Origin of the sequence: Parapedobacter tibetensis (assembly GCF_024704835.1) — a bacterium.
GTDB lineage: Bacteria > Bacteroidota > Bacteroidia > Sphingobacteriales > Sphingobacteriaceae > Parapedobacter > Parapedobacter tibetensis.
Genome location: NZ_JAMXBE010000010.1, coordinates 57,672 through 115,342, shown reverse-complemented (window position 1 = coordinate 115,342; position 57,671 = coordinate 57,672). Strand labels below are relative to the sequence as shown.

General features: G+C 50.7%; 41 protein-coding genes (2 of these 41 cut by a window edge). 3 read left to right on the top strand and 38 right to left on the bottom strand.

Annotation, left to right across the window (positions count from 1 at the left end; all coding sequences use genetic code 11):
- The 34 genes from NF543_RS16355 to NF543_RS16190 form a co-directional block, all read right to left on the bottom strand.
- On the bottom strand, positions 1-750 hold the start of the coding sequence (locus NF543_RS16355) for a fasciclin domain-containing protein (protein WP_257669250.1). 1,197 nt of this gene lie to the left of the window's left edge; only the first 750 of its 1,947 coding nucleotides appear in the window; the start codon lies at positions 748-750; its stop codon lies beyond the left edge, outside the window.
- Between the two features lie 42 nt (positions 751-792).
- The gene (locus NF543_RS16350) at positions 793-2,472 is read right to left on the bottom strand and encodes a sialidase family protein (protein WP_257669249.1); all 1,680 of its coding nucleotides are present in this window, start codon (positions 2,470-2,472) and stop codon (positions 793-795) included.
- 20 nt (positions 2,473-2,492) lie between these two features.
- Positions 2,493-4,001, bottom strand: a complete 1,509-nt coding sequence (locus NF543_RS16345; protein ID WP_257669248.1) for a LamG-like jellyroll fold domain-containing protein — start codon at positions 3,999-4,001, stop codon at positions 2,493-2,495.
- A 196-nt stretch (positions 4,002-4,197) separates the two neighbouring features.
- Positions 4,198-5,652 (bottom strand): sulfatase, encoded by a 1,455-nt coding sequence (locus NF543_RS16340; protein WP_257669247.1) that lies wholly within the window; start codon positions 5,650-5,652, stop codon positions 4,198-4,200.
- Positions 5,649-7,109: a sulfatase gene (locus tag NF543_RS16335; protein WP_257669246.1), complete on the bottom strand. Its 1,461-nt coding sequence runs from the start codon at positions 7,107-7,109 to the stop codon at positions 5,649-5,651. The genes NF543_RS16340 and NF543_RS16335 overlap by 4 nt, the downstream gene beginning before the upstream one ends.
- 145 nt (positions 7,110-7,254) lie before the next feature.
- Complete coding sequence (locus tag NF543_RS16330) at positions 7,255-9,018, bottom strand: sialidase family protein (RefSeq protein ID WP_257669245.1); 1,764 nt, start codon at positions 9,016-9,018, stop codon at positions 7,255-7,257.
- Positions 9,019-9,284: 266 nt separating this feature from the next.
- A complete protein-coding gene (locus NF543_RS16325) occupies positions 9,285-11,915 on the bottom strand; it encodes an alpha/beta hydrolase family protein (protein WP_257669244.1) in 2,631 nt (876 codons plus the stop codon).
- 333 nt (positions 11,916-12,248) lie between these two features.
- The gene (locus NF543_RS16320) at positions 12,249-12,503 is read right to left on the bottom strand and encodes a hypothetical protein (protein ID WP_257669243.1); all 255 of its coding nucleotides are present in this window, start codon (positions 12,501-12,503) and stop codon (positions 12,249-12,251) included.
- Between the two features lie 67 nt (positions 12,504-12,570).
- A complete protein-coding gene (locus NF543_RS16315; protein ID WP_257669242.1) occupies positions 12,571-12,774 on the bottom strand; it encodes a hypothetical protein in 204 nt (67 codons plus the stop codon).
- Between the two features lie 263 nt (positions 12,775-13,037).
- Positions 13,038-13,946: a DUF1573 domain-containing protein gene (locus tag NF543_RS16310; RefSeq protein WP_257669241.1), complete on the bottom strand. Its 909-nt coding sequence runs from the start codon at positions 13,944-13,946 to the stop codon at positions 13,038-13,040.
- 11 nt (positions 13,947-13,957) lie between these two features.
- Positions 13,958-15,220, bottom strand: coding sequence for a DUF4934 domain-containing protein (locus NF543_RS16305; protein WP_257669240.1), 1,263 nt, complete (start codon positions 15,218-15,220; stop codon positions 13,958-13,960).
- Positions 15,205-15,570 (bottom strand): hypothetical protein, encoded by a 366-nt coding sequence (locus tag NF543_RS16300; RefSeq protein ID WP_257669239.1) that lies wholly within the window; start codon positions 15,568-15,570, stop codon positions 15,205-15,207. The genes NF543_RS16305 and NF543_RS16300 overlap by 16 nt, the downstream gene beginning before the upstream one ends.
- Positions 15,571-15,687: 117 nt before the next feature.
- Positions 15,688-16,074 carry a LytTR family DNA-binding domain-containing protein gene (locus NF543_RS16295; protein ID WP_257669238.1) on the bottom strand — a complete coding sequence of 129 codons (387 nt, stop codon included), beginning with the start codon at positions 16,072-16,074 and terminating at the stop codon, positions 15,688-15,690.
- A gap of 16 nt (positions 16,075-16,090) precedes the next feature.
- Positions 16,091-17,584, bottom strand: a complete 1,494-nt coding sequence (locus NF543_RS16290) for a TolC family protein (RefSeq protein WP_257669237.1) — start codon at positions 17,582-17,584, stop codon at positions 16,091-16,093.
- 33 nt (positions 17,585-17,617) lie between these two features.
- Positions 17,618-20,677 (bottom strand): efflux RND transporter permease subunit, encoded by a 3,060-nt coding sequence (locus NF543_RS16285; protein ID WP_257669236.1) that lies wholly within the window; start codon positions 20,675-20,677, stop codon positions 17,618-17,620.
- A 24-nt stretch (positions 20,678-20,701) separates the two neighbouring features.
- Entirely contained in the window at positions 20,702-23,929 is a 3,228-nt protein-coding gene (locus NF543_RS16280; protein WP_257669235.1) for an efflux RND transporter permease subunit, read from the bottom strand.
- Positions 23,930-23,937: 8 nt separating this feature from the next.
- Positions 23,938-25,032, bottom strand: a complete 1,095-nt coding sequence (locus tag NF543_RS16275; protein WP_257669234.1) for an efflux RND transporter periplasmic adaptor subunit — start codon at positions 25,030-25,032, stop codon at positions 23,938-23,940.
- 321 nt (positions 25,033-25,353) lie between these two features.
- Positions 25,354-27,219 (bottom strand): O-antigen ligase family protein, encoded by a 1,866-nt coding sequence (locus NF543_RS16270; protein WP_257669233.1) that lies wholly within the window; start codon positions 27,217-27,219, stop codon positions 25,354-25,356.
- A gap of 51 nt (positions 27,220-27,270) precedes the next feature.
- On the bottom strand, positions 27,271-28,548 hold the full coding sequence (locus NF543_RS16265; RefSeq protein WP_257669232.1) for a DUF4998 domain-containing protein: 1,278 nt from the start codon (positions 28,546-28,548) through the stop codon (positions 27,271-27,273).
- Between the two features lie 24 nt (positions 28,549-28,572).
- Positions 28,573-29,787 (bottom strand): DUF5000 domain-containing lipoprotein, encoded by a 1,215-nt coding sequence (locus tag NF543_RS16260; protein ID WP_257669231.1) that lies wholly within the window; start codon positions 29,785-29,787, stop codon positions 28,573-28,575.
- A 44-nt stretch (positions 29,788-29,831) separates the two neighbouring features.
- Positions 29,832-31,712 carry a RagB/SusD family nutrient uptake outer membrane protein gene (locus NF543_RS16255; RefSeq protein WP_257669230.1) on the bottom strand — a complete coding sequence of 627 codons (1,881 nt, stop codon included), beginning with the start codon at positions 31,710-31,712 and terminating at the stop codon, positions 29,832-29,834.
- Between the two features lie 13 nt (positions 31,713-31,725).
- Positions 31,726-34,893, bottom strand: a complete 3,168-nt coding sequence (locus tag NF543_RS16250; RefSeq protein ID WP_257669229.1) for a SusC/RagA family TonB-linked outer membrane protein — start codon at positions 34,891-34,893, stop codon at positions 31,726-31,728.
- Positions 34,894-35,066: 173 nt separating this feature from the next.
- On the bottom strand, positions 35,067-36,497 hold the full coding sequence (locus NF543_RS16245; RefSeq protein ID WP_257669228.1) for a sulfatase family protein: 1,431 nt from the start codon (positions 36,495-36,497) through the stop codon (positions 35,067-35,069).
- A 61-nt stretch (positions 36,498-36,558) separates the two neighbouring features.
- Complete coding sequence (locus NF543_RS16240) at positions 36,559-37,884, bottom strand: sialidase family protein (RefSeq protein WP_257669227.1); 1,326 nt, start codon at positions 37,882-37,884, stop codon at positions 36,559-36,561.
- A gap of 32 nt (positions 37,885-37,916) precedes the next feature.
- Positions 37,917-39,242, bottom strand: a complete 1,326-nt coding sequence (locus NF543_RS16235) for an FAD-dependent oxidoreductase (RefSeq protein WP_257669226.1) — start codon at positions 39,240-39,242, stop codon at positions 37,917-37,919.
- Between the two features lie 13 nt (positions 39,243-39,255).
- The gene (locus NF543_RS16230) at positions 39,256-41,961 is read right to left on the bottom strand and encodes a sodium:solute symporter family transporter (protein ID WP_257669225.1); all 2,706 of its coding nucleotides are present in this window, start codon (positions 41,959-41,961) and stop codon (positions 39,256-39,258) included.
- The gene (locus NF543_RS16225; protein ID WP_257669224.1) at positions 41,915-43,375 is read right to left on the bottom strand and encodes a sodium:solute symporter family transporter; all 1,461 of its coding nucleotides are present in this window, start codon (positions 43,373-43,375) and stop codon (positions 41,915-41,917) included. The genes NF543_RS16230 and NF543_RS16225 overlap by 47 nt, the downstream gene beginning before the upstream one ends.
- 1 nt (position 43,376) lies before the next feature.
- On the bottom strand, positions 43,377-43,712 hold the full coding sequence (locus tag NF543_RS16220; RefSeq protein WP_257669223.1) for a hypothetical protein: 336 nt from the start codon (positions 43,710-43,712) through the stop codon (positions 43,377-43,379).
- Between the two features lie 6 nt (positions 43,713-43,718).
- Positions 43,719-44,648, bottom strand: coding sequence for a DUF6772 family protein (locus NF543_RS16215; RefSeq protein WP_257669222.1), 930 nt, complete (start codon positions 44,646-44,648; stop codon positions 43,719-43,721).
- 9 nt (positions 44,649-44,657) lie between these two features.
- Positions 44,658-46,178, bottom strand: coding sequence for a RagB/SusD family nutrient uptake outer membrane protein (locus NF543_RS16210; protein WP_257669221.1), 1,521 nt, complete (start codon positions 46,176-46,178; stop codon positions 44,658-44,660).
- Positions 46,179-46,198: 20 nt separating this feature from the next.
- Positions 46,199-49,201: a SusC/RagA family TonB-linked outer membrane protein gene (locus NF543_RS16205; protein WP_257669220.1), complete on the bottom strand. Its 3,003-nt coding sequence runs from the start codon at positions 49,199-49,201 to the stop codon at positions 46,199-46,201.
- A gap of 85 nt (positions 49,202-49,286) precedes the next feature.
- Entirely contained in the window at positions 49,287-50,429 is a 1,143-nt protein-coding gene (locus NF543_RS16200; RefSeq protein WP_257669219.1) for a sialidase family protein, read from the bottom strand.
- A gap of 214 nt (positions 50,430-50,643) precedes the next feature.
- On the bottom strand, positions 50,644-51,342 hold the full coding sequence (locus NF543_RS16195) for a FadR/GntR family transcriptional regulator (protein ID WP_257669218.1): 699 nt from the start codon (positions 51,340-51,342) through the stop codon (positions 50,644-50,646).
- Positions 51,343-51,493: 151 nt separating this feature from the next.
- Positions 51,494-52,198 carry a FadR/GntR family transcriptional regulator gene (locus tag NF543_RS16190; protein WP_257669217.1) on the bottom strand — a complete coding sequence of 235 codons (705 nt, stop codon included), beginning with the start codon at positions 52,196-52,198 and terminating at the stop codon, positions 51,494-51,496.
- A 378-nt stretch (positions 52,199-52,576) separates the two neighbouring features.
- On the opposite strand from NF543_RS16190, the gene NF543_RS16185 reads away from it, so the two are divergent.
- Together NF543_RS16185 and NF543_RS16180 are read left to right on the top strand one after the other, a co-directional pair.
- On the top strand, positions 52,577-52,930 hold the full coding sequence (locus tag NF543_RS16185; protein ID WP_257669216.1) for a winged helix-turn-helix transcriptional regulator: 354 nt from the start codon (positions 52,577-52,579) through the stop codon (positions 52,928-52,930).
- A gap of 93 nt (positions 52,931-53,023) precedes the next feature.
- Complete coding sequence (locus NF543_RS16180; protein ID WP_257669215.1) at positions 53,024-53,749, top strand: DUF8817 family protein; 726 nt, start codon at positions 53,024-53,026, stop codon at positions 53,747-53,749.
- Positions 53,750-54,663: 914 nt separating this feature from the next.
- On the opposite strand, the gene NF543_RS16175 is transcribed toward NF543_RS16180, so the two are convergent.
- The 4 genes from NF543_RS16175 to NF543_RS16160 all read right to left on the bottom strand — a co-directional run bounded on the left by NF543_RS16175 (position 54,664) and on the right by NF543_RS16160 (position 57,194).
- Positions 54,664-55,137 (bottom strand): hypothetical protein, encoded by a 474-nt coding sequence (locus NF543_RS16175; protein WP_257669214.1) that lies wholly within the window; start codon positions 55,135-55,137, stop codon positions 54,664-54,666.
- 85 nt (positions 55,138-55,222) lie between these two features.
- Positions 55,223-55,855, bottom strand: a complete 633-nt coding sequence (locus tag NF543_RS16170; RefSeq protein ID WP_257957519.1) for a hypothetical protein — start codon at positions 55,853-55,855, stop codon at positions 55,223-55,225.
- Positions 55,856-55,983: 128 nt separating this feature from the next.
- On the bottom strand, positions 55,984-56,448 hold the full coding sequence (locus NF543_RS25565) for a hypothetical protein (RefSeq protein WP_373275012.1): 465 nt from the start codon (positions 56,446-56,448) through the stop codon (positions 55,984-55,986).
- Between the two features lie 296 nt (positions 56,449-56,744).
- Positions 56,745-57,194, bottom strand: coding sequence for a hypothetical protein (locus NF543_RS16160; protein WP_257669212.1), 450 nt, complete (start codon positions 57,192-57,194; stop codon positions 56,745-56,747).
- A 140-nt stretch (positions 57,195-57,334) separates the two neighbouring features.
- Between NF543_RS16160 and NF543_RS16155 the strand changes: the two genes are divergently transcribed.
- Positions 57,335-57,671: the 5' portion of a hypothetical protein gene (locus tag NF543_RS16155; protein WP_257669211.1), read on the top strand. 212 nt of this gene lie beyond the right edge of the window; the window shows 337 of its 549 coding nt (coding positions 1-337); it begins with the start codon at positions 57,335-57,337; the stop codon falls past the right edge of the window.

Genomic DNA, 57,671 nt, shown 5'->3' with positions numbered 1-57,671 from the left:
ATCTACCCAACCGAACTCATCTTTTTCCCCCAGCACATACGCCGCGTGCTTCTCCTGCCAAGTACTAAACAGTGTTGTCTCCGGGTCTTTTATCAGCGCCTCGTCCGTCCTCGGCAATATATTGAGCGGGGTTTCCAGTACATGGATTACTCCGTTACTCGCTCCAATGTCCCGGTCCGTGTCCGAAATGCGGGCACTCTCCACGGTAAATCCGCCGATGTCCTCACGTTCGCCGAACAGCCCCATATAGTCAGCTGCCCGTGTTTGAAAAAAAGAAGGTGCAAAGAACCTCACCGGTTTTCCGGGCAGCTTGCCTGTTGCTCTGGAGCGGTATTGCGTGGCCCGGCTTTTGTCAATCTCGGTGTTGGCATTCACGTACCGCTGCTCCACGTCGTACTGGTAGTACATACCATTGATGAAATGGTAGTTGACAAACTTCCGCAGCTCCTCATCCGGCACGGCATCCAGCGAAGCATATCCCTGTTGAGAAAAATAAGCTATTACGTGTTCATCCAAAGGTGCCAGGCAAGTATAGATAGCGGCTTCTCCTAAGGTACTTCTTAGATCTAGTCGATCGATGAGTCCTACAAATGCCGAAAACCGTCCATCCTCTTCCAGTACCTCGATGATGTTTTTATTCAAGGTGCTTTCAGGATTGTAGTATTCGGTTAAATTTTTTGTGCATCCACCCAGCATTAAGCAAGTAAGTGTGCCATAAAAAAGACCGAACAAGCGTTGATACGTGATCATAATTTGAATGATAATTGGGTAATATTAAAACAGGTCATCTAATCAGCGTTGATAGGCACGAACGTCAATTCGCTGGAAAACCAAGTCCGCCTGGCTGCTCTCATACAGTATACCCATATGACGCTCGTCTACCGTTGTTAAACAGGAATATCCCCGGCTACGGCCCTCATCCAGTAATATCCAATGATCCTCCGGCCAGGTGTTCCCATCGTCGTGACTAATCTTAATGGTCATATTTTCTCTGAATTGTTTTGAATTTGGGTTTGAAAACAACAGCATCGACTGCCTTACGCCGTCGGCTTGATATTCGTGCTTATACAGACTCGCCATACAAACCGGTTCTGGAAGTGCCCCAAACGACGATGGATGCGCTTGCCAGGAAGTACCTAAGTCGTTGGTCACGGCAATGGCCCGACCATTGTCGTCGCCCAGCTTACCCTTGTTCCTGCCGGACCGCATATTCAGCATCAAGCTGTTGTCACTCAGTTGAACAACTGCACATTCCGTTGTACCCGAATAGGCCGGATTACTGGTCTTCCAAGTATTTCCACCATCGGTGCTATAGGTGATGTTTGAAAAGGATCTCCCCTTTTCGTCCCTTCCTTGCGTGGGCAACACCAGTGTACCGTCGGCCAGTGTGATGCCATTGCCGGGAGCAGGCGCCCATAGCCACCATTCTTCTTTCTTGCACATGCGGGTTAGGTTGACCGGTTCATTCCATGTTTTTCCCCCATCGGTACTTTTCACGATCAGGAATTGGGATGTCTGACGCTCGCCGAATCCCGATTGGGAGGCTTTGTTCCGCCATTGGTGATTCCAATCGTCACTGTTTTCATGGAGCCCTGCTATCCATTTGCCCTGTTCATTGATAATGCCATGCATCCACAGACCGGCGATATACATGGTGTTTGAGTTTTTGTCTACCAAAATAGAGGCATCAGATACACCGTTGAATTTCTGCGGTAGCCCACCCCATTCTCCCATGTCCATGGCAATCTGCAAGGGTTCCCAGGTCTGGCCATTGTCCGTACTCCGGTGCAATCCGATATCGATGTGCCCCTGTAAATCGCGTGCGCTTTCATACCGTGCGTCAAATATCGCCAAAAAGGTTCCGTCGTTGGCCCTCGCCAAGCCCGGAATCCGTGCCGTATGTACGCCATCCTGCTGATGCCGCCTTACGGCCACCCCCAGCCGTTGGCCGATGGGCCTCTCCATAGCGCCGACAGCCGTTGTTTTCCCATCGACCGTCAGCGAGAGGCAACTGGCCGAGATCACATGATCCAAGTTCGTGTCATCGAACAGCTCATAAGACACCCATAGGAAATGATCGCCCGGATCCAATGGTTGATTGCCAGTGATGCGGACTTCCCCACCCCTAGCGGTTGATTGGCCAAAAAGTTGCTTTTTAACCTCATTCATCGCTCCGGCTATTGAATCACTCCCGTAATAATAGACCCGGATTGCCTTGATATCCTTCACGGCAGTGGTTCTTACGGTAGACAGCTGTATCGCTTCGAGTTGCGCACGTTTTGCTGACTCCGGTATTGTCACCTTAATTTTTAGCACCGGATTGTCCGTTTTATTGATCAATGCGGGTACCTGAAACTGGCTTTGAACCACTTTCGGCGGAGTGCTCCCATCGGCAACCGCTTGGCCTACTATGAATGAAAGTAACATAAGAAGGCTGCACATCCGGTACATATGTTGTTTTCGTTTAGCCATTATCCGTTTATATTCGAGCATCATTGCAAATCAAACAAATTGCTAATTTCCTGCTCACTCAGTGCTCGGTCGTACACCAAAAAGTCGTCGATCATTCCATTGAAATAATTGCTATAAGTCCCACCGCCATCGGTTTCCTGCGCACCGATCTTAAAATCCTGGCTGTTAGATACGTCCTTCACAACCGGCGCAGTCCCTTCCTTGATCAATGTACCGTCTACGTAGACGCGAGAAACCCTTCCTTCCCGCACGCACACCACGTGGTGCCACTGGCCATCCGAGACTGTGTGATCGCTGTTCTGAATGGTACCGCCGCTGCCATCCTCCACCGCGAACCGGATTTGCCGTTGTGCATTGTCGTTTAAGCGCAGCCACGTTTGATTGTCGCGGGCGCCATTTGCACCGCTTTCAGCCCAGATCATCATCCGGTTGGTATTTGAGGTATTCAACCAACAGGAGATGGTGAAGTCATTGGTGCCAAAGTTGAAGGCCGGGTCATCCGCAACCAACAGCAAGCCGGAACCTTCGAACTGTGCTGCGGCTCCTACATCGGAGCGGCTTGCATCAGCAAAAGCCACGTCGCCAATGATCGACGCATGCTGCGCCATCGGCCCGATATCATTTCCGTCCCCGTCTAGCGGATAATAAGCCGCCAGGCCATCAGCAGGTACGACCAATACAAAACCTTCCCTTGTTTTCGTAGATGTGCTGATTTCGTCATACGCTTCCAATACCACACGGTATCTTCCCGGCGTATGATACGCAACCGTAGGGTTCAGCTCCGTAGATGTGGCGGGGCTCCCCCCTTCAAATGTCCATGTCCATCCGGTAACGTCACCCGTAGTCTTATTCTCAAACGTAATGGAGCCACCTGCGGCTACTCCGGTGCTGTTGGCCATAAACTCGGCCTCCGGTGGATTAGCACTCAAAACCGTCAGGTATTCCTCCTTGACCACCATGCCCTCTCCGCCCGGGTGTGATACGGTCAATTTCACTGAATAAATGCCGGGCTTGGAAAACGTCATTTCCGGATGCTGCTCCTCAGATGTGACAACCGTTCCGTTTGCTGCATAAAACTCCCATTGCCAAGACGCGGGGAAGCCCACCGAAAGATCGGTAAACTGCACTTGTTCCCCCAGGTTAACGGTGGTGGTATCGGTGGTGAAATCCGCGGCCAAGGCCCGGTAACCGACGTCGATAAAGTCTGGGATTGTAATGGATGAAACCTTATCCCCTCTCCGTACTTCCAACGTCACGGGGTAGGTTCCCGCCGTATCATAGACCACAATAGGACTGTGCACCACGCTTTCCCCGGGGCTCCCGCCCTCAAAAATCCATTTCCACTGCGAAGGAAGACCAGCTGAGATATCGCTGAACCTCACGGTGTCGCCCACCTGAATTTCGCGGAGATCCGCTTCAATCGCTGCTTCCAATGGCGGATCCAAAAACATCGTGTCCTCTCTTGAACATGAAATGACCAAGTGGATCAAGAGCAAGCAATACGTGAAAGCGGTGTATTTGTTGATCATATTTTAGGCATTTTTAAATTGGGTTAATTTCAATGGCTTTGCAGGTATGTTATTCCCTGCATTGACTAACGGTTCTGGCTTTTCCTGACATTACATAACGGCACTAATTTATAATTGGTTTTAGTTCTTATGTAGAACATATTCACAAATATATGGAGTTCTACTATCCGATGCAAATTAAAGTTGATTTTTTTAATTACCGGCTTGATTTCACGTACGTATTATGGCTGTACTGATCGATCAGTACAGCCAGCTGCGCTTCCACCTCGGATACCGCATGCTGGCCTGTAACGTTTTCACGTTCAGGGCCGTGACCATCCAGCCGATACAACTCCCGTTCAACCACGGCATTTTTTTCCAAATCATACCAATACGTACACCGCCACCCTGCTAGGCGAACCGAGTACCCCATATGTGTTGGCCTGTTTTTTTTGAGAATGGCCTGATAAGGCCGCACAAACTGACTAAAAGCAGGGTATCCCCATACTGCCGAGGGATTGTCCAACAGTGGCCGTAAACTGATTCCGGACAAGCCATCCATCGGCATAATGCCACACAAGTCATTCAACGTGGGATAAATATCCACGGATTCCACCATGGCATCGGTCTTGCTGCCATTTCCTCGCATACCGGGTGATGCAACGATCAACGGCACCCGGGTATCCAACTCAAAATTGGTGGATTTACACCATAAATCCTGCTCCCCCAGGTGGTAACCATGGTCACCCCAAAGCACAATAACCGTATTGTCACTCAAACCAAGTGTTTCCAATCGATCCATTACTTTTCCGATTTGTGTGTCTACATAGCTGATGCAGGCGTAATATCCATGGATGATTTCTTGCTCCTGTTCGGGCGAAATGCCGCCTTCATCCGGAATATCATTATACCCCCTGAGTTCCTGCCATTGATGAAATGCCAGATCCGGGCTGCCTATGGGTCGGGCCTTATCCGTCGCACGAAATGCCGAACGGTCGTACAGGTCCCAATACCTCCTTGGTGCGCAAAAGGGCGCATGCGGTTTCTTAAAGCCTACCGCAATAAAAAAAGGGTCATCTAGCTGGTTAGCCTCCTCCAGCAAGCAGATGGCACCCTCGGCTATCATTCCGTCGGCATATGCGGTGTCAGGCACATCGGCCATTTCCGTAATGCGCTGCTTGCCGCCTCCATGTCGGTTTTCAGGGAGCACATAGGTGGTGCCGCTCACCGGCGATACTTCCTTCGTCCACGAGATGGGATCGAGGGTGTTTTTTGAGTTATGGAAGATTTTTCCGACGCCTGTCGTGAAATAACCCTGATTTTTAAACCGCTGGGGAAGTGTTATGGCATGGGGCACATGATCCCTGAAATGGCTTTGCAGGTCGTAAACGCCCGTCTCATCCGGCCGCAATCCGGTCAGCATGGAGGTCCGCGAGGGACTGCACACGGCTTGTTGGCAATGGGCGTTGTTGAATAGGATGCCTTGCTTTGCTAATCTGTCAATATTCGGTGTCAACGCGCGTTGATCACCATAGCACCTCAGGTTCGGCCGAAGGTCGTCTACCAGGAAGAAAAGGACATTCTTACGTTTTTCGTCCCCTTGGGCAAGCACCTGCAGACTACTCAACACCAGGCAGAGCACAACGAAAAGTTTGGATTGAATGGATCTCATTTTTCTGTTTTTTGGTATGCAGGATTGATCTCGGGCATCTGTACATCGATTTGGTTTCTCCATATCTCCAGCATCTGCTGGAGGGATTTGGCCATTTTCCTATTTGACGAGGCTAAATTATACAATTCTTCCTGATCAGTCTTCAAATCATACAGCTCCAGCGTGCCATCTTCGAGGGATTCGATCAGCTTCCAGTCGTGATACCGGATTGCGCTTAGCGGAGTAGCTGGATTGGGATGGCCGGTACCTACATAATTCGGAAAATGCCAATAAAGCGCCTCCCGTGCCAGCGTCCCCTCCTGCTTGAGCACAGGAACCAAGCTGACACCGTCCCGATGCTGATCGGGCATCAGGGGCAGGCCCACCATGTCCAGTATACTCGGATAGAGGTCAGTCGTGATCACCGGCGTTTCCGAAACCGACGTCCGGTTGGTGACCCCCGGCCAGCGGACGATCAGTGGCACCCGGATTCCGCCTTCATAGAAGTTGCCCTTGTTGCCCCGGAAGGGATAATTCGACGTCTGTCTACCATGCCCCCCGTTGTCGGAGGCAAAGATCACAATGGTATTTTCCGCAAGCCCGGAGGCCGCTAGTTTTTCCATGATGGCTCCCATGCTGGCATCAACGCTTTCAATCATGGCGGCGTAGGCCGGTTTCACATGCCCTTTCAGCGAATCCGGGGCCTTCTGTTCATAACGCTCCTGAATGTCCTTTTTCGCGTGGATCGGTGTATGCACGGCATAGTGAGATAAATATAGAAAGAAAGGCCTATCGCTGTTGTCTGCTATAAAATCGACCGCTTCAGCGGTCAACCGGTCGGTTAGATACTCCCCCTGTTCCCCATCAGGGAGTGTGTTCCATTCTACCCAGGGATGACCCTCCGCCATCCGCCACCGGCCGTGGTATGGATAGAAATGTTCGCCCGTATGTCCATGGTGGTTGCCGCCGATGTTGACATCAAAACCCTGGTATTCGGGGTAATAGGCTAAGTCATCGCAGACATGCCATTTGCCGATACTGGCAGTGGCATAGCCACCAACCTTCAACGCCTCGGCGATCGTCACTTCCTCCAGTGGCAGGTTCATCACATAGTCCGCATCTTTCAACGGGGTACCCTTTCCCCCATCGATACGTCTGTATCCCTGAATGGGAATGGCATGGGTAATGTGTAAACGAGCGGGATTTTTGCCGGTGAGTAGGCTTGCCCGTGTCGGCGAGCAGAGCGTGCTGCTGGCATATGCATCGGTAAACCGCATCCCCGATTCGGCCAGCTGATCGATATGAGGGGTTTCATAGTAATCACTACCGTAGCAACTCACATCGCTATATCCCAGATCATCGACAAGAAATACAATGATATTCGGTTTTTGCGGAGGCTGGGCAGCCGCCATGCTGATGTTGCATAGGGTCACCAGTAATAACAATACAATCGCGGTGAATGGTCTTGGGCGTTTCATATGGGTCAATAATTGGCTCCACTTTATTATGTAGAACATATCAACAAATATAGAAACAATATATTTACAATTCCAAATTATTCTGGAAATCGCCAGAGCAATACCAACTGCTTGTCACGAGGAGTGTCTTATGATTATCGCTAGGTTAAAATTCGTTAGGCCATGTGGCGTAGGGATGCAATTTCGCTTTCTCAATCCGGTATACCCGCAGCCGCTGATGATTGTGGCCATTGTCGGCTGCCCGGTCGGACCGGCCGATGGTCACATACAGATATTTGTCTGTGGCGGTCAGGCTCGGATCAAGAATCTGGGTGATTATCCGTCTATCTTTCTTGGCTGGGCTTATCCACCGCTCCACATCCATCATGTACTCCCAATTGATACCATCATAGCTTCTGGCTAAGCCCAACCGCGAACGAGGTAAAAACACAATGTCCGTATCATACATGTTATTATATACCCATACCATGTAAAACGTAGGTCGTGATGCATACATGTCCTGTATCAAGGCAAAGGATGACCTTGCGTTCCTGAATTGATCCAACGCAAAGTCCCCCTTCCAGGTCTCCCCGTTGTCGTGGGATTCCGAATACCGCACGCTGTGGGCGTGGGTCCAGGGGGTATACAATCTTAATGTCCCGTCCGAGGTTTGGATGACTTTCCCTTCCGCATACCGGCTGAGCTTCGTGAAGTCGTCCGAGTCGTTCTTCGATTGGTTCCACGTTTTACCTTCGTCATCCGAATAATAGATTTCTGTTTTATGACCGACTATTTTCTCTCCATCGTCTTTTCTGGCTGGCACCACGAAGAAGACCCGTCCGCCGGGCACCTGGGTCAATTTATCATTCATTACAATCACTTCGGATTTGCCGGGGAGCCCTTCGCGATAGGCTTCCCATGTCACCCCTCCATCCGCCCAGGTAGCACCATCATCGCTTGAAAGTTTGGCTCTAAATCGTGCCCCTTGGCCGAAACGCTCTGCTACCATATTCAACAGCTTCCCCGATTGTAACCGGAGGACGCTATGATGCCCATGCTCGTTCTTTGGCCAACTAAACGGGTATGGACCTGTGAACGTTTGGCCTTGATCCGAGGAGTGGAATTCTTCTGCACGATGCAATAGCAAGAGATCACCGTTGCTTTTTTCCACAATCGACGCGCCTTCCCTAAAGCGATCGTCATCCCCTATCGTGTATTCCAATACACCCTCGTTTACCCGACCTTGCCCACTCCGGAGGTTCAGCACCACATCATCAAAGTCAACGGTAGCGTTGTATGCGCTCAAAGCCACGCGCCCCGGAGACTGGTGCCTGATATCCGTAGCCCATAATTTGGGTCGCGTCATGTCGTCAATATAAACCGTCACTGTCTCATTATTAGAAAGCACCCGAATATTGTGCCAATCGCCCCGTTTCAACGGCTCCAAATTGCGGCTGACATCTATGACCTGCTCAAAATTGACCTGCTCAAAATCCTTACCCCGTTGTTCGGCGATATACCATTTTTCGGTTTTGAAATCATATCCCACGTATACCAGCGCTTCATAATCATTGAACCGCACCGCAAACTTTAGTTCAGCATCCTCTTCAGCAATTTCAACGACCTTGAAGCGGACATCGAATGTGACGTTCTTTTCGAATACATGCAGCCACGAATAGGTCGAAACTTCGTTGCTCTTCACACGATACGCTTTATTGGCATCACCCCTGACGACAGACCAGTAATCGTGCCTATTGTTTTCTATCCAATGGCTTGGGCTCCTCGCTTCCGTTTCGTCGTCAAAATCGTCACTATACACCTGATCCGACAGCGGATTGAATATTTCCAACGTTTGTGAATGAACATCCGGCACGACAACGAGTATGCCATACAAAGCGAGGAAAGACCAGGATATTTTTAAAAAAGCCATATTTTGATATCAGTGTGGACGCAGCATTAATAAATCCAGTGCAAAACAGGTAAATAATCTACTACACCATCCTTAACTAGTTTCATTGGTTATATTATCTTGTCCGCTGCACTAGGCCATTAAAGTATTATGACCTACATATTGATAAATATAAACACTTTACTGTTATATACCAAAATATTTTTTCTTTACAGAATTCCGGCGCATCGGATGTTCACTTCTCCAGTTTCTGATCACTCAGCTACGGATGACATAGAAATCAAGTACTAATACCTATAGTTGACGTCTATCAATGAATGTCCACTACGGTTGTTCCAAACCATAAATGGTAACCAACCTCGTTGGATGATTTCCTGCAGAAACTCTCTCGAAATCATATTACTGGTCGTGCCAATTGTTAAGCTACGTGGCCCCTCTGTCTTATTATCCGAAACAAAAGCATAGGAAATGTTATTGGCATTATAGCTTTTCCCTTTAAAACCAATAGCATCGCCATCATAACTTAAGCCCATCGCTGATGCGATGGAATCCGGTATACAGTCTAACCCAGCATTATCAATATATATTAAGTTTGTATTAGCGTCAAGTGCTCGCTGTATTTCTGCCTCGTCAATTATTCTGATATCTTTGAAATACTCATCCCGCCAAACTGACCTTATCGCATGCAATATGCTGTCAACAACCGTATCAGCCGATTCAGGCCGAACCACAGCAAAATGCTGCTTAAAAATCGCATTCAATGGAATATAGTTTTCATAACCGGTGCCTTTGGATTGTCTACGTGGTACGGGCATGGTAGCCTCCCAAAGGTCATTACGGATTACCATATCGATGGGCTTTAAAGCCCGTCCGTTTAACACAACCCGAAGCTCCCTGATGTCGGGAATGTCTAAACCTTTAGTATCCATACAAAAACTTCGGATATTATGTGTTTCCATTTTCAACACATTATCAGAAATAGAATACTCGAACGATGCTTTTCCTGATGAAATTTTCTCTTTGATCAGCACACCGTATACGGTATCCCTATAAACGGCATAACTTACAAACCTCTTTAATTTGAGTGGCCTTTCCTTTGCCTTAAGCTGTAAGTGAAAGAAGTCGAAAACTTTCCGCATCGCCTGTGATTCCGCCATCATTTTCTTAGTAGCACTTTTTTTTGATGCATCGCGCAGATCATCGTATTTTACTCGTTGCCCCTTCTTCTTGAGTGAGTCAATCAACATTGCCGATAATTGTACCGGGGCCTTCGCATCATATTTTGAATGGAGGATCATCATTGGCTTATCGGCAAGGTTGTCTGTCAGACCGAAAATATCGTTCGCAATAATTGACGGATCGTAACCCCCGTTCGCAAAATATGCCGGAACAAAATCCGGGCCTTCCAGTGCAATCGCAGAACACAACTCTGGCTTTTGTATAACCGCCGACAACGCAAATAGTCCTCCCGAACAGTTTCCATAGAAAAAGATGTTTTGTCGGTCTATATTATAAAACTTAAAAACATCAGCCAGTGTCTCTTCAATGGCCTTAGTAACAATCGGAGTCATATTATAACGGGTATAAATCCTAGAGCTTGGCCAAACGACTGCCATTCCGTGTTGCTCGGCAAAACTAGCTATATATTCATTTCGGGGGGTATTAGCTACAATACTGCCATAATAAAATTCATGACGATTGGTCACATATGGCACCATTACTACCAATGGCATGCCTACATCTGGTTCATGTTTTGATTTTTCCGGTATGTATAATTGGTAATAATCATCAGCACTGTCAATTGCCGACCGGAAGGTCCGTAGTTGCAGACCCGTCGTCTTCCGGATATCGTCTTCACCGATATCAGCCTCATGATCAATTTTACGGATCCTGTATAGACAGAAGGCTATTTTTTTCGACAAATCATGGTTAATCCTATTTCTCGCTTGCGTAACTTTTAGTAAATGATCCAGTCTCTTCATATATGGCACCATCACCCTAAGTCTGATAGAGTCGCCTTGGCACTTTTTAATTAATTCATTTCGATTATACAGTTGATCAATCGAACCGTAACTAAATACGCCGTGGAGCGTATCCAAATCTGTGTACAAGTTGTATTTATACACCCCTTGGGTGAGTTTTTCCAAACAGACGTTGGCTTCTTTATCCAATTGAATACGATTCCTTAAGACTAATTTTTCATCCAGGTCGTAAATCTCCAGTAAACAAGGCTTCGTAACAGGAATAAACTCGGGATTTGAGACATGAATGTGTAAGCTATCGTTCAATGCGATCGTCGGATTTAAGCAACTGTTGTAATAGTTTGGTTCTAACGCGTTATAGCGAACGTGATCAATAGTTGCAACATCCATATTGAACCCCCATTTTCCCCGATCTGTATTTGCAATCTCGACGACAACGAAGTTATCCCCTTTTTCTAAATATATCTTTTTAATAAACCGCGTTTTTTTAGGCTCGGGTAAAGCTGAAGTCGCCAAACATAGCTTATCGTTCACCCAAAGACGAACATCATCAGTGGTTCCAATCAGGAATGCAACCTCGCCTTGTTCTCTGGCTTTAATGACGGAAAGGGCGTAGGCAACCTGCTTTTCCGTTGAACCATATAGTTCATCAAAATCAACTATATGTCCCTTACGATGTGTATACAGGGTGTCCTCTATTCCTGCTCCGATCCTTTTGGAAGATAGCGGTTCCAACGGTGTTGAAAAGGATAAAAACGTAGATGCATGGGCAGTATCTACAAATGGCCCTACTATTCTCCATTTAAGGATTGCGATTTCCGGTTCGGAAATTGACAAATGCTTTATGCTATTTTCAATACGATGGTACTTGCTCTCACATGAAAGTAAGCTGATACCAAGAAATAATAAGTAGAAACGAAATACTTGACCTTCCATATAAACAAAAATCTAATTCTTTTCGGGGTCGTTTATCTTTTGCCTTTTTCACCTGATCTCGCCCGAGGATCTCTCCGACTTCTCCTTCAACCAACTCAAATATGCCAATACGCTAGTGCCAAAGCAAGAATAACCCAACCCACAAAAAATCAGCAAAATGGCCAGCACATACCCCATGGTCATCAATTTAGAATACACATCGTTTCTATTTGAGTTTGTAGCGTACTAATTGTGGGTAATCACCCACCGCTTCTACTGCGGTCCCATACAAATATTGTTCATCGGGACTAATGGAAATATCGTAAATGAATTGATCAAGTTTGTAATTCGCAATTAACGAGCCATCCCATAAGCCGTCTGTACCGGCACGGCCGGAAGGGATACCGATTCAAATACCAATAAGTGGACACCGGGCAGGAAAAGCGATACGGCGGCGCATAGCGAAGCGATGGAAACCGAGAAATACAGCCCCAGCTCCTTGGCTGTGAACAAACCGTCCGGAAGTTTCGTGCTCACCAGAAAGGCGTTGGACAGGAGGCATATCAGCGTCACCCGAAGCAGCCATACTTTCAAAATCGATCCATTCATGGCATCCACAGCGCCATTGCTTATTCTTCCGCGTCCGGCTTTCCCTGCTCCCGTTTTTCCAGCCGGGCTAAATCTGGTTTAATAACCGATTCGTTTTTTCCTGCTCGGCAACCAGCTGCCCGATCTGCGATGACCGGGAAGCATTGCTGCGGAAAATGGCGAAGACGATGAGCGCAATAATCAGTATCGGCAGCGCAAGCAGGATCAATTCCTGCACGCCGATAAATCCGTGAGGCAGGGGCATTTGTGAAAGTGAGGGTGAAATTGTCATATCATATTTAAGTATAATATTCACTGATTATCCCTTTACGCACCTGTTACATTCACAACCAGTCTATCAAAGAGTTTATCCCCAGAATACCTGCTATTAAGCTTGTAAATAAACCCGTTGAGGCACACGTACTCATCAGGAAGACTTTGAAAAGGAGTAGAATAAATAATATTCTGAACAGCCGTACCATAAAAGCCTATCCTTTCGTATAGCGTTGTCACTTCATCATATATGTACTATTTTATTGTGTGTGCCTAAACTTATTAGGTAAGATTGCCTTTGATAGTAAGCAACACCTTGCCTTTCGGAGAATTGCTTTCCACTATGATTTTCTTGAAATAATAGCCTTCTATATCAGAATTATATTCTATCTGGATTTCCGCACGTTCACCGGGTTGGATAGGATGTTTATCGTAGGAGACGGCAGTACAATTACATGAGGCACGGACATCTTTGATAATCAAAGGAATGTCCATCTCATTTCTGTATGAAAACACAAAGGACAATGGTTTCCCGGAGCTCCCATCTTGCTCTATCATTGTGTTTTTAAACACGATTCCTTTTTCCTTTTCCCGCTTGAGCTTTTCAGCGACTTCCTTTAAATAAAAGGTAGACATCGATGCTAGCTCTTTTTCAGGCACATAAAGATTGTCACAAAGCCGGGTCGTATCTGCAATGAAATAGTAGGGGACATGTAGGTCCTCAAGATACCGAGGCAAATCATTTTCAAACTCGCTGGTATTGTATAGTGCATACGGTATGTTGTGGTCCCGTTTAAATATCCTTAATTGGTTAATATTCTGGAAGGACGAAAGAAAAACAACATCGTCCTCAATGCTTCCTGACATAGCATAATTTATGTTTTCCATCTCGGCTAAGATACAATCTATGCAGTTCGATGGGGAAAACCGCAATACAAGACTACCTGTCCCATTGACTAATTCACTAAGAAACACTCGTTTACCTTCTTCATCATAAATTGGAGACGTATCATCGAGATAAAAACTCCCAGAGGCTAGGATGTTGGCTTCTAAAGTACCAGAAAGAATCCGTTCTTTCCTAGTCATTTCACGCGCTTCTTGAGGAGAATCATCCTTACCGATTTGGGCACACCCGATTATAACACCGGGGAATACCAGCAGACTTATTAGCGACCGCGTACATGCCAACATCTTTTAGAAATTTAGAAATCTTTCAATGTAAAAGAGACTAATACCGGATTATCCGTCTCACGTAGCTTCGCCCGAAGCTGTTCCACGCGATCTGATGCGCCCGTTTCATTGCGGTCAACCATGCGGATCAGTGCATGTGCTTCAATGAAACCGTAGAACGTGTCATTCGGCCCCGCTGCGGAAACCGAGGGCATCGAAATATTGTCCCTGTCATTTATCCAGAAAAAACCCAGATTAATCAGGTTGCCCGATTTCTTGGAATAGAATGAGGTATACACATATCTATCATAGCCATATTTGAAACCAAGGTAATTGTCCGTCTCATATATGCGGTAGAGGCTTGCCCACTCGTCCTTTCCCCCTTTCTGGTACTCGTCTATCAATTTGCGCTGCACTGCTTCAGCCTGTTCATAGTGCAACGGCACATTGGCACCGGTGAAATCGAACACATATCGCGGAACGGGGTTCATGTCCCTGCCATGGATACGGTAGACCACGTTTCCGAAGTCCTCCATCAAGGACAAAGAGTCGCCGAACCGATAAAATTCGTTTGAGAAAGGATACGTTTTCAAGGCATCGGAATACCTATACGTCAATCCATGATCCAAAAGCCCCCCCTTCCCGTCCAAAAGAAATATGCGGCCTTGACGGGGATAGGTCCCTTCAAATAGGCGTTCGTTTGCGGACCTTTTTTCATATCCGACAATGGTCGAATCGGCATTTACGTAAAAATCATCCATCATCAAAAGGCCGATGTCAAGGCTGTGTTTCAATTCGCCCTTGACCGAGTAAACAAATACCTTGCGGTTATAGGGCGACCAAATGCAGACATTTCCATCTTCGTCAATACTGAACGCACTGATGTCGGCATATTCGTCCGGCCCTTTCCCTTTCTTCCCGATATTCCCCACGAAAGCGCCTTTATTCGTGTAGACAAAAATATCACCCGCAAGCCGGTCAAATATGTAAATATGCCTGTTATAGTGGATCATCTCATCAATCTTCCCGATGATAATACCCTGAGGGGATTCGAGCGGATAATATTCTAGGAGATCCACCATGCCCGAAGCTGCCTGCGTATACTCCGCATTGATCTCTTTTATCGGTTTGAGCGTGATGAGCTGCGCTGTCCGCAACAACGTCTCATCCGGCTGGCCCCGGCCTCCCCCTGAAGATCCAGATCCACAAGCTTGCAATAGCAGCAACAGAAAAACCAGTAACTTCACATCAATAAACGCCATGCCATAATGCCTTAGCTTCAATTCCTCTGGCATGTGTGATAATTGCAGTAGGTTTGGGGATTACCTGTATAGTCGCAGTAGTTTTGCGTGCCGTCAAACTCAACGGTATAATCAAACCCTACACTGCAATAAATGGCAGTTCCCGGAATAACGATCGCAATATCGCAATGCCTGGTTTCGGTACCTACACACGGTAGGGGGTCGTTATCATAGTATTGTTTAAGTGTTCCGCCACTCTCTCCATCCCCACCCTGCGCAGACGCACTCACAGCCGCAAACTCCCATTCGTCCTGTTCGTTTTTTTCCATACTCAAGAACATTATTGCACAAAACATTACCGTGGCTACCACGACCATGCTGATTTTGTTTAATTTTCGTTTCATTTTCTTGTTTTTTTATTGGTTTAAAATAATTTTCAATGCAATAGTACAAACTAGCCGATTACCCTGCAAGGGCTAGACCGAACCGTTTTGTATGCTGGGGGTTTTATTTATTATTTCCTATGTTTCACCTATTATTCCGTTATCTTCACCCTGTCGTGAAACCCCCATTTGCTGCAAGGCATCTTGAATTGACTTTTCCAACTCTTTCAGATTGATCGTATACCGGAATTTTTCACCATTGACCAATTCCACCTCTTTCTCTCGGTGATGCAGATATTTAACATAATCAGCGTTGACCGATATAGATTGGCTAATGCGGATGATGTAGGGTACGTCTAACATTTCCATAACCTGTTTCAAAGACTTGCTTATCAATAAACGTTCATTTTCATCCAAGAACTGTAAATGGGTGTAAGAACCGTCCGCCTTGCAAACAACGATGTCAGCGCACGGCAGGATGCTAGTCTTCCCAGCTGTTGTGATTATAATTTTCTTGGTGTTCATATCGGTATATTATCGGTTAGGAATCAAGTCCGTCCAGCATTCCTCCCGTCTGGAATTTGATGGTTTCCCTGTTTTCAAAATCATACAGCGTCAACCTGCGAAGTGTAAAATACAGTTCCCAGTACGTGCGCACCGCATCGATGTAGGCGTTGGTAGCATTGTCTTTTTGCGTCTGGGCGGCATTGAGGTCGTTGATGCCGATGGTGCCCCGCAGGAAGCGTTCCACTTCCAATCCGTAGTTTTGGCCGGCAATCTCGCGCGTTTCGGCCGCAACAGCCAGTTGCTGCCGGTGGAGGTTCCATCGGGCCACCTGCAGTGCGATGTCCTGCTCCAGCTGCATCTCTCCCTGCTGCACCTGGCCTTCCACCATGGCCAGGTTGGCCCCGGCGCGCAGCCGTTGGGTCCTGGCCAGCCCCCAGTCCAGGATGGGCAGGGAAAACCCGACGAGCACGTTCTGCTGGTTTTCCAGGTTGCTGAACAGGCCGGGAAAGGTGGCCGCGGTATTGGACAGCCCGAAGTTCGCCTGCACATTGAATTTCAAGCTGTTCTCCGCTTTAGCTTCAGCCAAGTTCCGCTCCGCTTCAAGCCGTTGCAGCCGGAAATCGATGACCTGCTGGCTGTTGGTTTGGGCATGTGCCAGGGCATCATCGAATTTGACATCAAAGAACGCCATACTATCCGGCACGGCCAGTTGCCAATCCTCCCCCCGGGGAAGCAATAGGTAACGGGCAAACCGCTGGCGGGCAAGCACGGCATCCACGCTATCCTGTGTCACCCGGTTCCGCGCGTTCAGCACATTCAGGCGTAGCTGCAACAGTTCGCTCTGGGCCACTGTGCCCAACTTGAACCGCTCCTGCGATATGCCGTAAAGCGTGTCCGCATTGGCCAGGTTCTGCCGTGAAAGCCCCTGCCGGGCCTGGGCCGCCAGCATATCGAAGTAGTGCGCTACCGTCTGCCCACCGATTTCCTCCATCCGGGTCACGAAATTTCGGTCGGCCGACTCGAAACGGAGCGGCTCGATCCGCTTCCGCCATTTGAAGGGGTTGTAGCCTATGGTGTTCTGGAAATACGAGATAGACGCCGGGATAGCCGAATACCGGGTCTGCCTGTTGTCACCGAATACATCGATGCGGTTGAGCGATGAGTTGACGGACACTACGCCACCCGTCAATCCCACGTTCTGCCGGATGCCCAGGTTCAGCGTGCTGTAAGCCTGGTTCTGCTGCACGAAGGTATCCTCGCCAGAGGGGAGCGTGATCCTGTTGATGGCCCTGCTATAATTGGGAATGGTGCCATCCAAATAGAGCATGGGCCTGAACGAGGCCTGGTAGTTGCGATAGCTCCACACGCTGCTTTGGTAGCTGTTGAGTGCCACTTTGTAGGCAAAGGATTGCCGCTGTGCCATCCGAACCGCCTCTTCCAGCGTGATCGTACGCTCCTGCGCCTGTAAAATTCCCGTCGCCATCGCGCAGGCCAACATCGTCGCTATATGGTGTATATGGTGTTTCATGCCCTTTTTTTTCGTTTATGACTTTTTTCCATTTTATGAACCTAACTTTCCGGTTTCCCGACTTCCCGACTTCCTATACACCATCCAATACAGCAGCGGCACGAAAAACAGGCTGACCAATAGCCCCACCACCATCCCGCCGATGAGCGCAAGGGCCAGCGACTGTTGCAGTTCCGACCCCAGGTCATGCATGAACAACGTGGGCGCCAGTGCGCCGATGCTGGTGAGCGTGATCATCAAGATGGGTTTCAGCCGCATATGCCCGCCCTCGTAAATCGCCTCCTTCAATGGCATCCCCTGCCTCCGCAACCGGTTGATCGCATCCAGCTTCAGGATGGAATCGTTGATGATCAGGCCTGACATGACCACGATGCCGATTAGCGACATGAGGTTGATCCCGTTGCCAGCCAGGTACAGGAACAGTAGCGCACCCGATATCGCCACGGGCAGCTCGGCCAGAATGAAGAGCGGTTGCACCAGCGATTCAAACTGCGCCGCCAGGATAAAATACAGCAACAGTACCGATACGAGCAGGATCAGCGATAGCTCCCCGATGAGCGCGCGGTTATCAAAATAGGCTCCGGTATAGGTGGCTTCCAGCTCTGGAAAGTTCCTGTCCATGTGGTCACGGATGGTCGCCAGGTCGCTCCCTGCCCAGGCCGTATGGATGTCCACCGGATAGTATCGTCCCTGCGTGCCGGCCGTGATATACCGGTAACTGTCCGTGTGCCGGGTTTCCACCAACGCCGACAGCGGCACTTCGAAACCGTCGGGTTTACGGATAAAGGAATGAGCGAGTACGGCACCGATGTCCGGATGAGAAGCCGGTACCAGCACGATGGGCACCTGCTCCTGCCCGCCCTGGTAATGGTCGACGAAAGTGGGCCTGAATGCCGACTCGATCCTTGCCGTCACTTCACCGAGGCCGATGCCATAGCGTGCGGCCTTCACTGGGTCGATGTGTATAAGCACCTTGCCATGTAGTGCGGCCGGGTCGATCCGCGCATCCGGCAATGCCTCCCACAGGGTATCCAGCAGACGGAGCGTCTCTTCCGGCGGGGGCATCTTCCGGCTGTCCTTGGTCGCGACCTGCAGCCGCAAGGGGGCTATGCGGTCGGCGAACACTTCTTCAAAGGCATTCCTCGCTGGGATGATGTCCATGACGGCCGTGGGGAAAAGAGAATCTTGTAGCGCATGGAGATGCCGTTGCAGGGTGTCCGTATCCGTCCCGGCCGATGATTGGATATAAATTCCGGTCTGGGTCTGGCCTCGGTCATTCCCCCGGTCAAGCAGGTATTGCTGCTCGCCGACCCAGGCGCCGGACGTACCAATCCCATCCGCCATGCCATTGAGCAACCGCTTCACCCTGTCCCAGTTTTCGGCCACGCCTATCGGCTCGTTCCAGTCTATGGATACCTCGAAGTCACTGCGGGTGGTTTCCGGCAGGCGGGTCTTGTCCAGCATGGTATAGAGTCCCACACCACCGGCAAGCAGGGCCGCTACCATGAGGAACGTCGCGACGGGGCGGTGGAAAGCCATTCCCAATCCCCGTTCATACCAAGCCGTGACATTGACATACGCCCTGATCTCGAATTCCCTACGGCCTTTCTTATCCCCACCCAAATAGACCAAGCTGTACAACGGGGGCAGTAGTAATATGGATACGATGAGCGAGGCCACTACGCCCACGGTCACCGAGAGTGCCTGGTCGAAGAAGATGGCTCCGGCCAGACCGCTCATGAAGATCAAGGGGATGAACACGGCACAGTTGGTCAGCACCGAGGTAATCAATGGCCGGATGACTTCGTCGGTACCCTGGATGGCCGCCTCGGCCACCCCCAGCCCGCTGTCCCGGTATCGCTTGATATTATCGATGACCACGATGGAATTATCTACGATCATGCCAAGCCCAAGGATGAGTCCCCCCAACGAAACAATATTGATGGAAATGCCGAGCAAGTAAAAGCCAAGCTGGCTGATAAGCAGCGACATGGGCATGGTGATGCCGATGAGCACGGCCGGTTTTATCCGCCGGATGAAAACCAGCATCAATAGGGCCGCCAGAATGCCCCCGATCCATAGGTCCTGGCGGAGATTGCCGATGGCGTAATCGAGCAGCATTGTCTGATCCTGCGCCAGCTCGAACACCAGGTCGGGGTAATCGCGCCGCATACGGTCCAAAAGCCCGTAAAAATGCCGTTGGAGGTCTTCCATGCGGGCGGATGGCTGCTTGATGACCGACAGGTTGATCGCACGCTTCCCGTTGCTGTAGAATGCCCCGGTTTCCTCGGCGTGGGTGAGCGAGGCCGTGGCCAGGTCGCCCAATCGGAATACTCGACCATTGATGTTGATCGGTGTAGCCGCCAGCCTTTCCAGCGACTGGATGTCCGCCGAAAACCGGAGAAAATACCGGTAATGGCCGTCCTTCACCTGGATATTGCCCAAGCTGATCCGGTTCTCCCGGAATGCCTGCAGCAAGACCTGTGCGTCCAACCCAAGGGACTCCAGGTAGCCATCCCTGGGTTCAATGCGTATCTGAGGCTGCATCAGGCCCGTGGCATCCACCATGGCCACCTCGGGCAACTGCTCGATGCGCCTGCGGATGGTCTCACGCACGAACGTGCTGACCTCGACCAGCCTCTCCGGGGTTGTCATGGAATCCTTCGGCGAGATATCGAGCTGGAACACGGGTATGTCATCCACCCCCGTCTTGGTAACCAACGGACGCTGCGCCTCCCTGGGAAGGCTGTTCATGGCCATGTCCACCTTTTCGTTCACCTCGATGAACCGTAGGCTGATGTCCGAACCGGGCTCAAACCGGATATGTATGTTCGCCCCTCCCTCGGAGGAACGGCTCTCGATTCGCTGGAGCCCTTGCAATTGCAGCAGGGCATTGCGGATAGGGGTGGCCATTTGTTCCTCCACCTCCTCCGTCGAAAGGTGCTCGCCCATAAGACGGACGGACACTTGGGGGATGTCCGAATCCGGCAGGAGCGAGGTGGGCAGGAACGTATAAGCTGTAGTTCCAAGCAATAGCAGGGCAACGAAACTCACCAGTACAGCAATGGGTCTATGGACTAAAAATCGGATCATTTGCTTATTTGTTTGCTCGTTTGTTCATTTGCTGGTTCGTCTATCCCTACGCCCGGGGTTTATTATGCGGTGTCCCATACCTGGCCGTCCCCTCCCCAACAAGCAAAGCGGTAGCAGCAGGAAAGCCCCCAATAGAGAGAAAAGCAAGCCGCCGATCGTCCCTGCTGACAGGGTGAACCAAAACCCCTTTTCCTCGCCGCTGATCATGAATGGCAACAGGCTGAGTATGGCGGACAACGTCGTAATCAGGATGGGCATGGCCTTGGCGTTGAATGCCTGTATGAAAACCTTCCGCCTTTGTGAAGGCGTGGTAGGCACCCCATGCCTATGCGACAAGTAATTCAAGTCATTGATGATGTACAATGCGGAATTGGTGACCAACCCACTCAACATGAGCAGGGAGGCGTACCCCCCTTGGTCAAACCGCAGGCCCAGGAAATGGAAAGCCAGGAACACCCCCATGAATGAAAACGGGATCATGAGCAACACCGCAAACGGCTGCCGCAAAGATTCTAGCAGGATCGCGCAGACCATATAGATGATGAGCATTACCAAGCCGATGAGCCATAGGTAAGTATAATCGTCTTTGTCGCCCCACCATCCGCCCGAGCCGGACACTTCAACCCTGTACCCATAGGGTAGGATATCGGTAATGCTACCCACCACCCGCTTCTGCACGACCCGGTTCAATTGGTAAGTGCCGATGAAGCGGTAGTGCACATTGAGCAGGTACTCCTGATTTTCACGGACGATATGGTGGCCTACGCGCACCTTTTCGATGACGGCAACGTCCTTCATGCGCAGCATGGTGGAATCGTCGACCTCCATGGGGTGGTGCATGGCCTTCCAAACGGGCGGCATGTCGCCGGCATGCGCACGGACGTCCACCTGCGAGAAAACACCCGGATCCGTTTCAACAGCACCTACCCGGACGGGGCGTCCATCCATCCGTTGCAGGGCGCTGCCCATATCCCTTCGCCCTATGCGGTACGCCACCAAGTGTTCCGGCCGAGTGATGCCCACCACGAACTCCTCATATCGTCGTTGCTGCCAGCGGTTTTGCGTGGTGATGAGCACATCCTGTACCCTAGGATTGCGCAGCAGCGTGTCGCGCACCCACATCCCGATAGCCTGCAATTGGTCATAATTATATCCCTTCAGTGCGATGGTTGAATCGAAATCATCCAGGTTTATGGCGTTGTTGAACCCCCTCCCCACACCATACACCCCGAAGTCCGCGGCGCCGGACAGGATGGACCGGCTTTCCAGCAGGTGCTTCAGCCTGTGGGGGAAACTCCCCTCGAAGCCCCGATTGAAGCTGATACTGATGTAGGCACGGTTTTCGTTGGCAACACGGGCGGTAAACACGTCCAGCTCCCTATCAAACCCCCCAAGAAAGTCCTCGAACTCCCTCGTGACAGCATCCATCTGTTCCAACGTGGCTCCATTCGGCATGCTGATCTGGACGTTGAGCCTTACCCGTTCTTCATCGGCACTACCCTGGTTCCGTTGCGTCCGGCTGTTGACATACAGGTATAGGACACCCCCTGCGTATTTATTGACCTTCTCGCGCAGCGTACGGTTATAAAAATCACTTCCAAAGACCGCATTGTAGGCTTTGGCCCATGGCGTATCCCCCTCCACCTTATCGGGGAGCATGAACAGGGGAAGGCCGAAGCATAGCAGGAAAATAAGCAGTAGCATCCAGCGGAAACGCAGCATAAAAGCAAGTTGTCGCCGATACAGCTGGCTAAAACCTACGAGCAGGCGTTTACGCCTGTACAGAATCCGGGTCCGGCGGATGGTGATGGGTAGCCGTTCCAACAGTGCCGGGATGAACAAGTAAGCCACGGGCAGCGACACCAGCAGGTTTATGATGATGGCCGTGGCGAAGTCAAGCAGGTTGATCCGTGCGTTTTCCTCTAACAGGAAAATCACGCTCAACGCTCCAAGCGCCGTGAGCGTGGACGCCAAGATGGCCGCAAATATCCGGTTTCGACCCGTGTGGCGGATGTCCTCCACGATGACGATAACATTGTCGATGACCAAGCCCAGCGATATCGTGATCCCAGCAAGGGAATAGAGATGGATCTCCAGCCGGAACAGGTAGTAGAAGATGAGTGATACCGATACGTTCACGGCTAACGAGAGGATGACAATGAGGAGGTACCGGGGCTTGCGTGTGATGAGCAGCACGAATAGGAGCAGGATGGCTACCGACAGGATTGTCCGGAAATAAATTTTCCCGAGCTCTTCCCGGATATATTCGGTATTGTCGTAGGCTATATCCAACCGATAGCCCTCGCGGGCGAGCTGGCCATCGATTTCCAGCATGCGTGCCTTTACCCGCCCGGCCAGCGCAATGTTGTTGATATGTGCTTCCGGCGCAATGTTGATGTACACCAGTTCTTCCCCGTTGATCCGGTAGTGCGATACGGGAGTCATTTCCTCAGCAACCACCGTGGCTGCGTCACGCAGGTAAAACACCCGGCCATCCCCGCCCCTGACGGGGAATGCCCGCAGGTCATATACGCTTGCGATGCAGCGTTCGATGGCCAAGTCCGTTTTTACCTCTCCGGACCGTATCACCCCGAGGCCTTTGGCGGCGAACCCTTCGCGTAGTTGGTTTTGGAAGTCGTTCAGTGTTACCCCCATTTGCTGGAGCCGGGAAAGGTCCACGTCAATAGCCATGCGGTTGGGCCGTGCACCGGTGATGCCTGCCGTATGGATGCCATGGATTTCGGCCAGTGCCGGCCGTATGGTACGCTCGGCCACACGGGCCACGTCATTGACCGTGCCAGGGCCATTTAGCGTATAACCGATGATGTCGCTACCGAATGTATTGCTTTCCGCCGGGCGGTTCAGGTATACGGTGGGATAGGAGGCCGTGGGGGGAAGGCGCGGATAGAGCTGCCGCAAAACCGTGGCCGCCTCGAAACGGAACATCGCCGGGTCGGTCCACTTATCCAGGTCTACCTGTACGCTTGAAGTTCCCTGCCCCGAGGTCGAACGGACACGGCGTACGCCCCTGAGGCCCGAAAGGGTCCGTTCGATGGGGCCTGTGAGTTCCAGGTCGGTCACCTGCGGCGGGGCATCGCCCATGGATGAATTCACCGTGACGGAGGCATGGCTCCGGCTGGGCACCAGTTGGATGGACAGCATGGGGATGAGCGCCAGCCCCACGAGGCCCAGCATCAGGGATACGGTGAGGATGCTGAAGGAAGGGAAGGTTCGGGTTTTATGCTTGTCCATATCCGATACTACTTGCTTCCTTCCTGTACGGTGATGTGCTTATCGTGGGCAAGGTTGAAATTGCCCATGTGGATGACGCGGTCCCCCGGCTCCAGGCCGCTTTTTATGGTATAGTGGGTGCTGTTCTCGTGGCCGATCTCGACGTAATTCCAGTACGCCGTGCCCCCCTCCGTGGCGGTGAAGACCACCTTGCGCCCCTGGCGGTCCAATACGGCTTCCTTGCGCACGGTGAGCTGGTCGTCGATTTCGCGTGAGATGGTCACGCTTACCCCCATGCCGTCGATCAGCCCATCGCCATTGTTCCTGACGAGCGCCTTCACCGATACCATCCCCGCCTTGTCGACCTGTGGGTTGATGCCCGTGACCGTGCCGCTGTACCGGGTGTCGCTATCGCTGAACGGTGTTATGCTTACCGATTTGCTTGCCCTTATAAAACCGAGTTCCTGCTCCAGCACGGCGAATTCCACATGGAGCTCGCGGTCGTCCACGAGCGTACATACGTAGTCGAACGAGGATGCGGTGTTGTGCGCCCTGGCCTTCACGTTGGCCACCTTGCCGGCAAACGGGGCATGGAGGCGGGTATGCCCGAGTTCCTTTTCCGCTTTGTCCAGTTCGAGCCCGGCGTCGCTCAGCCCACTGCGCAGACGGGCGATGCGCTTGACCCGTTCGTCGAGCTTGGCCGTGTCTGCGGCCCGGTAACCCAGCCGTAGCAACTGGTCTTCGTAATCGAGTACGGCCTTCCGGTGCCGAAGTTCGGCCTGTTGCCGTGCCAGCCGCTGTGCCTCGTCGTTGAGCGTGGCCAGCAATTGGCCCGCCTGCACCCGATTTCCCTCGGCTATATGGATGTTCTCAATGGTGCCGTCCGTACGGAATTTCAGGTCGGCCTTGCGGGTTGACCCCAGTTTGCCGTTTGCTAGCAGTTCCTGGTGAAATGTGCCAGTTTCCAAAACGAACACCCCGACTTCGGTGGTGGATTCCGACGTCGGGGTGTTTCCGGGTGGTTGTTCGCTGTTGCTCCCGTCGTTTGCACCACTGGGGTTGCAGGCCGCGAGTGCCAATGCTATCAAGCAATGCAAGGGAAACCGTTGGATGTGTTTTGTCATAAAATTGGTTTTTCGCTCTTAACTAAATTGGTATACGTATGTGGTTCTCGCAAACCGAAAATGCGTCATAAATTTAGCAACAATTCATTGATTTATAATTGGCACAAATACGTTAACTTTTAAAATCGAAGAAGTTCGATATTTCCTGCTCTTTGACATTTTGATTTTTTAATTCTCTGTGAGTAAATCCATACATAAATATTACGAAGCGAATATCGGCATCTGATCGAAAACAGTGCATGGACTGGTTCCAACAGCGCCACTAGTATTTTGACAATGACAACCCCGTCCCCCAATTTTGTATTCATAGGATTTTATTTGTTATTCGAGTTCGTTTTTCATTTTGCCTTTTTCACCTAATATAGCTTCATCAACGATTGGAAAATCTTGATCCAAGCCACGGAGCAAGCCTCGCAATTCGCTTTGCATTTCTACCACTTCACCGTTCATTACCTTAGGCTTAAAAATCAGTGCCTCCTGGGCCTTTATCCTGAACGTCTCTATATCGCCCAGCCGGTGGTACAACATGGCCTCCCGATACTTTGGCCCCAGCAGATTGGGTATAGCCGTACCTACCAGCCGGTAACTAGCCAGTGCCTTGCCTGTGTCGGCCAAGTGCTCGTAGCAGGAGCCCAACACGTAATGGAATGCCGGAGCCGGATTTAAACGCACTACCCGCTCCAACAACCTGGCCGCTTTGCGGTAGTCACCCCGTTTCCTATGTAGGTCCGCCCGGTGGGAGAGGTAAGCCACATCGTCCCAAAGCATCAGGCGGGCTGCGGGCAAAGTATCTGTAATCCCTGCAGATCTTTCCGTCTTCTCCTGCAACCAACCCAAATATGCCCCAACACGTTTGGTGCCATAGTACGTATAAACCGCCGCACCCAAAATCAGCAGGATGGCCAGCGCATACCGCATGGTCATGGAATAGTTGTTTCCTGTTCTTCCCGACAGAGACGCCAATAACACGACCAGCATCCAAAATAACAATGCAATGGATGTCATCTGTAGCGGATAAGCTGTCAATCCCGCAACCAGGATTGTAATCATTGCTCCCCCAAGACCGCAACTCCCCAGTACCACCCACCGTCGGCAGCTCTCTTTCCGCAAGACCTTCCACGCGGAATACATTGCCAACCCGATGATCGACAGCAGCAATATCCCACCAACCAACCCCGTTTCTGCAACTGTTTGGAGTAGGTCATTGAACGCGTATCGCGAATCGCCGGCCAAACGGCCAAACTCTTCGGAAGCAGGCGCGGAAGACCGGAGATATGCAGCTTGGTAATGGATATAGTTAGGGGCGAAATTACCGACTCCGACCCCTGAATACCAGTAGTCCCCCACCATGCCGCCCGTAGTGCGCCAGACCAGCAACCTACCGTCAGCCGAGCCTTTTTTCAATCCATAGAGCCAATAACCCAAGGGGATGAGCAGCAGCAGTACGATGGCGCCGCCGGCATACAGCCATTTGCGATACATGTACAGCCGGCACTGAAAACGGACGGCAAGATAGGCAGTCAAAGGCACTATGCTTCCTCCCAGTAGGCCAATCCAAGCCGAACGAGACAGCGAGAGAGCCACGAAATAACAGCCCACGACAAATAACACCAACTGAAACAGGGCGATAGCGTATTGTTTGTCCATTAGATTCACCCCGCAGGCCACCAGAACACAAGCCATTAACGCAACGGTGAAGATGGCAAACGGACCGGGGTTGAAGAACATACCCGTGGCCCCGAACATCGGGTAATACGAAGGCATAATACCGATATGCTGGGCCAACGCAGTGGCCAAGTGGAAGCATAGTACCAGAGTTACACACTCGGCCACGGCATTTACAAGGACAGCTGGCCTCAGTGCGGCGGCCATTGTCCGGATGGTTAGGTAGGCCATCCCATAAGCCGTCTGTACCAATATAGCCGGAAAGGAAATGAATTTAAATGCCAATAAATGAACAACGGGTAAAATAAGCAAGTAGGCCAATACCAGAAAATCCAGCAACCCCAAGCGGAACGGCTCACTCTTCCGCCAGAAAAGCAATGCAGCTGCACACAACGACGCAATGGACACAACAAAATACAAGCCTAATTCTTTGGCTGTGAACAAACCGTTCGGAAGCTTTGTGCTCACCAAAAAAGCGTTGAACAACAATAGAACAAACGATATTTTGAATAACCTTATCATCGGGTTCATTCGTTGATTATCGGTAACGTGTCCACCATATTTAGATCACCCTCATTCCTGGACAATCGTCCAATAACTACCATTGAGCCACACCTCACTGATAAACACCGCCGTCGTATTCCCCCAGGTCTCCAGTATCCGGAGCCGGATATATCGCACAGGTGGCTTGTCGGCTGGAATCTGGAACGTTTCACCGGCCTGCGCATAAGCGATATCTTCGGGTGTACGTTGCCCCACGGGCGTCCCGGAGGGCTTATGGGATTCACAATCCGCTAACTTGACCCATCCATCATAGCTTCCGTCCTCGGCTGGTTCATTGCTTCCCCAAACCTCCCAACGGCGGGGGTTGGCATTGGCGTATACTAAAGCCTCATGATCGAACGCGCCCCGTTGCAACAATTTGAAGCTGTTCAGCTTGGCGCTCACCCCCAAATCAAACTGGAAATGCTGGGGCATACCGGTACCGTCTGCGGTACGGTACCAGGCGCGGCTCGAAGCCTGTCTGCCTAGAAATATCCCACTCCACAGGTTAGACAGGTCATTACCTTCTGAAGATGAGGTCACCCAGATCGGTGCATCACCCGGCAGGTATAGCGGTGAAAACAGCGATTTATCCAAATCGATATGTTCATGGTGCTGCATCTGTACCTCCACCGTGCTGGCGTGGGTAGAAAATGTGTCTATGGACATCGAATCAGGCTTGTAATAGGTTACATATTCAAACGGGCTATTTGGCTTGTAATCCGCCAGTACAGCAACCGAATCGCCAGGAAGCACATCAGCTTTCCGTTGGATGTCTGATACATCCGTATAGGTCACTTCCGTACCGATGGCCTGGTTATCTGCCCCGTACCACGCTAGCTCCAACTTACCGTTATTATAGCCAATCTGTTGTATCGCCCTGTTGAGCAGCGAGGCAACATAGTTTTCGCCATACGCTTGTGCAAAAACATCGGCTTGGATGGAGGAATTGCCCGCATCGTCATAGGTGTATACATCGAACGTATATGACCCCTCAGCCAGGTCATCCAACACGACCTCAATCGTATCGATACCGGTGGTACGTGCAATGGCCACCTCCGTTGAATCCGCGCCATCATTCCAAAATATCCGTGCACGGCTCACATCGGGGTCCGAAAAAATAATCCAGGAAAGCTTCACCCGGTTTTTGCCCGAGTATGCCCGCAAGGAGTCGGCTTTCTCTACATACACGATTTCCCCTCCTTCCAAAAACTGCCGATAGGTATCGTCCTGTTTGCGGCAGGCAAAAAAACCGGATATGGTTATCGCTACGATGAAACCATATATTCCGTAATTAATTCTTTTCATGATTGTTCATTTAATGATTCATGCTTATTGACCGGGATCCCCGAAGAAACTCACTTCGGCAAAGTTGATATATTGTAACCCGCCCCAGTTGCTCAGCAGCCGGATCCGGATGTATCGCACGGTCGGCAAATCCGGGTCGAATGAAAATTCATGTCCGGCCTGGGCAAGTTCGACATCTTCAATGGGAACAGGGGTCGTCCCAGGGGGCGTTCCAGATGGCTTAATGATCTCGCAGTCCATCAGCTTGGTCCAGCCGTCCATGCTACCGGTTGTAGGCAGGTCGGCCCTTCCCCACACTTCCCAGCGGCGAGGCCCCCCTCCCGACCATGTAAATGTATATGGCGACACATAAGCACCGCGCTGCCACAGGACGTACCGGCCCAGCTTGGCGGTGACACCCAGGTCAAACGTCAAATGCGCGGGCAGGGTCAGCGCATTGGCCGAACGGAAAAAGCTATTGGAGGGAATGCTATTGTCACCCATGTAGTTGCCGCTCCATATATTGCTCAGCGCCGAACCGGAATACACGCCCATTTCTCCTGGAAGTGCGGGAATCGTTCTGAACAGGCTTTTGTCCAATTCCTTTTCAAACAACGGAGTAATCGTTTTCGTCCGCATGTCCGTCGTATTTCCCCACCGGTCCCTGACGGTGAACCCAAACAGGTGCTCTTCCGCATCGAAACCACGGACAAACAGCCGCCCTTCCAGGCGTTTGGTGTAGAAAATCTCCACCGATACCCAGTCGCCCAGATCATCCACGGTAGACACTTCGATGGCTACATCTGCCTCGTGGATGTTGGCAAAGTCCATTCGCAGCCCACCGAAGTCCTCGTGTATGTCGAAGGATTCGATAATTTGCTGGATCGGTGGCGTGAGGGGGTTGACTTGTACTGTCACCAGTGTGGATCGTTTCTGGTTCCTGCCCACGGTGTATAGCCGGATGGAACGGGCCTGCGTGTCGCCAAACCCTTCCACCCGCACCGAGTTGCTATAGTACGATGCCTGTGCGGTCGCTACCTGGCCATTGGCCAGATCCCATTCGGCCAGGACGTACAGCGTTTTGCCTCCGGGCGGCAGGTTATAGGCAATGGATGCGCCTCCCGGGATGTTTTCTACCTGTACGTTGGAGACGGGCGGCGGCACATGGTCATCATCATTAACGGGCTTTAGCCGTTCTTCCGAGCATCTCAGAAACAATAGGGCTATTCCAAATATTATCAATGTTTTATACGTGTTCATAAAACGAGTGTTTTAAAGTTCCAATGTTATTTTTTTCATAACCTTTACCATCCCGGGCTTTGCACCAGGTTCCGGTTGACCAGCAATTCGGATTCCTTGATGGGCCAGAAATAGTCGCGCTGCCTAAACTCCTGGTTGAACACTACTCGTACCCGGTAATAGGTCACCGCCTCTTCCTGGTAGATGTCCCACCCCGTAATGGGTTGGTTCAGCACCTGGGGTGCCTTTTTCCAACGCTTCAGGTCCCACCAGCGTTTGCCTTCGAACATCAGTTCAATCATGCGTTCCTGATGAATGATTTCCCGTAAACCCAGCTGCGTGGTATGTTTGGTCGCTTGGGTGGAATGATTTGTCCAAGCGTCCTCCACGGTCGGCAAGCCCGCTCGCTCGCGAATCAAGTCCAGGTATTCGTATACCTCGTCGCTGGGACCACCCACCTCATTAAGTGCCTCGGCATACAGGAGATACAAGTCGGCCAGACGGAACGTCGGCCAGGGGTAATTCTGAGTGGTAGAAGTACTCGAAGTCATCGTGTTGAGGTAATTCGCAATTTTCTTCGGCCAGTACCCTGTGGCAGATCGGTTGTTGATGCCTGCACTGGAGGCGATGCCACCAGCTTTGGCGTCTACATACATAATCTCGTCGTCAGTGTTCCACGCCCCGCCGTACCACCTGCCCTGATCAAAACCCAAAAAGGCATAAAAGCGCGATTCACGGTCGAAGTGTAACACCGGAATGTCTTCGCCGGGCTTCAGGTACAGCCGGTCACTTTCTTCCGAGCGCCGCAGCGTGTATCGGTTGTTGTATTCGTATTCGGTATCCTCATTGATGGGCACCCCATTTTTGGTGTAGAACACTTCGGCAATTTTAAGCGGAGGAGCCAATCTTGATCCAGGCATAGAGGAACCACTTACCAATTTGGCTTGTGCTGCACTTTGCATGATGCCGGCTGTAGCCTGTGTGTTGGTCCATATCTGCTCGCTGTTCCACTTTTGGGTCAAGGGGTTCCGCAAACTTAATTCCCTAATCGTCTCCGTAGAAAGATTTTGGCCGGAACCTGAATGGAATTTGTATAACTCATGCCCAGTGTCATGACAAAGCTCAATGGCCTCCCTGCAGGCATCGGCTGCCCGCTGCCATTTTTCAGGTTGGTCGGTCTGATTGAAAAAGACCTGACCATTAGGATCTTTGTAATTGGCATAATCGGTGTTGCCATTGAATAAGGGGCTGGCCGCCGTCACGAGTACGTACGCTTTCAACGTCAATGCAATAGGCTTTGTGGCCCGCCCACCCTGCTCTATATCGAACTGTACCGTATTCGGCAGCACGGCGGCCGCCTCATCGAGCAGCTCAACGACATAGTCGAAACATTCATCCACCGGATTACGCAGCACCGATTTCACCTCGGCCACGCTAGCCGAAATCGGCATGTTTTCCCGCATCAACGGAATCGGCCCGTACATGCGCAACAAATGGAAATGGTAATAGGCCTTCAGGAACTTGACTTCCGCGCTCCATAGGGCCTTTTCCCATTCCGGCATATCAGGCACGGACTGGATATTCTCCAAGAAAATATTGCACTCCCGGATGCCTCGGTACAGGTTTACTCCGCCCTGTTCTCCACTCCAGAAATTGACCAATGGATTCACCACATTCTGGTTGCCCGTGGCGATGCGCCAGGCATACTGCTGATCGGTAATATTGGTGAGAAACCACATTTCGTCTCCAGCGGTGAAGCCCGGATTAGTCCCGTAGTACAGACCATCATTCGGCACCCAAGAGTAACAGGTAAACAGGTACTTCTCTGCAGCATTGCGCATGTTGAACGCATTGTCGAGTGTGGCTACGTTATCCGGAACGACATCCAGGTAGTTGCACGAAGCACAAAATATTGCAATCGAAAGGATTATGATTTTCAGTTTCATGATTCTTTAATTTTTAAAATGACACCTGCACGCCCATATTGAACACGCGCTGAACAGGATATCCCAGCCCGTTGCCGGCCATCTCCACATCCCACAGTTTGAACCGGCTCCAGCTCAGCAGGTTGATGCCGCTCAGGTACAGCCGCAGGCTCTCCATGCCGAGCCTACTCAATTGTTTTTGATCGAACGTATAGCCAAATTCCGCGGTCTTCAGGCGCAGGAACGTCCCATCCCGCATAAACCAGGTGCTCGTCTGTTGGGTGTTCGGATTGGACGCAGTGCTCAGGCGCGGCCATAGGGCCATCACATTGCCATCCCTTTCGGACCAATGGTCATCGGCATACGCTTTCAGCAACTGGCTGTTGTTCACGAATGGGATGGTTGAATCCAAATTGGTGGCAGAACGTGGTCTCACGTTGATCCAGAAAGACTCTCCGGTAAGCCCCTGGAAGAAAGCAGACAGGTCAAACTTCCTGAACCCGGCCGAAAAGCCAAAGCCATAAACGATCTCCGGGACGGTCGGGTTGCCTATTGGCACCATATCCAATGCCGTAATCTGCCCGTCCCCGTTGACGTCACGGTATTTAATATCGCCCCCCATCACAATGTTGCCAAAGCTCTGGGTGGGCGAGTTGGCCACCTCGCGGTCATCCACAAACAAGCGCTCGGCAATGTAGCCGAACTGTTGGCGCAGCGAATAACCCACACGCGACTTCCACCATTCGGTTTCGTATTCGGGCTCCTCGTATACTTTGTATTCGCTGGTCGCATACGTGAAATTGCCCCGTGCCGTGATCCAAAAATCATGGCCAAAATGATGATTATAATCCACGGACAAGTCCATGCCCCGGCCGGCCGCCTCGCCCACATTGGCCCGCACGTCGGCAGACAACCCCATGTATTGGGGAATGGAGGCCCGTGTCATCAGGATGTTGCGCCGATACTCCGAAAAGAAATCCGCCTGGACACCAATCTTGTTGAACAAGTTCAGCTCAACCCCCAGGTTGACCTTTTCGGCAGTTTCCCAGGTAATATCCTTATTGTCATATCGCCTGATCTCCACTCCCGACAAGGATCGTCCATTGTCCGTACCAAAAGTGGCGCCTCTACCGGATACGTTCATATCAACGTCGGATAGGTAGAAGAAACGATCCTCCGGACCACCAATGGCATCGTTGCCTACCAATCCGTAGGTGGCCCGCAGCTTGAATAAGGGCATGACCGACTCCAATGGTTGCCAGAATTTCTCATTGGAAACATGCCAGGCCACCCCGCCGGCAGGGAAAAACCCAAACCGGTAATCGGAGTGGAAGCGCTCAGAGCCGTTGTATCCGAAGTTGAATTCGGCAAAATAACGGCTGTCATAAGCGTAGGTAGCCCTGCCCGAAAGGCCCAGGTTGCGGAACGGGAGGGATCGCTGGAGGTCCTCGGCGTTGCCATTCAGCGTTTGGCGCATGATGTACACCAACATGCCGCTTAGCCCATGCTTATCCCGGAACGTGCGGGTATAGTTAAGGGCTGACTCTAAGTAAAACGCGGCAGAGATAATATTATCTTCCGGCTGGGCGTCATAAGCCAAATAATCTGTACCCTCAGTTTCATTGAGGGGCTCTAATTGGTACGTGTCATTTGCCTTGTTGTATGCCGCGGCCTGATATAAAAACGGATTGTACGAGCGGGACACCTCAAAGTAAGCTTCCCTGTTGGTATTGCCCAGCGCCCTGAACGTCAAGCCTTCGGTGAAGAAAGACAGGTCCTGCTTTACCTCAAACTGGGCCAGCATCAACGAACGTGAATAGTCTTTATAGCCTTTCACCATGTCGGCATATGGATTGATACCCCCTTCCACCGAGCCCCCAAACATGATGTGTTGCACATGCTCATAGCCCGACATGACCGGATAATAGGGTGGGAACATCACGGGATCGGCACGCATGACCTTTCTGTACAGCCCCGTGCCCCCGTCAATCGGCCCGGTGTAATCGTCAAATGAACCATACAAACGCACACCTACCTCGGTGGTTTTGGTGACATTGATATTGACATTCGACCGCAGCAAATAGCTCGTCAGGTCGATGTTGTTGTTGAAATTATTGCGTCCGTCTACTTTCAGCACACCGTTGTCCTGGTTGTAGGTACCCGCAATGTAATAGCGGGCGATCTGGCCGCCGCCGCTTACGCTTAAATTCGCCCGCTGGTTCATGGTATAGTCCTTGAACAACGCTTCCCGCCAGTCGGTAGCCGGATACATGTAGGGATTGGTACCGGCGATGGTATTGTCAATTTTGCTTTGGTGATATAGCGGCTCAACCGCTGGGTTCCGGGTGGTCGTCGCTTCATTATGCAACAACATATACGTAATCGGATCCGCCATTTCGATATTCTTCGTAGGGGTGGAAATCGAGTTTTCCAAACGGAACGACATTTTGGCTTTCCCCTCTTTTCCCTCCTTGGTGGTCACCAATATCACCCCATTGGCGCCCCTCGCCCCATACAATGCCGTAGCCGTGGCATCTTTCATGATGGAGAAACTCGCAATATCATCCGGCTGCACCCTAGCCAAATCCCTGGACGAAAATTCCACGCCATCGATGAGGATCAGGGGATCCACCTTGTAACCAAACGTGGTGACCCCCCGGATAAAGAAGTCAGCGTTGTCCTGCCCGGGTTCGCCACTACGCTGGTAGGCGATGACTCCGGCCAACCGGCCGGCAAGAGCTGTCGTCAGGTTACTGGAAGGCACTTTGAGTTCCGAGGGGTTGATACTGGTCACGGCGCCGATCACATCCTGTTTCTTTTGGGTTCCGAAAGCTACGACAACCACATCATCCAACATGGAAGTGGCTTCCGTAAGTGAAACATCGATCAATTCCCTACCGTCTACCGGTATTTCCTGCATCTCAAACCCAATAAGACTAAAGACCAGCGTTGCACCATCCGGCACTTCAAGGAAATATTTTCCGTTTAAATCCGTTGTCGTGCCAATCGTGGTCCTACCTTTTACGACGACAGAGACACCGGGCAGTGCATTCCCAGCCGTGTCCCGTACAGTTCCTCGCACCCCGACGTCGAAATACACTCCAGTCAAATCCTCCGGTAAACGATCACGGTCTACCTTCGCTCCGTATGAAACGGAAAAAAGGAATCCTGCCAAAAACAGGCAAATAATCTTTGCATACATATTATATTAGGTTAAATTGGTTATTAATTGGTTATTAATTGGTTACAACAGTTGCAATGCTATTATTTCAATCCCAATGGATCAAAATATTTAAAGTTATTATGATCTACATATTGATAATTATACTAGGGTTATTGTTATTTGCAAAAATTCACAGTCTTTTTTACGGCTATTTACTGATAGGGGTAGTCCTCAAGATAGTCGCCCCCATTATTCAAACGAGGATCATTCGTTTCCTGCATCCAGCGGTTTAACTCGTGGCTCAACTGCTTGCGAACTGCCGCATATTGCTTTTCTCCAACAACATTGGTCAGCTGATCGGGGTCAACCGTCAGATCGTAAAGCTCTTCTGCAGGCCTTTTCATAAATGCCCGCTCAAAAAACGGAGCAATTTCGGGATCATCTTTATGGATCATCATATAATCTTTGGTTGGTGATTTATCTATATCTCCAAAACGTCTGGTACCGATTTCCGGATCGCCCGCGGGCCAACGATCCGATCTGAAATTCCGGATATACAAAAAGTCCTTTGTACGAATACCTCGCGAAGGGTAACCAACATTCCCTTCACGGACGTATGCGTGTCGCTCGCGTTCCACAAACATCTTGTCGCGTTTGACAACATCTTTTCCTCCTGTCATTAATGAAAGCAAATTCGTCCCCGTCATCGCATCTGGGACTTGTATGCCCGCTGATGCTAAAAAAGTAGGTGCTAAATCAACGAAGCTGACAAAATCTGCACGAAGCTGTGCCGGTTTTATTCGGGCAGGCCAGGATATTGCTAATGGTATGTGTGTACCCGTATCGTACAGATTTGCCTTTGCCCGAGGGAAAGGCATACCATTATCTCCGGTTACTACAATCAATGTGTTATCAAGTTCGCCCGCTGCTTCCAAAATCGCAAGAATTTCCCCAACATCGTGGTCAAATCGTTCTATTTCATGATAGTAATCCAGTATATCGCCTCTTACCACTGAATTGTCGGGCAAAAAAGCAGGAACTTGTACATCCGCTGCTGACCTTCCCGATTTAATCCCGCTATCCTTTTCATAAGGCCGATGTGGATCATGGCTTCCAAACCAAAAGCAAAAAGGTTGGTCTGTTGACTTATTTTCAAAGAACGTTTCGAAATTTGGATATGTTGGTCCAGCCGGATTATGCTCGTAGCCACCAAGTTGATATTTTCCCGGGCCCCAGCCTTTCTTAGAAAGCCCGGTTGCATACCCTTGCTTGGCCAACAATTCCACATAATTGGGGAACTCTTTATTTAAGAAACCCTTTAGATGAACGCCTTCCTCAAGCTGATGAGGCCACTGTCCGGTAAGCAAAGAAGCTCGTGAAGGAGAACATGATGGTGTAGTAAATGCATTTGTGAACAGCACTCCTTGCTTGGCAATTCTGTCAAAGTTGGGGGTCTGAACGACGTTGTCTCCATAGGCACCAGCATTTGGATACCCCCAATCATCAGCGATAAGAACCAGGATATTGGGAGCCTGTTTAGCCCCTTCGTAATCATCATTGCTGATAGCCTGGCCGTTTGTTTCAGCTATAAAAAATAGCAGACATCCCAGGATGAATGTTATCAAGATATTTACCTGTTTCATATACACTATTATTAGTTAGATACTCGTTCCAGATTTCCCGCAGAGCAATATGTTGATCGTTTTATTTTTCATGTTCCATATTTTCCATCAACCAATCAAGTTCGAACCGCACAAATGAAATCCCAGCGACAAGTGTACTCTCCGGGTGGTTGTTCTTTTTTTCGTACATCAGGCCTATTGTTCCGTCTTTTAACTGCACGAGATCCGAATACTGCGCGCCATACGCGTACACTAATTTGCTAACAGGCCAGGTCTTGCCGCCATCGGTACTTAAGCTTACGGTCAACCCTTCCCGTTTATCCACTTTGTTTGGATGTGAATGAAGCAGCCAGTCCGTTTTCCGGGATTCCTGATGAGACGGTTGCACACGTATTAATCCGCAGTCGACAGCTGTATACGGTATCACGGTTTCTTCTTCATACCCTTCTTGCCAAGTGACTCCTTGGTCATTGCTCCGGGCTACCCATCTCCTGCCCCTGTTGTGCATCCTGGCATTCATCATAACCGTTCCATCAGCCAACTGCACCACACGCGCTTCAGTGGCATGATGCCCAAGCCCCGTATCGCTCCCCTTCGTCCAGGTTTGGCCATGGTCATCGCTGTAGATAGCCGACGAACTATAAAGCCGGTCTGCTATCGGGGTGCTAACGCTTGTGCCATCTGCTTGTACGTTACCGATTGGCCTCCGGTGCCAAAATTGTACGAGCAGCCGTCCGTTGTCCAGCTGAATGCCGTGGCCGGGACCGGGCATATGAAATGCGCGCCCCAAATAGTCACAAGCAAACCCATTGGCGTTCTTGATCGGTTGCCCATTGATATCCACGTGGGGCCGCCCATCGGGTCCCGTATTCAACACATCCGTTATTTCCGTCCGTTTGCTCCAGGTCAGTCCTTCATCGTCGCTGAATCGATAAAAGACATGGGTCATCCGCTGCGTGTTGCGTCCCTTGTACTCCCCTTCGTTCAGTACATAAAAAATGAATATGCGTCCATTGGTGAGATCCGTCAGAGCGGCGGGATTTGCCCACGACTCCAGTTTCCCCTGCACTCCCTGGGCCTTCCAAAAACCACCGTCGCCCTTTTCGATGAAAATATCTGATGACCAAGTGATTCCATTATCGAGTGAACGTTTACATACCAAATCATGCGGGCCTTCGTCACTGCCGTCCAGCCTGGCTTCCGTAAAAGCCAGTATGGCCCCCTTTTTGCCCAGCGTGAGCCCAAGTATGCGGTGGTTTTTCATCCCACGCTCATTGCCCATCCATACCATCGTCTCCGACATAGGAGTTTTTTCCTCTTGTTGCTTAATTCCTTGCGAAAAGCCTATGTTATTGCCCGCCAGAAAAAGTACGATCATACAAAACACCTTTATTTTCATACTGTTCATCATTCATTTCTTTAATTAAACTGCCATCATAGTCATACAATCGCTCCCTGTCCCTTTAATTCTTCACGCAATGATTTCCCATTGAGTTCAGCAACACCGATGCCCGCTCTGGCACATAATGCCGCCGCAGTCCCCGCCGCTTGCCCTAACGCCATGCACTGAGCCTGTACCCGTATCGAGGCAAATGCTTCGCGTGTGGCGGAAAGGCATCCTCCTGCCACCAGTAAATTGGTGGCTCCCTTGGGTACGAGTGAGCGGTAAGGAATCGCGTATGGCTCCTGAAGGAAACTGACGTCCTGTTTGCTATTTGCTGCCCGATGAATATCCACCGGATGCCCGCCATATGCAACCGTGTCATCGAAGCCCTTGGATTGCAGGATATCCTCAAGCGTCATCGTATACAGTCCAATGATCCCCCTTGTCTCACGTATACCTACCTGTGTCGCGGTATCTATCAGGTAAGCATCTCGCATTGCGGGCACCTTTTCCGTAAAGATTTTCACGATTCGCATCACATCCTCCCGCAACGACCGCTCAGCTGTTGACACATCATCCCCATCGGCGGCATTGCCCCGGAACCTGGTCGCATTTACGGAAAGCTGCCCGTCGCGCAGGGTACTACCATGTACGGCCCATGGCCCTCCAAAATTGGTAAGCCTTCCCGCGTCAACTTCCTCCATCAACAAGCGTTTCAACGCTACATTTGTGTATTTTACTCCATCCTGTGCCATCAGCAAATCAAAAGCCGTTGTATCCACGCCGCCAAGCCGGAAATAAAGTGACATGGGTTGAAGTTCACCATCATATTTATTGCGCATTTTCCAGGGTAGCTGGCTACGGGAGACCAGGTCACCCGTACCCGTGCAGTCTATGAAATATTTTGCAGCAATAGCCTGCCTTCCACTTTTGTTTTCAATCAGCACATGGGTCAGTGTTCCCGCCTGACAGGGATCCGTGACACATCCCACTACGTGGGCATGGAGCAGGATGTCTACGCCAGCCGCTTCCACCATATTCAATGCCGTGTACTTATACGTTTCGGGATCATAAGGCACATTGCCGCTTTGGAGGTCGATGATCGCCCCACCTCGTCCAGCCATCTCACCGACAAATTCTTCTGGAATACCCGAAATAATACGCTCTCCACGGAAATTAAATTTGCTGATGGGTCCTACCAAGCCTGCGGTAGCCATTCCACCCAGAAATCCATAGTGTTCCAACAACAATGTCTTCGCCCCATTTCGTGCTGCAGCGATAGCAGCTATAAATCCCGAAGGTCCGCCACCACAGACAACGACATCTGCTTCCCTTGTAACCGGTATCTCGCGCGCTGGCTCTAGGATAAATTTCTTCTTCATTTAGCTCTTAATCTCATTTATTACCACTATTGGCCACTTTCGTCGACATCGGAGCAACTATACTTGCCAAGTAGCCGATGATGAAGCATGATAACATGCCTGTAAGGCTGTACACCATAAAATGTATGGGCGTATGCATGCTGACAACGTATTGTATAACCGCGCTGCCAATGAAGCCGACCAACGCCCCCAACGGATTGGCCCGCTTTGTAAAAATCCCCAGAAGAAATAGTCCCGCCAGGCCCCCGGTAAGCAATCCGGTAATGCGTCTGATCATATCCCACAACGAGCCCACTTCGTAAATGAACATAATGGCAGCGATCAGCGTGCCGAGGATCCCAAACATCGCTGAGACAATTTTTGCAATAAGCAATTGCTTCCCAGACTCAATGGGCTTGAAACGGACAAAATCCGTAACTACAGCCGCCGACATGCTGTTCATGGTGCTGCTGATCGTAGACATAGCCACAGCGAATATCCCGGCCACCACAACACCCCTGACACCTGATGGCAACTCATTGACGATAAACCAAGGGTAGATGGACTCTTGCGTCGGCAGTACAGGATTCAACTTTTCGGGGTAAGCATGATAATAGGCAAAAAGCGCGCTTCCAATCGTAAAAAACAAGATGGAAGACACGACAATTAATACGCCGTTTATCCATACCCCGCGTGACGCACTTTTAGCATCCTTGGTCACCAGGTACTTTTGGATGACCGTTTGGTCAGCGATGTACGGCACCAAGCCACCGCCCACCCAATATGAAATCGCAACGAACACGGTAATCTCGGCAAAACTGAAATCCCAATGGACGAAATCGAACTTTCCAAAATCACGGTTTGCAGCGATAATGCCGCTCATTCCACCATCCAATTTCATTGCGACGACCACGATGCTCAGGACGGCGGCGAGCAGAAACACCGCCACCTGCAACACTTCCGTCCAGACCACTGCTTCGATTCCACCTAATGTGCCGTAGACCGTCGAAAACAAGCCGATCACGATAATACAAAGCATCACGTCGATGCCAGTTATAGCCGATATCGCCAAGGCAGGGAGCAACAGCATCACACCGAACTTCGCCACCTGAAACGACAGAAAACTCAAACTTCCCAACGTTCGCACCGTTGCGCTGAATCGATTTTCGAGATACTCATATGCCGTTGTGACATTAATCTTGAAGTACTCGGGAATAATGTAAAACACCACCAGCGGGGCAACCACCAAACTGCTGACGGTGGGCAAAAAGTAAATCCAACTTTCGTTGTATGTTTTAGCCGGTGTGGTCAGGAAAGTGATTGCGCTAAGCAATGTGCCAAACATCGCCACGCCAGAAGCCCATCCGGGGATCCGCCCGCCTGCTTTATAATAGTCGTTCGTGGTTTTTATATTCTTTTTGAATCGATATCCGATATATAGGACCGTGATAAAGTAAAGCAGAATCAGCAGGTAATCCCATGCATTCAATACGGATGATTCTTTGGTGGCCAGATTGGCCTTCCATATCGTCGGCGAACGCAAGGCCGGCGCGATCTCCCCGCCCGGGATAACGATATCGTTATGCCACCATACGGCTTGGGTAACTACTGGAGCCGCTCTGGGAAATTCCCCAACGCGTATCCAACTGTCCGTAAGTGTATGGTAAGCGAGCACATCACGTGAAAAACCGGAGTGGTTATCGGCAATACCGTTGAGCACCCCGCGCAGACTGTCCTGCTCCGCGCTCGTTTTCGAATTCCTGTATTGATTTTGAGCAGATCGAAACTTCCGATGGTCCTCGCTGTCTGCTCCACTAAAGACCAATATATGATTTAACCCAACCGCTACGGACGAGGCACCGCTTAAACACCGCAGCGAACCGTCGCCCAGCCGAATGTCCTGAAGCTGCTTCCATTGGTTGGTATGCACATCGTATACGTGGGCATCAACTAATAGTTCTTCCCCTTCTGCGGCGCCCTTCCTTCCGCTAAACAGGAACAAACTATGGTCTTTTCCATTGTTTTGTTCAGCCACCACCGGCATCATCCTGCTGGGTCCGTTCCACGAGGGTAGCTTTTCCCATTGCCAATCATCATCGCCGGCTTTTCCGAAATCAAGTCGATAGAAAGACTTCGTGGCACGCCCCTTATTCTGGGCTTCCACACCACCTGCGATATACACGGATCCATCCAATAGCACCGCCCCCATGTAGGCCATCGGAACGGGTAGCTCCGGCAAGTTTGTTGTTTCTACCGTTCGCTTGGATTGATTCCAACTGATCAAAAAAACATCCGTACGGTAGCTGGATGAATCCATACCTCCAATGCATAGCACGCCCTTGGGTGTGCTAACAGCAGCTCCGTAGGCCCTGCCAGCGGGCAATTTAAAAACCGTATCAAGCCATTGGTATTCCCCGCTTTTTCCACGCTCCAGTACGCGAATGGACTCATTCCAAACCCGCGAATCTCCATTCCAAGGCCGGCCTTTTTCACGAAAATAGGTGCCGCCTGCTACCAGCATTACGTCATTATGCACGCCAGCAAAGTGACCGGCCAATCCTTCACCACGCATGCTTGATTCGGAAGGGATTGGTGGAAGTTCATCCCAGATTACCCGTCTTTCTTCCTGGGCACATACCGGTGAGGCGAGCAGCGTAAAGGCGATAATACAGAAGAAGTAATAGCGCATAGGTTTATCTTTTTCTTTTCCTCCGGTAGACCAATAGCAATTGCTCTTCACGTGGACTGTCTTTCGTTAACCAACTGGTTAGCATACCGGACAAACAGGTGACTGTCCCGCCGATGGCGCTATACCACATGTAGGATACGTCGGTTAATCCCGCTATCGCCAACACGACGGCGAAACCGGCTATAAAACCCACCAATGCCCCCTTAGGGCCAGTGCTTTTGCTGAGCATCCCCAGCAGGAATATGCCGACAAGCGCGCCGCCAAAAAAGTTGATGACGGTGGTGGCGGCTTCCAAGATATTGCCCAGGTACCCGCCAAGGCAAGCCAATAATGTCGAAAAAAAGCCGATGATCAAGGTGACCATCCGGGCCAGCGAAACCGTCGCTTCCTTCTCTTTAAACCGATTGTAGAAATCGGAGAGAAATACGGTGGTCAATGAGTTCAGTACGGAACTGATGGTCGACATCGCCGCGGCGAATAACGCGGCAATCAAAAACCCCCGTACACCTACGGGCAGCTCGTCGATGACAAAGCGGATGAAGACCTCATTCGTTCCGATATCGGCGGCCCTACCTCGCTGCTCATAAAAAGCAAAGAGGACGGCACCCTCAAAGAAAATCAAAAACCCCAATACGGTAGCGAATAAAACCGATGTAATGAGTGCAAAATTGGATTTCCGCAGCGAGTTAACCGTTAGAAAACGTTGCATCTCCGACTGGTCGGCTCCAAACTGCGAGATAATCAAAAACGTGCCGCCAATGATGCCGCTCCAAACCGTGTACGTATCCGTGAGCTTGGGGGAGAAATTGAAATAGTCGAATTTGTTATGCGCCTTGCCCAAACTGATTACTTCCGCAATGCCCCCGTCCACACCCGCAATACCAATACCGATGATGACAAATATGCCACCCAGCATGATAATCAATTGTGGTACGTCGGTCCAGATGACCGCCTTCATCCCGCCCATCAAGGTATATAACGTGGTCAACACACCGGTAATCAATACGATCCAGATGATATCCATCCCGGTCAGCGTACTGAGGATGATCGCCGGCGCATAAATGCCGATGGCCAAAAAGCAGCTTTTGAAGAGGATAAAGAGGGCGCTTCCCAGCAACCTAATGGTCAAATTAAAGCGCTTTTCGAGGTATTCGTAAATGGAGTACAGCTTCAAGTTATAAAAAAACGGTAAAATAACCACACAGATCACCGTGATGGCGATTGGTAGGGCAAGCCGGTATTGCAAAAAGGAAAAATCGCTGCTAAACCCCAGCCCTACCCCGCCGATGTATGCAATGGCACTGGCTACCGTGGCAATGCCGGAGAAAGCCGCCGCCCACCAGGGGATATTGCCACTACCCAGGAAAAAGTCCTTCAAGGATTTTTGCGATTTGCTGAAAATCCCCGCGAGTGTCAGTACGCCGACAAAATAAACGACCAGTATAATGTAATCTATTTGGTGCATATCACGCCTTGAGGTGCAAGTGGACAGACAGTTTCATGGATGTATGCGTTCCCTTCAGCTCGCCCCGTACACGAAGCCAATTGCCAAAATGGGATACCTTGGCATGGTAATGCCCCGGTTTGCTGATTACCGGAAAGACCGTTCCTTCCGGGATCCAGTTGATCCCATCGGCAGAAATTTCTACTTCCGCTTCCAGCAGGGTGTCCATGCCCGCTACCTCCTCTACGATTAAAAAGAAAATGGCCTCTGCAGCCCATCCCGTCTCCATGGGATGGGATGCTAAGGTATTGTTTATTGTAATGCGGCGCTCTACCGCCGATGCATGAAAATGTCTCATCTAATTTTACGCTCCTGATATAACAATGGAATCTACATATAAAAACACCCTTCTATCCGTATCGTTCTCTACCCAAATGCTGGGGTTGAACAAGCCCTTGATCCGCGCATAAGGAGCGGTGAGGGTAGGCTTCATCCCCCTCAGGTCAAAGATGGTATTGCCAGATTGGAGGGCCACATACTCCCGCTTCTCGGTATCGATCGTTAAGCGCAGGTAGCTCCAGTTGATTTTATCGTCACTTTCGTTATAACAGAGGTCTTGGTAACCGCCGTCTATCCATTCAAAGCCATCCGTAGAACCATCCGGATAGCGCTTTCCATACCACATGGCATCTACCCCGTGCTTGCACCAATCATTCTCCACCCCATAGGCCCACTCCAGGTCGGTCACGTCCTTCGCTTGGAAGATCTGCCATTTCCGCACCATGTTTCCATCCACCGCGTTGAGGTAGCGGGCACCGATAAAATACCGGTAGTCATCGTCCTGCACATCGAAAAAAAACCCGAATGCCCGCATGGCCTGTTCGCTGAGGCCCTGCCGGTCCTGCTCGGGAGTATAGGCATACCACATTTCAAACTGCTTGAGCCCTTTCGGCAAGTGGGTGGTCATGCGTTTGATGCCATGCGATAGGCTACCCGGTGCGGGCGCTTCGGTGTAGGGATTAGCTATGGGCCTGGTGGATAGTTTCAGCGAATACGTACCATCCAAGGAACCATGCGTGCCCGCAAAACGGAAGCTGGCCGAACTGAGCATGAGGGGACCCCACTGCGTTTTATCCACATGGCTGTAACGGAGCGTGTTGAAATCGGTTCCTACATAATTGGGGTGTAAATCCAACCAACCGCACATACCCCGATCAAAATCGTCATAACAGATGACGTGTTTAAGCGGTTGGAATTTACTTAAGCCTTGGTCTAAGGCAATTACATGTTGCATAGTTATTGTTTAGTTTCCCCATCCGGGGTTTTGTGTTAGCAAAGGGTTTAAAATCAATTCATCAGGAGGTATCGGAAATAACAGGTGCTTATCCATAACCGGCAAGGTAGGGTCGATGGCTTTCAGGGTTTCCACCAATCGTGATGTCCTGACCAAGTCAAACCAACGATGCCCTTCAAAGCCCAATTCAATGGCTCTCTCGTGCAATACCGCGTCCCTGAATTCGTCTTGGTTAAGGTCGGCCACGTCTTCCGGAAATGCGGAAGGTTGGCCATTCCGGTTTCTGGCGCGTCCCCGTATTTCATTGATCATGTCATACGCTTCGTCCGAGGGGCCACCCACTTCGTTCATCGCCTCCGCCCGCATTAAATATACATCAGCCAGGCGTAACACGATAAAATTACCGCCCCATTCGAATCCGTTGCGGGAAGTGGCCGTCCGATCTATATATTTCAGGCAGGGCGCCGGGTAAGGATTGGTAAACTGCTGCCAGGTAAGCCATTCCCCCTCAAAATTAACGCCTCCGGTAACAAAGGTTGATTCCCTCCGGTAATCTTCCTCTTGGTAAAGATTAAAATAGTCAACGGTGCTCACAATCCCGCCCCCGTCTGAAGGCCCCTGCTCTTCGAACAGTTTGATCCCCCTTGGCATGGAAAAGGCCCCGAGCGGACTGAGTTCGCCCAAGGGCGACAGGTTTCTGTCGCCCTGCCATTCAAATAAAGACTCCGGGTTAAACTCATTCGGCGGACCAAAAACCTGCTGGTAATCAGGCATCAGGTGATGTTCAGGCATATCGATTACTTCCTTGCATAAATCCGCACACAGCTGATAGTCATTGTCGCCAGCAGCCGCGGATGAAGCCCTGGTCAAATATACCTTCGCCAGCAATGCTTTTACAGCTCCCAATGAAGTGCGTCCTTGCTGGTTGGTCGGCGGCACCGTTTGTATGCAAAATTCCAAATCCGTGATGATCTGCTGGTATATCTCGTGCACCGGGTTGCGAGGCACATTGACGTCGTCGATTGATGCCACTTCTTCGGTAATCAACGGCAAGGCGCCCCATAGGCGAACACCGTAAAAATAAAAGAGCGCGCGTAAAAACCTGGCTTCGCCAATGTACTGCTGCTTGCGGGATTCATCCATAGGTACACCTGCTCCCCGGTTGATCACGTTATTGGCCCTTACAATGCCCGCATACATGCTTGTCCATACCCGGTTGATGTCGCCGTGGTCATTCGTAAAGGTGTAGTTGCTGAGCAATCGCTGCTCGGCTAACGAGGGGGAAAATGCTTCCCCAGCCGTAAACCAGGTCAGGTAATGCAGCCTTCTGGCCAAAAAACTCTGGCCGTTATCGCCCAAGCCATCATATACCCCCACCAACGCGGTGAACAAATCCTGTTCGTTCTCGTAGAAATTATCGGGAGAGAGAAAACCACGCGGTTCCTCCTCGAGAAATTTTTCACAGGATGATGTAACCATGCAAAATAATAATGCAATAAATCCTATTGTGGTTTTACCGATATGTTTCATGATAAATTCGTTTAGTATCGTTAAAGTCCAAGATTAACACCAAATATGACCGTGCGGGCCGTCGGATAGTGCCTGCCCCCATCGGGGTCATATCCCGGGTAATCCTTTGTGAATGTAATCATATTTTGCCCCGAGACATATACATTTAACCGCCTGAAGCGAGGGATAAGGCTGGCGGGGATGTCATAGCCCAGCTGGATGTTCCTGATTTTGACATAGGAGCGATCGACCAGGTTATAGGTCGACGATCCCAGCCAGTTGCCCACATTGGCCCTCGGGATATTGCTTTCGGTATTTTGCGGGGTCCATCGGCCCAGCAAGGTCCTGAGCTTATTGCTCCCTCCGGCAGCAGGATTCAAGATGGAAACCCCATGCATTTCATCCATCCCAAGCTCCCCCTGCAGGAATACGCCCAGCGTAAAGCCCTTATACGCAAAATTGTTGTTCAAGCCGAAGATGTGGTCGGGCAGCGGGTTGCCCAGTATCACCAGGTCATCCGCATTCAATTGGCCATCCCCATTCGTATCCTGATACCTCGCATCACCGGGCTTCACCCCCAGCTGTACCTGTTGTGCATCTATTTCTGCCTGGTTATGGAATACCCCATCATAGGTGTATCCCCTGATGGCTCCGGGCGGGTGCCCCAGAAACAGCGAGGTGGATGCCGACCGGCCCAAGGAGACCATTTCGCTTTTATTCCTCGAATAGTTGGCATTGATGTTCCAGGCGAAAGCACCCAGCTGGATGTCGCTCCCGATATTGACCTCAAAACCCGTATTATCCAAGTTGCCCGTATTATACAACGCACTGCTATAGCCTGAATAGGCTGGCAAATTCACTTGGAAAAGCAAGTCATGCGTTTTCTTCCTGTAGTAATCAAAGACCACATTCAGCGCATTGTCGAACAGGGAAATATCCAAGCCGATATCCCATTGGGCGGCCCGTTCCCATTTTAACCCGCTATTGGGCAAACTGACCTGGCTTGCGCCGGAAACCAATTGCCCGTCTATGATGTAAATATCGTTGGTGGTCACGCGGGCCAGCGATTGGTAACTGCCAATCTCCTGGTTGCCCGTAATGCCGTAGCTCGTCCTGATTTTCAAATCATTGATGACCTGTTGGCCTTTCATGAACTCCTCCGCGGATAGGCGGTAGGCCAGTGCAAACGAAGGAAAGTACCCCCATTTGTTGCCGCTTCCAAACTTTGTGGATCCATCGGCCCTGAGGGTGGTGGTAACCAAGTATTTGTTTTTATACGCGTAGTTTACCCTACCGATTACAGAAGCGAGGCCCCATTCATTGACGGATGAACTGACATCCGGAACCCCGGATGCACTCCCGATGTTATCCACACCGAAGCGGTCATGCGGGAAATCGGACGCCTGGGTAGACGATTGCTTGATGCTTTCCGTTTGCCAGGTGAATCCCCCAAGGACATCGAGCTGGTGTGTTTCATGGAAGTTTCTGGTAAAATGCAGGGTATTTTCGTTCAACACATTGGTGGATTTCCGCTCCGAAAGCAGCCCCAATCCGCCCAAAAGACCGCCCAGATAGGTGGTTTCCGCCGGGTAATACTCCTCATTGCTCCGGTTCATGAGGTTCACTCCCCAAAGCGTCTTGAAGGTAAGCCCTTCGATGATTTCATACCCCAGCGAAAGGTTGCCCAACACGTTGTCTCCGGTAAGCTGGTTGTGGATGCTCAACAAGGAGGCCACGGGGCTTTCGGTCTTGCCCCCCCCATACCAGTCGGTCACATAATTTCCATCTTCATCAAACACCGGGATGGTAGGCGATGTGGCGAACACCTTGTCGGCAACCGACCGGATATTATCCGAGCCCGCACTGTTAGTAGGTACCGCCTGGTTGATGGTTTTGCTATACGTGAGGGATTGGCTAAACGTCAATTTCTTACCTATTTTATGGTCGGTATTGATCCGCAGCGAATAGCGGTCCATCGACGAGTTCAACGCGATTCCATCCTGGTTGTAATAGTTGGCCGAAATGAAATAGCGTGTATCGCCCCTTCCACTGGAAAGCGATAGCTGATGGTTCTGCATCGGGGCGGTACGGTATACCTCCTTTTGCCAATCGGTACCATTTCCGATTGCGCTGGGGTCGGGAAATGGTTGGGGCAACCCCCCTTCGGTTGCCCAGTCGTTTAAAAACGCTGCATGCTCGCTGCCGTTCATCAAATCTAATTTCCGGACGAGGCTTTGCGTCCCATAGTACCCGTTGTAGTCGATCTGGACCTGTTCGCCGCTCCCCCTTTTGGTGGTAATCAGCACCACGCCATTGTTTCCCCTGGAACCGTAAATAGCGGTCGCCGATGCATCTTTCAGTATCGCTACGGATTCGATGTCATTCGGGTTTAACGAAGCCAACGCGTTCGTGGGGGTAAATGTGTCATAGGAAGTGCCGCTTGGATCCATGTTGCTGTTGTAAACGGGTATACCGTCTATCACAAACAGCGGCTCATTGCCCGCGTTTACCGAACTTGCACCACGGATACGAATATTCACGCGGCCCCCGGGGGCACCCGATGAATTTGATATCTGAACACCGGAAGCCTTTCCCTGCAAGAGCTGGTCTATGCTCACCAGTGGCTGGTTTTGGATGTCCTCGCTGGATACTTCGGCGATCGAGCCGGTGATGTCCTTACGCCGTTGCGTGCCATAGCCCACTACCACGACTTGCTCCAACGCCTCCATGCCCGGCTCAAGCCTGATATTGATTTCATCGCGCCCTCCAATATCAACCCGGAGGGTCTGGAAGCCGACATAAGAAGCCACAATCACCCCATTGGGATCGATGATGGCTAGTGTGTACCTGCCATCGGCACCGGTTACGGTACCAGCGGCAGACCCTTCGTACTTGATACTCACACCCGCCAGCGGTTCTCCGGAATCGGCGGCTGTAACACGGCCAGATACCATCTTGGCATTGGCCTCCTGCCCTTGTGCGACCTGAACATGCAGGACGACACCATAAAGCAGTGCACAGAAAAATGTAATTCGGTTAATCATAACATGGTCATTCGTTAGTTGTAAACTGGTTAGTTAATTAAAAAACCACTTATATGCTGCTGGAGCAATACCCCTGTGGTTCGATTTATTGGCCGAAATCATCCAAGGTGAACCGAACACTCACCACGGAATTTTTTTCCGGCCCTGGCCTGTATTTGACATACGTGGTGGCCACCAACGTATCATCCGGCAATACTTCGAGACCGGGATAGCCACAATCTGCCCCCTTGTAGCTATGCAAAAGCTTCAGGCGGCCACTTCCCTGGCGTCCTTGAATGATATCTTCATAATGCCCCATCCAGGCGACAAAATGGTTGCGTGTCTCACTGCCATTTCCCGTATCACGGAATACCACAACCAAGCGTCCATCGGAGGTGTACTTCGCCTTGTGGCGGTCGCCATGCAAGGCAAAGGGCAACGGCTGTACATCCGACCAGGATTCGCCTTCATCCTTGCTGGTCATAAACAACGCCACGCGCTCATCATTTTCCCTGATCAGGCAGAGCAGCTCACTGCCGTCCGGCGAACGTACGATTTCGGGCTCACAAGGTTTCAAGCCCGGTAGGTCAAGCACAATACGCCATGGGCTCCATGTAAATCCCCCATCTTCTGAGATGCTTTGGGAAACTACGTTGGATCGCTTCTCCTTGGTTTCCCCGGGCCGCCGGATGTTTGACATCGCCAGCAGTTTCTTTCCCCCATCGATGGGTTCAATGGTGCAAAAAGGCATCACGCTTGGGCCGACACCATTGCTTTCCATGGGCGACCAGGTTTGGCCCTCATCGAGGGAATGGGATTGGTACATGCCCCCATCAGGACCGGTACCCGCAAATACGAATAAGTGGTGCTTTCCCTCCGGATCTGGCAAACGATAGATGGTCGGGCAATTCCGCACGGACGGCCAGTTGGTCGGCACATTGAGCAACGGGCTCCAGGTAAGCCCCCCATCCAGGCTCTTTTTCAAGGGGCCACATGGCCCACCGTGGTTATAAGTCCACACGCAATACATCGTCTTTCCATCTGGGAGCAAAACGGTAGTAGGGTGTCCTTGGTAGATTTCTTCGGTACCTTGGGCCACCATCACGTGCCTCGCGGTATCTTTGGATAAATCCGTGGTGCTGAGTGTATCAAGGCCTGATGAGGATTCGGCTTTTTGACCGATACAGGCTATATGAAAAGTGAGTATGATTACGGATAAGGCAAATAAACGCTGTTTTACTGTTATCATAACTTGAATTTATAATTGGTTGTCGCTATACTGATATAACCTAAAATACTTATGTTCTACATGTTTTTAGTCACTTGATTACCCAAAAACAGGCCTACAATTCGTTACTCTCAGTTATACAAATCAAACACATCATATATGTCTGATATATTCAACAAATATATACAGGAGTATTTTAAAAAAGCAAATTTTTTTAAAAGAAATTTCTCAGTTACTAGGTAATTAGCTGAAAATGATGCTCAAAGTGATTTTTCATAGCTTCGCGGAATGATGCAGCGTTTCCGTTTTTCAAGATGTCGAGCAGGTCTTGATGGGTCACTTCGGGGGCGGTACCCGGTTGATGTATTTCGGCCCGGTAGTCCAGTACGTATTGGAAGATGGGTTGTAGCATTTCCTGAAAACGGATCAATACGGGGTTTCCCGTTATTTCATATAAGGTGGCGTGAAACGTGATGTCCAGTTGGATTAGCCTTGCTTTGTCGCCGGTGAGCTCTTCTTCCTTCACGATGCCGTCCAACTTTTGCAGGTGTTGGTCATCGATGCGATTAAACAGGAATTCGCCCAGGCCCATCTCCAGCATCAACCTCACTTCAAATAGGCGTTTCAGCGTTTCCTTCCCCAGAAAATTCAGTTCGAGGATACGTTCCATCCCACTGAGCACATCCGGCTCGGTCAGGATGGTTCCCCTCCGCTTTCTCACATCGATCATGCCTAGCATCCGAAGGCGGCTTAGCGCTTCGCGGATGACGCTGCGGCTTACGCCCAATTCACTTGCCAGCTCGATTTCTTTTGGCAACGCATCTCCGATCTTGTATCCTTGGCTTATAAAATACTCCCTCAGCCGTTGCTCGGCCTGGTCAGTCATCGTGATACTGCTAATCGGGTTCAATGGGCTGCCTGCTGTTTTACTCATGCTTGGTTTCCTTGTGCTTCTTCTTACAAAGATATGATTATAATATGCTATTGACTGGGTGCAATGGTACTTGCATCCCATCCGGATACCTATCCTTGGTTTTCTGTACGAGCCTAACGGTGGCTTGCCTTGTGTGTGGTGGCAAGGGCTACTAGCGGCTTAATTTTTCAAAATGCGGACTGAGGTGCTCCTTCATGGCATGCCGGAAATCCTCCGGGCTACCGCTTTTCAGCAGGTCGAGCAGATCCCGATGGGTCACTTTGCCCACTTTGGCCGCACCGTTTATTTTTTCTTCTTCGTTTACCACATACTCAAATACCGGCAAGAGCATATTTTGGAAACGGGTGAAGGTTTCGTTGCCCGTCATCTGGTAGAGCTTGCCATGGAAAGCGATTTCATATTTCACCTTGAAAGGCTTTTGCACTTTATTGACCTCTTTATTCACAATCTGCTCCAGTTCCTTCAGGTCCTTATCGGTCATCCGTGCATAAAGCAGATCCGCCAGCCCCATTTCCAGCACCAGGCGCAATTCAAACAGATCCTTCAGGGTTTTCTGGTCGAGGATGAGCGGATCCATTACACGCTCGAATCCGCCCAGGATGTCCGGTTCGGCCAAAATCATGCCGCGCTTTTTCCGTGACTCGATCATGCCCAGCATGCGCAGTCTGCTCAATGCTTCGCGCACCACATTCCGGCTCACGTCCAAGGCCTCGGCCAGCTCAAGCTCTTTCGGCAGGGCATCGCCCGGTTTGAAGGCTTTCTTCTTCAAGTACTCGCGCAATCGGGTTTCGACTACGTCGGCCATCGTCGTGGAGGCGATTTTTTCAATATCGTTACTTAAATTCTTGCTTGCCATGTGAATTAGGGTTAAACAATCATAGTGCCAGCAAAAATGGGATATTTTTTTTGAATATGTAGGACAAAAGAAAAATATACTCCAAATCAGCTCGGAAAATCCGGTGTTTTGTGCCTCCCATTGTGGAAATATACCGCTTACCCATTCACCAATTATACGGATATTCCTGTATCCACCGCAATTTGGTGTTCATCAAGGTTTATCCAGTTAATCCATACTCAAGTGGTGTATTCCTAGCTTAGGTCATCGCAGTTGGGTTGGCTAATTTATAAAACCATATCCATTTTGCAAGGCTAAAGAAATGCGAGGCATTGGTTATTTGTATAATTTCGTAGCGCGTGAGTCCGGCAACACCGGATAACCTGTTTTGAAAATAGTATGATGAACGATTTCCTTTACAACAAGCGGATTTTTTACAGCCCCGTTGAGTTTGCCATGGCACATATAGGCGGTACGTGGAAAATCCCGATATTAAATTGCCTACGGACCGGGGCACTGCGGTATGGCGACTTGAAAAAATCCATACCTCACATCTCCCATAAAATGCTGATTACCCAATTGCGTGAATTGGAGGAAAAAAACATGGTTACCAGGCAGACTTTCCAAGAGAAGCCGCCAAGGGTGGAGTACCAACTGACAGCGAAGGCCGAAATGGCCTTGCCGGTCATTGACCAATTGGCCGAATATGGTATTTCCCTAATGAAAGAAGCTGGAATTGATCACACGCCTTGAGGGCTTTGCCTGCTTTTTCCTTTATATACAAAAAAGTATATAAAAATGGCCTTGTAAATCATAGTGCCTAGGTTTGCATCAAATAAAATGATCATGGAAATGACCGATGAAAAGAACAAAAAAGAATGGACCACCGTCCCAATCCTGCCGTGTGTATCCATAGTGGAAACGCTATCCTTCTGGGAAATGCTGGGATTTGAGATTACTTATAAACAAACCCGCCCCTATCAATACGGTGTGGTAGCACGGGGCGGTTCCGAATTGCATTTCGGACGTGTCAGGGGTATGGAAGCCGTGAACTATGAATACAGCGGTTGTCTCGTGATGGTGCCCGACGCAGGAAAGGTGTATCAGGAATTCAGGGCGCGATTCAAGGAGAAGCTGGGCAAAGTGCCGCACTCAGGCATACCAAGGATTTCTCGGATGAAACCGGGTACAACCCGATTTACGTTAACGGATGTTTCCGGTAATTCCATTATTTTCGTTGATGGCCGAGAAACAGACAAAGACCAGGAAACCTGGGAGAAAGCGGACAACAAAGACCAAAGCCCCTTGCAAAAATCCATTGCCATGGCTATCAGGTTCCGTGATTACAAGGAGGATGAACAAGCGGCAGCGAAGACCCTGGATGTAGCCTTGCGGAAAGCGGAAAATGAAGACAAAACAGACATCGCCGAAGCATGGATACTGCAGTTGGACCTGGCAACTTTTATGGACGAGCCAGACCTTGCACAGGAATGCAGAACACGGTTGAAGGAGTTGGGATTAACCGCTGAACAATTAAAATCTTTATTTCAAAAGTACGATGTTGAAGGTTGACTTGGTACAGGGAGCGTATTCATGGATCCATCCGACGGCTGACCGGTATGCTTCCACATGGACATGAACCCATCTGGAGTCTGACCGGTACCCTTACAACGTGGACAGCAAACCTGTTGAGATCCGACCGGACTTAGGTGGAACGTACCCGAACCCATCCGGAACTCAACTGGTATCCTTACCACATGGACAGCAAACCAACTGAAATCTGGACAGGCTTGGGTGGAATGCACCCGAACTGATCCGAAGCCTGACCGGTACCCTTACAACGTGGACAGCAAATCAACTGAAGTCTGGACGGGCTTGGGTGGAATGCACCCGAACCCATTCAGAGCCTGACCGATGTCCTTATAACATAGACAGCAAACCCGTTGGAGTCTGACCGGGCTTGGGTGAAATGCACCTGAACCCATCCGAAGCCTGACCGGGATCCTTACAACGTGGACAGCAAACCTGTTGAAGTCTGACCGGACTTGGGTGAAATGCACCTGAACCCATTCGGAGCCTGACCGGTGTCCTGACAACGTGGACAGCAAACCAGTTGACGTCTGGACGGGCTTGGGTGAAATGCACCTGAACCCATCCGAAGCCTGACCGATGTCCTTACAACGTAGACAGCAAACCAGTTGAAGTCTGAACAGGCTTGGGTGGAATGTACCTGAACCCATCCGAAGCCTGACCGATGTCCTGACAACGTAGATAGCAAACCAGTTGAAGTCTGGACGGGCTTGGGTGAAATGCACCTGAACCCATTCGGAGCCTAACCGGCATCCTTACAACGTAGACAGCAAACCAGTTGAAGTCTGGACGGGCTTGGGTGGAATACACCCGAACCCTATCCGGTGTAGACAGGGTTCGGTGCGGTGTAAACCAATATCGGGTGAACGATAGATCGGGTGAGGTTTGTTAGGAAATCAGCGGCATAGCCAGTGCAGCACAACCCCTCCGAGGCTAGCCAAGGCCAGGGCAGCCATTACCCAGTGCCAAGGGTTACGGCGCGTATCGGTATGCTGTTCTTCATGGCTTTGCCGGATGGCCAAGCTGTCCGTTTCCCAGCTGGACGTTTGTCGGATCTGTTGCGTGCTGCCACGGGTGGAAAGGTGTTTCGTGCGGATGCCCTCCCGTTGTACCTCCACACGGGTGGCATGCCCGCTATAGCCCGAATCCGGATGGTAGCTGAACGGCCCGACGGGAATAATGGTGACCGCTTCCCTGTAGTTGGTGATGGCAAGTTGCGCTTGTGCAGCAAACTGCAAGGTATGCAGGCTGTCCAATCGATTCACCTGCTGGTAACTGACCTGTTGCTGGTGCTTCCGCTCCGTGTTGCGGGTTTTCCTGCTGGCGCATGAAGCGAAGACTAGCAGAACAAAAAGGATGTAACGTATCATTTGAAGTGGATTTGAAGTTTTTCCAAAAAAAGGGTGGCCCTGCACATGGCAGCACCACCCTCCTACTGATTATTGCCCGATATGCTTACCAGCGGGTAAACGCTACGGCCGTCGGGCTCCAGGCACTCTCGCCCTTAATGTTGCGGGTCCGGACGCGAGCGTAGTACTCCCGGCGGTTTTCCACAGGCGTGATCAGGTTGCCCTTACTGCGGCTGACACGGCGGATTTCGCCCCAAACAGGTTCACCTTGCTCATCCTTCTGGTCGGCCGTGGTGTACTCATACTCGGCGGCTCTTTTCACGGCCTCCCAGTCGAGGATCAGCTCTCCGGGCTGCCTCCCATCGCGGAATTTTATCCAACCCACTTCCCCCGGTGCCAGCAGCTCACTGGGCGGCTCCACGGGATGGAATCCCGAACTTAGCTGCGTGGAGCTCACATCGGTGAAATTGTTGACGTAGCTGGTTACCCGGCGCATCATTACGATCAACGCCTCGCGGGCTTCATCCTTCTCCCGGTTTTGTTGAATACTCCCTCCCTTGGACGTTATACCATGCTTGTTGAGGTAGTCCTGCGCCGCCGGTTGGTATTCCGAAAGCGGAGGGTTCATGTCGGGGAAATTGGTGTTCGTACTCAATGCGTCTATCGTGCGCGTCGCCAGTGTGGCGAGCTCCCCGTCAGTCATGTAACTGTAATTCGTTTTTAATTTTGGCTTTCTCATTTTTTTTTGTCTTTTGCTATCAGCTTTCGGCTGTCAGCGTTGTTTATGTTAGCTGCATTCGCAGCGTTTTTTTTGATTGAACACGGATGACACCGATGGAGCGGATGACCGCGTATAGGTATCTGCGTTCAATCTATCCATCGTGCGACGGCATGGATCGTCCTGACCGGCCGTCGCTTGCGGTATACACCGTCTGGGCCAGCACGTATGGGGTTGGCGATGCTGCTGTCATTGCCCAAGGCTCCGGTGTTGTTGGTGTTGCCCTCTACGGTGATGCACCACGTGCCGTCCCAGTTATCCACGAAGCCCACATGGGCGATACGCCGGAGATTGCTGTAGTGGATGCCGAAGATGTCGCCCACCTGAATGTCATTGCGAGGCAGGCGATGGGCAGTGCGAGCTGACCGCGAAGCAGCTCCGAAGGAAACCATCCGGTCCGTTGCGTAGACTGCCTCGCTCTTGTGCACATTCCCTGCGTGCTTGCTCGCAGTGACGGCAGAAGAACGCCACACCACCCGTTTCTCCGGGAAAAGCGCCGGGCTCCAGGGATTCCTAGGCTCGGCATATCCCGCCTGCCCGAAACACCAGCTCACGAAGGCTGCACACCATGAGTAACCCTCCCCTAGCCCGCAGTAGCGGAGGTATTCGGCTACCCGATCGCCGTCGTTGTTGCCGGTGGCTTCGCGGACGCCGATTTCGGAAGTGTAGATTTCACGCAAAGTCGGGGTTGATGGTTCACGCAAAGTCCGCAAAGGATCTTCCGCAAAAGCCGCAAAGAATTTTTCTTCTATGTCTTCTTGGAAATGTTCAGGGGAGCCGTGCTGGTAAAAAACCTTCGCGTCCTCTGCGAAGGAGCGAAGCAATTTAGCGCGCTTTGCGTGAAACAAAACTAAAACACCGCTACCAAGCAGCACACAAACGCATACAGCAGCCCAAAGAAGATACCGAGGTAAAACGTGATTTTTTGCCATGATTGTAAGGATTTGAAGTTGTTGGTAAAATAATGCCGTTGATAGTCGCGCAACACCGGCCAGAGCAGCCCGAGTAGCCAATGGCTTACGGTTAGAAAAGCAAGCAAGGAGAGCCCAGCAAGCAACAGCAAGGAGAGCGCCCCCACATCCACCACGGCGGCCGTGGGATCCAGCCAGCGCAGCCACCAACCGCTGAACACGAAGGCCATGCATAAGCCCAGCATGAAAGCCGCCTTCACCATCGCGGGGCTAACCAGCGCACGCAGCCATTTCAGCCAGCCCATCGTTTCCTTTTGGAGCTTTGTAAGCCCCGGCACCATCGCCATCCTGGATGAAGACGGTGCATTTCTGAATTCGATTGTTTCCATTTCAATTTTCGATTTGATGGAGCAAACATAATGGGGGTCACCTATCGGGAAAAGGGCATGGCCAGCATTGTCCGCCGCTGGCCGCGTGTGGCCGGAATTGTCCGCACAAGATTTGGTATAACCTTTGCTATGCAGGCTGTATGAACAACAACTACAGCAACAAATCAAAACATCTCGCTTTGGCCATATTGGCCGTGATGGCCACCGTAATGGTGTATGGGCAACAGCGTACCACGAATATCTCACGGAAGAATTCCTGGATAAAAGCAGGGGTAAATGCGGGTATTCCCATCGCGGATTTGGCCGACCAGAGTACCTTTACATTAGGCGCGGAGGTAAAGGGGCAATTGATGTCTACCCCGCATTGGGGGCTCGGCCTCACCAGCGGGTATACGCATTACTTTCCAGAAGAGGGGCATGAAAATTTCGGCTCCGTACCGGTGGGTGTATTTGCCCGGTATTATCCGGCAAGGCAGG

Coding starts and splice junctions, on each gene's coding strand:
- NF543_RS16350 (WP_257669249.1), bottom strand. CDS start 2,472: ATGGCTAAACGAAAACAACATATGTACCGGATGTGCAGCCTTCTTATG.
- NF543_RS16345 (WP_257669248.1), bottom strand. CDS start 4,001: ATGATCAACAAATACACCGCTTTCACGTATTGCTTGCTCTTGATCCAC.
- NF543_RS16340 (WP_257669247.1), bottom strand. CDS start 5,652: ATGAGATCCATTCAATCCAAACTTTTCGTTGTGCTCTGCCTGGTGTTG.
- NF543_RS16335 (WP_257669246.1), bottom strand. CDS start 7,109: ATGAAACGCCCAAGACCATTCACCGCGATTGTATTGTTATTACTGGTG.
- NF543_RS16330 (WP_257669245.1), bottom strand. CDS start 9,018: ATGGCTTTTTTAAAAATATCCTGGTCTTTCCTCGCTTTGTATGGCATA.
- NF543_RS16325 (WP_257669244.1), bottom strand. CDS start 11,915: ATGGAAGGTCAAGTATTTCGTTTCTACTTATTATTTCTTGGTATCAGC.
- NF543_RS16320 (WP_257669243.1), bottom strand. CDS start 12,503: ATGAATGGATCGATTTTGAAAGTATGGCTGCTTCGGGTGACGCTGATA.
- NF543_RS16315 (WP_257669242.1), bottom strand. CDS start 12,774: ATGACAATTTCACCCTCACTTTCACAAATGCCCCTGCCTCACGGATTT.
- NF543_RS16310 (WP_257669241.1), bottom strand. CDS start 13,946: ATGTTGGCATGTACGCGGTCGCTAATAAGTCTGCTGGTATTCCCCGGT.
- NF543_RS16305 (WP_257669240.1), bottom strand. CDS start 15,220: ATGCCAGAGGAATTGAAGCTAAGGCATTATGGCATGGCGTTTATTGAT.
- NF543_RS16300 (WP_257669239.1), bottom strand. CDS start 15,570: ATGAAACGAAAATTAAACAAAATCAGCATGGTCGTGGTAGCCACGGTA.
- NF543_RS16295 (WP_257669238.1), bottom strand. CDS start 16,074: ATGAACACCAAGAAAATTATAATCACAACAGCTGGGAAGACTAGCATC.
- NF543_RS16290 (WP_257669237.1), bottom strand. CDS start 17,584: ATGAAACACCATATACACCATATAGCGACGATGTTGGCCTGCGCGATG.
- NF543_RS16285 (WP_257669236.1), bottom strand. CDS start 20,677: ATGATCCGATTTTTAGTCCATAGACCCATTGCTGTACTGGTGAGTTTC.
- NF543_RS16280 (WP_257669235.1), bottom strand. CDS start 23,929: ATGGACAAGCATAAAACCCGAACCTTCCCTTCCTTCAGCATCCTCACC.
- NF543_RS16275 (WP_257669234.1), bottom strand. CDS start 25,032: ATGACAAAACACATCCAACGGTTTCCCTTGCATTGCTTGATAGCATTG.
- NF543_RS16270 (WP_257669233.1), bottom strand. CDS start 27,219: ATGATAAGGTTATTCAAAATATCGTTTGTTCTATTGTTGTTCAACGCT.
- NF543_RS16265 (WP_257669232.1), bottom strand. CDS start 28,548: ATGAAAAGAATTAATTACGGAATATATGGTTTCATCGTAGCGATAACC.
- NF543_RS16260 (WP_257669231.1), bottom strand. CDS start 29,787: ATGAACACGTATAAAACATTGATAATATTTGGAATAGCCCTATTGTTT.
- NF543_RS16255 (WP_257669230.1), bottom strand. CDS start 31,712: ATGAAACTGAAAATCATAATCCTTTCGATTGCAATATTTTGTGCTTCG.
- NF543_RS16250 (WP_257669229.1), bottom strand. CDS start 34,893: ATGTATGCAAAGATTATTTGCCTGTTTTTGGCAGGATTCCTTTTTTCC.
- NF543_RS16245 (WP_257669228.1), bottom strand. CDS start 36,497: ATGAAACAGGTAAATATCTTGATAACATTCATCCTGGGATGTCTGCTA.
- NF543_RS16240 (WP_257669227.1), bottom strand. CDS start 37,884: ATGAACAGTATGAAAATAAAGGTGTTTTGTATGATCGTACTTTTTCTG.
- NF543_RS16235 (WP_257669226.1), bottom strand. CDS start 39,242: ATGAAGAAGAAATTTATCCTAGAGCCAGCGCGCGAGATACCGGTTACA.
- NF543_RS16225 (WP_257669224.1), bottom strand. CDS start 43,375: ATGCACCAAATAGATTACATTATACTGGTCGTTTATTTTGTCGGCGTA.
- NF543_RS16220 (WP_257669223.1), bottom strand. CDS start 43,712: ATGAGACATTTTCATGCATCGGCGGTAGAGCGCCGCATTACAATAAAC.
- NF543_RS16215 (WP_257669222.1), bottom strand. CDS start 44,648: ATGCAACATGTAATTGCCTTAGACCAAGGCTTAAGTAAATTCCAACCG.
- NF543_RS16210 (WP_257669221.1), bottom strand. CDS start 46,178: ATGAAACATATCGGTAAAACCACAATAGGATTTATTGCATTATTATTT.
- NF543_RS16205 (WP_257669220.1), bottom strand. CDS start 49,201: ATGATTAACCGAATTACATTTTTCTGTGCACTGCTTTATGGTGTCGTC.
- NF543_RS16200 (WP_257669219.1), bottom strand. CDS start 50,429: ATGATAACAGTAAAACAGCGTTTATTTGCCTTATCCGTAATCATACTC.
- NF543_RS16195 (WP_257669218.1), bottom strand. CDS start 51,342: ATGAGTAAAACAGCAGGCAGCCCATTGAACCCGATTAGCAGTATCACG.
- NF543_RS16190 (WP_257669217.1), bottom strand. CDS start 52,198: ATGGCAAGCAAGAATTTAAGTAACGATATTGAAAAAATCGCCTCCACG.
- NF543_RS16185 (WP_257669216.1), top strand. CDS start 52,577: ATGATGAACGATTTCCTTTACAACAAGCGGATTTTTTACAGCCCCGTT.
- NF543_RS16180 (WP_257669215.1), top strand. CDS start 53,024: ATGGAAATGACCGATGAAAAGAACAAAAAAGAATGGACCACCGTCCCA.
- NF543_RS16175 (WP_257669214.1), bottom strand. CDS start 55,137: ATGATACGTTACATCCTTTTTGTTCTGCTAGTCTTCGCTTCATGCGCC.
- NF543_RS16170 (WP_257957519.1), bottom strand. CDS start 55,855: ATGAGAAAGCCAAAATTAAAAACGAATTACAGTTACATGACTGACGGG.
- NF543_RS16160 (WP_257669212.1), bottom strand. CDS start 57,194: ATGGAAACAATCGAATTCAGAAATGCACCGTCTTCATCCAGGATGGCG.